The sequence below is a fragment of the Maribacter polysaccharolyticus genome, from assembly GCF_028882255.1.
Classification (GTDB): Bacteria; Bacteroidota; Bacteroidia; order Flavobacteriales; family Flavobacteriaceae; genus Maribacter_A; species Maribacter_A polysaccharolyticus.
The window spans coordinates 70,013-127,683 of record NZ_JARBUY010000002.1 but is presented as its reverse complement, the minus strand read 5'-3'; the positions used below and the strand labels follow the sequence as shown (position 1 = coordinate 127,683).

Genomic DNA, 57,671 nt, shown 5'->3' with positions numbered 1-57,671 from the left:
GGCTGGGGATAAATTTTATTTGATGGGAGGTCGTGAAAACGCAAAAACTTTGGACATCTATGATTATGAAAGTAATAGTTGGACTACATTGACAGATTCCGCTCCCTTCGAATTCAACCATTTCCAAGCAACGGAATACCAAGGTCTTATTTGGGTCATTGGTGCCTTCAAAAACAACAGTTATCCAAACGAAGCCCCGGCCGATTACATATGGGCTTTTGATCCTGTTGTCCAAGAATGGATTCAAGGTCCCGAAATTCCATCATCAAGAAAACGCGGTGCTGCTGGTCTTGTCATTTACAATGATAAATTCTATATCGTGGCAGGGAATACTATAGGCCATAATGGAGGCTATGTTCCCTGGTTTGATGAATACGACCCAGCAACCGGAATATGGACTGCATTGGATGATGCCCCTCGAGCAAGGGACCACTTCCATGCCACAGTAATCGGAAACAAACTTTATGTTGCTGGCGGTCGACTTTCGGGAGGCACAGGAGGAACCTTTAAACCTGTCATCCCTGAAGTGGATGTATTCGATTTTAGTTCAGGGACTTGGAGCTCACTTCCTGAAAGTGAAAATTTGCCCACACCCAGGGCTGCTCCTTCAGTGGGTAATCTCAACGGTAAATTAGTCGTTATGGGAGGGGAAGTTCAAAATGAATTGGTCTATGGCACCAACACTGATGACGCCCTCAAAATCACGGAAGAATACAACCCTGAAACAGGAATTTGGACCCGATTGGCCGATATGAATTATGACCGTCATGGGACCCAAGCGATCATATCCGGTGGTGGTATATTCATTACTGCCGGTTCCCCGGACCGAGGTGGAGGCAACCAAAAGAACATGGAATCCCTTGGAACTTCAAGCCCTGCTGGATCTCCGATCATTCCAAGTGCGCTGAATGGTCCGACAAATGTTCAGATCGATGCCAATTCCTCAATAAACCTGGACTTGGATGTTAGTGGTGGTGATCAAGGCATATATATCCGTTCAATGCAACTTACAGGAACAAATGCCAGTGATTTCAGTATTGAATTCGGAGAGCTGACCAACGTTCTACTCAAATCCAACGTGCAACATACCTTGGTTTTGGCATATAATGACACCCTAAATGGGGCTATGGCGAACTTGGTCATCAACCATGGTGCTACGGACCAAACGATTATTCCATTGGAAGGCGTCTCAGACATCGTTGAAAGCGGTATTGAAGGTTTTACCTTGATTAATGCCGATACCGACATAGATCTATTTGATTTGACGGAAGGAATGCAGATCGACATCAATGATGTCCAAGGGATGGGACTGAATATTAGGGCCAATACGACTCCAGCAACCGTAGGTAGTGTCTATCTGTCCATATCAGGACAAATAAATAGCTCCAGGACGGAAAATGCAGCTCCCTACGCATTTTTCGGTGATACCAACGGCAATTATTATGTAAGACAAATGCCTTCCGGAAATTATACCGTCAATGCCATAGCCTACGATGGCAGCAATGGCACCGGAACAAATCTCGGTTCATTGACATTGCAATTCTCTATCACCGATGCCAGTACCTCAAAAGGCAGTCTTTTAGAAAATAACACTGAAGAACTAAGTCTCCCAATGCAAATTGACGTATTGGATCCAGAATCCGAATATTTGGACATCGCACTCTATCCCAACCCAACTCCATCTTCGTTCCAAATAAGCCTATCTGACCCTAATGTGGAACTTTCAAAAATATTAATGTTCGACATGAACGGTAGATTGGCCAAATCAGTTGATGCCAAACCACTGAAAATAGGGGAAGGCCTTTACCAAGTTAATGCTTCTGGATTGGAAGACGGGGTCTATCATGTGAATTTCAGTACAATTAAAGGGACCGTGTTTGGTTATGAACTCATCATTAAAAAATAAAATTGAAGCTGATTAAGATGACTGTTAAAATAAAATCGAAATAAATATCTACAACAAAGATGTGGTGTTCATCCTTTGTGATTAATAACACCACATCTTTTTTTCAATAGCACATCGGATTATTATTCACCCCGGATACCCTACTGAAAAAATTGAATTGATTGTTGCATTTTCTTTCTAATTGCCGGTATTGTGTCTCCTAGGATGGTTCTTATGGCATACATATCGATAGATGGGTTATGGGTAAACGGAAATCATTTGAAAGAAGGGGGAAAAGTCCCGAACGCTTTTATCAGTTTGTAATTTTAAATATACGCTTGGAATTTAATCATGACCACGTTTTAGACCCCGACCCTTCCCTTTCCGAGGAAACCATTATTGTCTACATGCAATGGTATACCAATAACGTTGCCATATTCGTTTTATGCCTGAATGAAATTCTCGGGACCATAACCCTTTATAGCCAATATTGGTTACGCATGAAAATAATTTGCTCCCGTTGGTTTTTTGGAATCCATTTCAATTGACAAACAATTTTTATCTTAAAATGTATACGAATTCGGGAAATTAATTCCGCATTTCATCGAAAAAAGGTCAAAAAAGTAGTTGAAAACCAAAAATACCCCTGAAATTAAGGCAATTAATAGTCCATAATTTTGTTTTTTGCGTAAGTAAAGGATATATAATAACCAATTTATGATGTTCACTAGCCCAAGTCGACCCATATTTACTTGTATTGCAATTTTTATGATTTGTTCCAATGCCCTATTCTCCCAGGCTTCGATTTCAGGTGAATTGAAACAATACCATAAAGTGACCTTAACTTTCGACAGCGCTTCAATCTATTCTGAGACGGCAACAACTTACGAGAATGTCAGGATGGATGTTGTCGTAACAAGTCCTTCGGGAAACAATTATTCGGTACCCGGTTATTTTGCCGCTGACGGGAATGCGGCAGAAACATCCGCAACTTCAGGAACTAAATGGCGTATTAACTTCGTGCCTAATGAAATAGGAAATTACACTTATTCGGTAAGCTTCAAAACGGGATCCGATGTTGCCGTAAACGGTGGAGGTAACGGTGGGGAATTCGATGGTCAATCAGGAACTTTTTCCGTTTCCGCTACAGATAAAACAGGTAATGATTTTCAGGCAAAGGGCAAATTAAGCTATGTAGGAAAATACGCCCCTCAATTCGCAAATGGGGACTATTTTTTTGAAGTAGGCGCAGATTCTCCTGAAACTTTTTTGGAATATTCGGATTTCGATGCCACGGAAACGAATAATGAATATGCTTCCGTTTCGGGTTATTACACCAACGACGACCCTTCATGGCAGGATGGAAAAGGCACCGAAATTATAGGTGCCGTCAATTATTTGGCCAGCAAAGGGATGAATGTACATTATTTCCTTACCAATAATATTACAGGTGATGGCAAAAAGGCTTATCCTTTCCCCAATAAAACCGAATATACCACCTATGATGTTTCAAAGTTGAGTCAATGGGAAATCGTTTTTGACCATATGTACGAAAAGGGCATTGTCCAAGAATTTGTGTTACTGGAAACGGAAAACCTTAATTGGTTTGAAGATCAAGAAGGCATCGCATCAAGTAATTTCTCCAATAGTCGAAAAATATATTATAGGGAATTGATTGCCCGGTTTGGATACTTAAATGTAATTTGGAATATTGGGGAAGAGGCCAATTGGTCTGCAGGAGTGGATCAGTATTCGGCAAGCCAAATTGATGAAGCCGCTGCTTATATTGAAAATTTAAGCCCTTACAACGACTTGATAACCGTACACAATGGTCCTTCTTATGATTTTACCATTTTCCCCCAAATAACTGCCCTTTCGGGAACCAACTCCCTAACCGCAATATCGTTACAAGGAGATTATGACGATGCGACCCACGGGAACAATGAAGTAATCAATCTTCGGGACATGGGAAATGAAGATGGTAAAAAATGGGTGGTAAGATATACCGAACCTTGGTCGGCCAGCGACCTTCCCAACATAGAAACTTGGACCAACGATGCTTTATGGGCGAGTATATGTGCCGGATCCGTAGGAATCCATTATTATGCCGGTAGCGGAAGAGATGTAAATGGGGCCGATTATACCAACTATGCCCCGTATTATGACAGAATGCGATTTGCAAAAGCGTTTTTGGAGGAAAATCAAATCCCCTTTTGGGAAATGTCTGCAAATAACGAGAACATCAGTTCGGGTTACTTACTGTCGAAATTAGGTGAATACCATGTTGTTTTCTTGAAAAACGGGGGATCGGCAACCATTAACTTACAGGGTAGTGATGATTATGATATACGATGGTTTGACCCAAAAACCGGAGGCAGCCTCCAAAACGGCTCACTTTTAAGTACAGCCCCCGGTAATGCTGTTTCTATAGGTAACCCACCTAATAACGATAGTCAAAGCTGGGTCGTTTTTTTAAAAAGAAATTCCCTTTCAAGTGACATCCCGGTTACGGGAGTGGGGGTAAACCCTGAAACCCAAATACTGGAAATAGGCGAAACCTTCCAACTAAACCATACGGTTTCTCCTTCCGATGCGACCGATACCTCCGTTGAATGGTCTTCTAACGATACCGGTGTGGCCAGTGTCGATGGTTCCGGTATGGTCACCGCAATGGGAGAGGGAACGGCCATCATCACCGTAACCACGGTGGATGGCGGTTTTACCGACACTGCTGAGATAACCGTCGAGGTTCCGGTGGTAAATGTAACCGGTGTCGAGGTAACCCCCAACAGTGCCTCCGTTTCTTTGGGGGAAACCGCACAATTGAATGCGGCGGTGGCCCCGAACAACGCGACCAACCAAAATCTCACCTGGTCATCGGACGACCCCGCCATCGCCAGCGTAGACCAAAATGGGCTCGTTACCGCCCTCGATATCGGTACCGTTACCATTACCGCTACCACAGCGGACGGTAATTTTACCGATACGGCGACCATAACCATAAACGAGGAAGGTAACCCCGTACCCGTTCAGGGCATTAGACTTGACCCTTCCGAAAGTACTTTGATGGTCGGGGAAACCGTGATGTTGGTTGCCGAAGTTCTGCCTTCCGATGCGACCGATACCTCCGTTGAATGGTCGTCTAACGATACCGGTGTGGCCAGTGTCGATGGTTCCGGTATGGTCACCGCAATGGGAGAGGGAACGGCCATCATCACCGTAACCACGGTGGATGGCGGTTTTACCGACACTGCTGAGATAACCGTCGAGGTTCCGGTGGTAAATGTAACCGGTGTCGAGGTAACCCCCAACAGTGCCTCCGTTTCTTTGGGGGAAACCGCACAATTGAATGCGGCGGTGGCCCCGAACAACGCGACCAACCAAAATCTCACCTGGTCATCGGACGACCCCGCCATCGCCAGCGTAGACCAAAATGGGCTCGTTACCGCCCTCGATATCGGTACCGTTACCATTACCGCTACCACAGCGGACGGTAATTTTACCGATACGGCGACCATAACCATAAACGAGGAAGGTAACCCCGTACCCGTTCAGGGCATTAGACTTGACCCTTCCGAAAGTACTTTGATGGTCGGGGAAACCGTGATGTTGGTTGCCGAAGTTCTGCCTTCCGATGCGACCGATACCTCCGTTGAATGGTCGTCTAACGATACCCGTGTGGCCAGTGTCGATGGTTCCGGTCTGGTCACCGCAATGGGAGAGGGAACGGCCATCATCACCGTAACCACGGTGGATGGCGGTTTTACCGATACCGCGACCATTTTCATTACCCCCACGGAAACCATTAGACCAACTTTGTCGGGTAACCCTACCGTATCGGCGGTTGAAGGAGAGGCTTTGGAAATAAAATTATTCCTTGATAAATCGAGTGAAGAAAACATTGTTTTAACTATTATTTACGAAAATAACACCGCTAACCAAGACGACTATGATTCCACTATTGTAGAAGTTACATTTGAACCGGGTGAAGTTGAAAAAACAGTTTATATAGAAACCATAGCTGATACCATTAATGAGGAAAATGAGCAATTCTCTATTGAAATAAGCAGCAACGAAGGCCTATTGGCCAATCAAGAAGCGCTTCGGATCGAGGCCACTATTGTTGACAGCGATCCGGAAGATGACATTATAATTTATCCAAATCCCACACAACCCTTCTCTAATGTTACGATTACGGGAACCGAAATAGGTGTTTATCAAATCCATTTTTTTACGGTATCGGGTATCTTGATCAAGTCCCAAACTTTGGAAATAGACGGAGATACCTTTGAGTTGCAAATACCGAATATCAGCAATGGACTTTATTTGATCAGTTTAGAAAATCAAGAGAATGAATACCTAAGTAAAATACTTATTCAGTAAGCTTGCTGAAATTAAGCCCTGAATTCCCAGTGGCTTATCCAGGGAAACGGAGTCAACCCATAAAGTTCACTACAAACGACCTAAATAAAATTGTTCTAGTGGGTCTGGATATGGTTGCTACCACCCTTAGGGCCAAAAAGGGAACACCCCAATTTCTTCCAAACTTCTTGACCCAAAGCATATTCTTGATTGATCTAATCCTTGAAAATATTACAATTGACGTTTCTTTTACTGCATTATCAGCATCCAAATGCTTGTAAATAAAAATTATTGGTAAAAGTGAACCCAAAAAATCCTTATGAAGAACTTCACCGTATATATTTACGTTATTAAAATATCCTAAGTTCCCAAAACTTACTTTACACCAAATAACAGTGTTCTAAAACATAGTGTATCAAGGCATAAAACATGTGATGATAAAGCTCTGAAAATTTAGAAAGAAGGTGTAATGACCTTATTCAAAATGGTATGAAAAGAAATATTTTACCCTTTTTTTATTGGTTCCCAAACAATTTTTTATCGACCAACAGCACTCTATGTAACACTAAATGTGCAGTTTATCGAAAAAACACCAATTTATATCGATTATATTTATTTTTGAAATAATTTTATATCCCCAAATAAATGACCACGCATATTTAACCATTAGCAGTACTATGAAATTTCACCCCACCTTCCCCTATCATTATGTTTTACTGATTTGTGCAATTCTCTTTCAATTTTCCTGTGCCAAGGACTCTGATTTGTTTACAGATTTCATCATCGAAGAAAACCTGGAAGATTTAACCGGCTTGGAATTGGCAGACGCCCTACTCATACCCTCTGATTTTGACTGGAACGATATACCCGAAGATTATGAAAATGCCGTTTGGGAAATCACGGAATCATTCGATCTCGAAGGAGCAAGTATAACCCTACCTGAGGGGGTGACCCTCTATTTTAATGGGGGCCTATTGACCAATGGCACGCTAACAGCTAATGAAACCCTGATTGCTTCCCAGAGTTCTTCACAAATATTAGATACGGTATCACTTTCAGGCACTATTGAAAATGAATATATTATGCCGTATTGGTTTGGTGCGGTTATGGACGGGATTACCGATGATAGGGATGCATTTGTTAAGACTTTGGCATATGCCGAATCCCTTGGGCTAAAGGTCCTTGTTGATAAGGACATGTTCCTTGATGTGGAGGAAACCGGTACGAAAGCAATATTCTTGGAGGACAAAACATGGATTGAGGGGGCGAATGAAGCGAATATAATCATCAACAACCTGTTGTCCCCAGCCTTCTTTATTGCCTTATCGGAAGATGTCACGATTAAGAACATTACTTTTTTATATGACCAAGAATATGATGCCGCCTATGATTGGAAGACAACCACCGATAACCACCTCAACCAACAACAACTTGAGGATTATTTAACAGCCAATAGAAATATTACTTTTTCAGCAACGAACCCTGCATTTGCAGGCACTACAGGATTTCATACCATTTTTTCTTTTGAAGGTTCACAAAATGTACTTTTTGAAGATGTTACTTTCAAGGCAAAGGGTGAAACAGCGAACAAATTCACTCAGTATGTGATAAAGTTCAAGGAACAATATTCATCAGACCAAACAATTGCAACGGAAGGCGCAGGCAATTCCACGGACATACCGACTAATATCATATTCAACAATATCGTATTTGACGGGTATCTTATGGGTATGCAAGGTGTTGTCGAGAATTTAACGGTAGACAATTTAAAAGCATATAGATGTTCTGATTTTCAAAATGAAGACGGAAGTTATTTGGGTGGTAGGGTAGCCGCTAATGATTATCGTTTTCCTCCTCCACATTTATTTTATTTAAATGATGGTGTTGTCGATGGATATCCCAATAATATAACCTTGACAAATATCATCGATTATGGTGATTGGATAGGCACTACAGATGTTAGACAAGAACTTAGTGGGTATTGTCATTCATTGAAATTAGTTGGGCAAGTCGAAAACGTTAAGGTAGATAATTACAAATCTTATCGTGCCGATGGATTAGGAGATTGGGGGGGTATAACAAATTCAGTTTTCACCAATATATACGCTGAAAGTCAAATAGACCGCTTTAATCCGACTTGGGGATTCAACTCTTTGCGTATCGTTGGCACTTTAAATAATGTCTCGATAAGTAATATGACCATAAAAGATAATTCTGATGAATTAGAACTCTACCCATTGGATGTTATGGCGGGTGATTACGTTACCTTGGACAATGTACATGTATATGTCAACGAAATAAGGGCAACAAGCCACGGACCTTTCGGTATAAGCGGATCCAACAATACGATTTTAAATTCAAGTCTTAACATTGAAAACCATAACAATACAGATACCTATAAAGCCATAATCTTTAATAATAATGAAACACTGAGCAATGGGGCAAACAATCACTATGAAATTGAAGTCAATGGTTGGCGGGAAATCAGTAATGATCCCTTAGGGCTTTCTATGCGTATGCTTATGCAATATGCCTCCAATTCCAATGAAAATTATGCCAAGGTAGTAGACACCAGTAACAATTTTACGATCGAGCAGGAAAGTGCGGTAAAACAGGATACGTGGACACGTACGGAGGAAGTGGAATTAGGGAGCGGTTCCAGTCAATTATTGAATATCAATATCCCAAGAAATTTTTACGTGAAAAGTGTAAATTTAACGACCCTTGAGGCTTTGGAAGATGGATTGGAAGTCTATTTATCTACCAACAGCAGCAGTACCAACAGTAACTATTGGCTTACCGAGGTATCTACTGGTACAGGTAGCATTTCCAAAAACTTTAGTAATACCACCGCCCATACGTCTAACCAAACCCTCTATTTGGTCGCCAATGACGATTTCGAAAATCAGGGGGAAATTTCAGTTGAATTGGTTTTAGGGCATATCACCAGCGGTAATTAGGGAAATATTTTCACCCAAAACGTAGGTTGTAAATTCCTAAATTCCAAGTAGAACCCGTATTTAATACCTAAGGATTCTTGATCACCTATTATTTGGTATACACCCCCTAATCATAATGGAGAATTACTTAGGAAGCTGAGTTCGTTAGGGCAGATCAACCACCTTCCGATGATTCCCGTAAGAAAAGGAACACTCCGAACTTGGAAAGCAAACATTTTTTCTTTTTTGTTTTGTAATCAACAGACATTAAAGGCCTATACCCTTAATGTATAGTAGCCATAAGCCCCAATAATTCCACTATTCAAATTTAAAGCCCTTCTGTTTTACCCAAGGATAAAACATAACTTTCGACCCATTTTATCTCATTGGTCGAAAGGGTATGTTTCCAGGCGGGCATGGTTCCTTTTCCGGAACCATTTTCAATGGTTTGAACCATTTTTTCTTTTCCATAAATCCATTCCCCATCCATCAAATTGGGCCCAATGGCCCCTTGTCCTTCTGCCCCGTGGCATATCTGGCAATTTTGCTCATAAATCACCCTCCCCTCTTCCAACTGATCTTTTATCTCCTTTGGTCTATTCATCTTATCTTGCACAAGCCTATCAGATTCTTTTTCAATAGGATGGAATAAGGTAATCGTCCTATTCCCGAATTCCGACACATAAAGATTCCCTGATTCCTCATCTTCCACCACATCCAAGGGTCCACTCCCTACTTCCAAACCCATTGTAGCACCGTCATAATCGTTTTCGATATCCAATGTTTCACCCCCTGGCCTTACAACCACCAAATCGTTGCGCCCTAACCGAGCTACTATTAGGCACCCTTTCAATCTTCCGTTAAAAGTTTCACTTTTATATTCCATAAGACCTGTTGGGGCAATGTGGGGGCCAAAATCATAGCTAAATCCCCTAAAATTGGCATCAGGTGCCACCCCATTGTATTCATGATTCTCCACATCCGCATCCCCATGGTTCAGGACGTACTCGGCCCTGAGCGGATTGGGGTGCCCATAATAGCCATTCTGCTCTACCCGAGCCATAAAATCATTTTGATCGGGTTGGGCCCCTATAACAGCAGGGATATCCCTTGGACCGGTATAATCAATGGCCGGAAATGGCCGGATATAATAAGGGGACTTAGGATCTGAGGAAGGGGTATTTTCATTACCCCCAGAGCCATTGATCGTCGCATAGAGTTGACCGTTGCTATGCCAAACCAGATCATAGGCATTTCTCAAACCCGTGGCATATATCTTTAGTGGCGCTAAATCACCATAGGGATCATAGCTTCCACCTCCGTCGGGGGTTTTGACCGAAAGGGGTAATTCTTGGGGAAGTTTATGGGGGTCAAGGCATAAAATGGCGCCGGACAATAAGGCCTCCCGGGAAGGCTGTTGGTTCTCTTCACAATCGCACCATCCCATACCCGTATTGGCCCCTTGTCCAAAATAAAGCTTGCCATCGGGCCCAAATAGGATTGAATTGGTGAAATTTTCCTGATTCGGGCCAAAACGGGGCAGGTCTTTGAGCACCACTTCAACTTTCAACACCTGATCGGTCGAGCTGCTTAAATGCATACGTGAGATACTTCCTGCCCAATTGGTATTATCCAATGCCTTTTGCGCATCGGGGAAGCTTACCCAAGTCGTAGGAGTTTCCGAATGAGTGGTCCAAAAGATCAAGCTATCCGGTCTTGAGTCGGGATCCAAAGCCAGACCAATGGTCAACTTAGAAGCCTCCCCAAAAGGTTTAAAAGTATGCTCCAATACCAAATTCCCCGTAGGAAGAATCAGAAACCGCATGATCTTTCCATCTATGGCACTAGCATATAATTTATGATCGGGGGCCATGACCAAACTCGTAAACTGCCCCTTGACCCCTTCGTTTAATTCGATTTTTTGGAACAAGACCGCTTCGAGAGTACCTTTGGGAGCCGTGGTATAGGCGCGAATTTTCCTTTTAGCGTATCTAGTCAGTCGGTTAGGATAAAACACCAAAAGAGAACCGCCCACCAATAGTACAAAGATCATTGGTTTTATTACGTTTCGCTTCATTTTCATTGTGTTTTATGTATCCCGTCCTGATAGCCTACACCTTGATTTGGTAGTTTTGGAAGATATATCGCTTCATTTTTTCCGTATCATTGCCACATGCCTTTTTAACCTCATACACCTTGGCATCGACCAAAGTACGGTACCACCAACCTTGTAAAAAATGCCATAAGAAACCCTCTTTCCCTTGGGTGAATCCGAATTTAAATATATAGCGATACACAAAATAGAAGAACGAACGCCAAAATAAGGGCATATTGGCATATTTTTTCTTTTTTCCCCTTTTGGACAGGGCATCTGCGGACATTTCATATTGTTGTGCAGCCGCTGATTTTGGGATTATGAAATTATATTCCAAATTCAAAAGATCGATCGCTTCCCGAATGGAATACCCATTATGCTTTTGTACCCACCAACCCAGGGAATTTAGGTTGTGATCTACAAAAAAACCATCGAATTGAATGCTTTTTCCTTGGGTCAATACGATATGTTCATCCATCCAACGTTCCTCGCAGAAACCATGCCGGTATCGAAACAAACGCAACATATTCATTTGCAACATACCTTTGGTCATCAAAGTATCCAAAAAATACATTTTACGCTCAAAGACAACTCCGGAAACCCCCTTACCGATAACGGGAAGCTTTTCATTGATTTCCTCGATCAAATCATCCGTCAGATATTCATCGGCATCCAAGCGAAACACCCATTCGGTAGCTATGGGAATATTCTCCAATCCCCAATTAAGTTGTTTGGCATAATTATTCTCCCATTTGTTTTGATAGACCTTTGCCCCTAAGCGCTTTGCCAATTCCACCGTATTATCGGTAGAATACGAATCGACCAAATACACCTGGGAGCAGAACCTTTGAGCATTGGTTATGCACCGCTCTATATGTTTTTCCTCATTGAAGGTTAAAATAATGGTGCTTATATCCTGCATGTTTTAATTATTTATTTTGTCCGATAGACTTGATTGAAAAGAATTACCAAGAAAAAATCGGCAATACCGACCGGTAATTTCAGGATTAGGGGTTTAAGTAAATTATATTTTCTATTAAAATTACTTTTGGCATACAATTCAGTCCATTTTTCCGAACGCAATTTTTTCACCAACACCTTTCTGTGACCCCGGTCTATTTTGTACTTTTTTGAATAAACGGCAAAAAACCTTGCTAAATAAATCAGTAAGTGTTTATCACTGAAATCTTCCATATCGATTGGGGCCATATTGAATTTCCCGTTGATTTTGTTAAGCACCTCAACCTTAGTGGATAAAAATTTATCCAAACTTTTAAATGGCCTATCACTTCCCCGGGATATGGTCTTTACTGTTTGGTCCCTAATATAAAAATAACCTGAGTAGTCAATACATTTAATGCTGTTAATACCATAAAAATACTTCAGCACGAAAATGGTGTCTTCCCCGAAATAATTTTCAAAAAATATTCTATGCTTCAATAGGAGCTCTTTAAGGTAAAATTTATTATAGGGCCCCCACATCAATTGCTTATTGCTACTTAACATTTCATACGCGTCCCTTATTCCCAAGCTATCTTCGGCAGAAATAGGTTTGGGCAAATGTGTTTCAAAATTATCCAAATTACCCACATCCAATCCGGTGATCAATAAATCAAAGTTTTCATGGTTTTCCATGGCCGAATTAAAATAATCAGGATGAACGAAATCATCCGCATCAATAAAGGTCACATATTTCCCCTTCGCCATACCCATACCTTCATTTCTTGCATTGGCAACCCCTTTATTTATCGTTAAATTCAAAACATGTATAAAACCATGATTTTCAGAATAGTTTTGAATAACTTCCAAGGTATTGTCTTTACTGCAATCATTGACCAATATCAACTCAAAATTTTGAAATGATTGATTTAGGATACTATTTACACATCTTTCTATTGTTCCTGATGCATTATATACTGGGATTATTACCGATAATTCTGTTGATGCCATGGTGGATAGTATTTTATGGTTAAACAATTATTCTCTTTTTGATAAATTTCGCAGGATTTCCCCCAACGACCGTCCAAGGGTCCACATCCTTAAAAACCACACCACGCGCACCAACTACTGCCCCCTCCCCTATGGTTACACCGGGCCCGACAAAAACATCCGCTGCCACCCAAGCCTGACTCCCGATTATGATAGGCTTGGTGACAAGAGGAAGTAGCAAATTTGAGACATCATGTGACGCACTACAGAGATAGGTGCCCTGGGAAACAACAGAATTGGAACCTATCACGATTCTATCTTTATTGTAAATTTCTGTATTAGGGCCAATAGTCGAATGCACCCCAACTTCTAAATTCCAAGGTGCATGTATTTTGCAAGAAGGATATATCATGGCATGCAAAGGAACCTTTGCACCGAACATTTTTAAAAGAATAGTTCGTACAAAAAAGAGTTTGTTTCCAATGGCAACCCTAAAAAAAGTTGCGTTCACAACCATCCATAAAAGACGCTTAAAATATTTAGGTTTACGCTCTTTATATTTGGAAAGATCAAATTCTGACATTTAAAAGATTTTTAATTACGTGTTTGTATTATGGTTTCATTTTCCTTTCTATTAAAAGCAACAACTTTCAATTCATCTAATTTAACCCTAGACCAATTAACATAACAAATTACTCATTAGAAGGAATATCCACAACGTTTCTCAATTTCTTATCCCTTCTAAAACTAATCCCCCAATGCAAAGGGGACTACCTATAGTGTTAAATAACCATCCATTGCTTAAATCCGTTGAAAAGAGACCTCTAACAATATAACCTTGATTACGATCGGATTCATAATTATTATTCAAATCAAAAAGTAATAATCCATTAAATTGGCATGCTTTCGGTAAAACGAGTAGTACCATCTTGAATGTTTAAAGCCAATGTATTAACTTCATTAATTCTTATGATATGCCCCCTACTAGCTTGCCTATTGTATACTGATGATGCTCATTGTGTTGTTATAATACCAATAAATCTTGCAGAATATCATCGAGCTTAAATTTCTTAAACCATGCCTTTGCTATAACAGTTCTTCCATAGTTTACTTGAAATAGCCTTGGTAATTAACAACCATAATAATACTATATACATTTTTAATTTCCGAATATTTCAATAGGACATTCCCGATTGCTTCAACTAGCTCACTAGGCAAGTCATAACAAGTCACAATTAACATTAGAATGAGTTATTTTATAATTTTTAAATCCACTTATGGCACTTCTAAGCGGGGCACTACTTGTTTTAATTTTGAATTTTTCCGAATATATTTTCAATAAATTAACTAGATGAAAACTTTAAAATAGCAAAACCTTGCCCTAAAATCTGGAAATGACAACCCTTTTTCGACAAAATGATAAAAAAGAGTTATCTGTGACAACATTTTACCTCAACTTACCAATGTCTTTTGTGTTCTGTAATGTTTTCTATATCCAATGAACCATTAGCCAAATGAAAACCGATTTTAAATCCTTATCAAAATAAGTCATAGTCTATCATCTTAAGTTTCCATTTAAAACCCCTACTTGAGGTGCTTATTTAAATATTGAACTCCCTTTAACTTTTGGGCATAAATTTCTTCATTTACTTTAAGCCAATCAATCGGAGTATTTATTTGTTCTTCTGATATATCAGTAACATTCGCTATAAGGCGCCCTTCCAATTCAAACATTTTAAGCAGTGAATTAAATCTAGCCAAACCTCTTTTTCGGTTGCCAATTGCAATAAAAGGTTTATTAAAAATAATCGAGAAAACAGTACCATGAAATGAATCGGTTATGACAAATTCAGCATCGTAAAAACTTTTAAGCCACTGATTTACTGAAGGGTATATGCCTTTTAGAGCATTCTTTATCAATGTCGATGTTTTACCTTGTTTAACAGCAAAAGGTGTTAACCCTGTTATCCCTTTTACCTTATCTATTATTTTCTCATTTTCCCCAGATCGGTCAAGGATATATAAAAGTAGTTTGCCATTTGTTGGAGAAGTTTTTGACTTTTGTATAATTTCAATATAATCTTCTTTTTCCAAAAGCAAAGTTGGATCAAGATGATGATGCGCATCAACTCTTAAATGTTTTTCACAAAGTTCAACCCCCGATTTCTCCCTTACCGAAACTCCATCAAATTTTTTCACTAGTTTAGAACAAGCCAATGTTTCTTCCGCTGAAAAGTGCCACCCTTCTCGCCCAAAAGAAGCCGCATATGCCAGACGCACAACATCTTCTCCTTCTGTGAAATCTAAAAAATAATTATAAAGATGAGGTGGATAGCCATAGTTCCATACTTGGTCACTACCAACGACATATGCATTTAATTTATTGCTATCTGCCATTTTCCGAACTCCCTTATCTGAAAAAATATTGGAAGTGATACATCTAAAATTTTGCTTTTTAAAAACTTCGGCGGCAACCAAGGGAATGAATTGAAATATTTTAAAATTTCTAAGAATTTTTATAAGAGACCATTTCAACCAAACTATTAAACGGATCAGAATATTATCCCGATTTTGTCTTCTATTGATTATTACTACTTCATGTCCTAGATTATGAAATACTTTCTGAAGGGCAAATGCCTGAAGAAGGCCTCCATAGTTCCATGTGAAGGGCAAAGTCAATATTCCTATTTTCATATAATCTTGATTAGTCGCTATTATTTTATTAAAACAATTAATTATTCAGAAAATCAAATAAGCTTTCCCATTCATCTAAAATCGTATCGAGAGCAAAGTACTGCGCACGGTCATAGGCTGCCCCAGACATTTTTTGACGTAACACCTTGTCTGTAATTAGTTTTTCAATTTGCTGAACGGTGTTGGTTTTTTTATATGGTGTTGGCGTTATAAAACCCGATTTTCCATTTTCTATGATATCATATATAGCCGAATAACTACCATATACAATAGGTACTACCCCATAGATCATACCTTCAATAACAACCAACCCAAAACCTTCCAAATCGGAGGTTAGCAACAATATGGAAGCCCGTTGGTAAAATGCTATGGGAGCCTCTTTTTTAAAGCCTTCAAATACGACACGCTCAATATTTTTGGTTTTCACATAAGACTCCAACGTTTTTTTTTCCGGACCATCACCGACCAAAATCAATTTCCAATCTTGGTATTTCAAATGTACTTCTTCCCATGCCTCAACAACCCGATGTACTCTTTTATTGGCATGATCCATACGACCAACATACAAAATGCTGTTTTCTTTACCCTTTTCGTTGAGGTAATCAAAACTTTGCGGTGCCTCTATGGTCACCGGGTTGGCGATTGCCCTTATTTTAGCGCTTTCCTTTATTTTCGAAAGTGCCTTAAACGTTTTGATAAAACTTTTTGACAGCACCACATATTGATCGGTATGTTTATAAACATAGTTAAGATTCAGACCGGTCACAAAAACCATAGCCTTATGTGCTTGCCCGTAAAAAAATCGTTTAATGGGGTTTTTCGTATTGTCTTTATAGTGCAGTATGGTCAATAAGCGTTTGTTTTGATCAGGAACACCATGAAGTGCGGAAATCAAGATACATTTTCGTTTCTTTCTGGCTTTGTTGATCAAGGAAGTCACCTTATAGGGCAAACACCATTGGTTGATGATTACATCGATATTTTTACTATCAATGACATTCTTCAATAGACGAAGATTCGAGTTTTTGCGCAAGGGAAAACCCAAGGCCACCAATTGAATCGATGCGTTTAATTCTTCATCCTTTAATTCAGGATGTGGTTGCTCGAATGAGGCTATGGTAACCTTATGTCCCCGATCTACGAAGGCATTTGCCAAAACGGTCGTAACCTTTTCGGTACCCCCATAATTCGGATATAATCCGATAATAAAAAGTATATTGGCCATAAAACCTTATGAATTAATTCCGTTTTTAAATTGAAGTGCCGCCTGGGCCATCGTAAAATAGCCCTGATAAACACCTTGAGCGGCGTTTGCCATGCCTTTCTTTTCCCCTTTACCTAACGACAACCACTTTTTTAACGCTTGATGGGTTTCCACTTTAGTATCGCTTTTAACAATACCCCCGTTTCCTTTTTCGATTTCCCGCCAAATATTGACTTTATCACTGATCAGTACCGGTTTAGCACAGGCCAAGGCCTCGACCACGGCAATCCCAAAATTTTCCTGGTGACTGGGGAGTACGAACACCTCACTTTCGTAAAAAGCTCCCCATTTGGCATCCCCACCCAGCATACCCGGAAATAGGATGTTAGAGGAATCGGCCGCCAATTCTTGCATGGCCGCCCCATAGGGCTGCTCCAGCCCGGGACCTGCAATGATCAATTGAGGAATATCCCCCAAATCTTTTTCCAATTGAAGATAAGCCTTGATCAATAGATCTACCCCTTTTTTGGGATGTACCCTACTGAGGAAAATGAAATACGGTTTTCCATTCCATTGGGGCACTTTTTCAGCAAAGGCCTCCCGCATGGTCGGCTGATATTCAGGAGGTGGTTGAATACCGTAGCCTACATTGACCTCTCGCTTAGGCTTATAATTTGGAAAGGTGGTCCGGGCCAAGAGCAATTCATCTTCACAGGTAAACAACACCCCGTCAGCCTCGTTGACTACCTTATTTTCAAACACTTTCCAATAGATAACATTACGCAATGCCTTTAACCTACGTTCCTTGGCTTTTTGAAAATAGGGATCCAACATTCCATGGGGCATCACATACACCTTTGGGGAAGTTGCACTGTACTTTCTAAATGACAGTATAGCCTTGATGGTTGCATGACTATGATACTGCCATAAGCCATGGATGATGACCGCATCAAACCGATGAAAATGGGCAAGGAGCCAAGGTATCAGTGCTTTATTATAGTTCCAAGGATTCTTACTTTTACCAAGCGCATGGATTTGAAATGGATCTTTTCCCAAATACCCGGATCCTGGATCATCCAAACATACTATTTCATTCAAAACCCCAAGCTTTTGTAATTCGGGAACAGCATTCCTAATTCCTTGACAAGGCCCACCTTGACGGGGATCCATACTGGGAATAATACGTAATATTTTCATGGGGAGTAATATCGGTCTAAATTATATATCTACTTTTCCTGTGGAAGTATTTTGCATCTTCACCAATCGGTTGAATGAGACCAGCAGGATTTCCACCATATAAATGATAATCCTCAGTAAATTTTTTATTCAACATTGATTTAGCGCCAAGTACCGAGTAAGAAGGCAAAGATGCCCCTCCTAAAATAACACAATTGGTACCAATAAAGCAATAATCCCCAATGGTAATGGGATAACTATCCTGTATATTTTTCTTTATATTAACCGAATGTGTTAACATTTGGGTACAATAGCCAGCGACTATGGTGTATTTTCCTATAATAATCTTGTTCGTACAATCTATATGATGTTTTTTTGTGATAGATGCTTCTTCTTTTAAAACCAATTCACTTTCCCTATCCTTTTGATGTTGAAAATGTTCTGACTTTGAATTAATAGGAAAACCTGTTATCCAATTAGAACGATTTATTGAAGCATTTTTCCCAAGGATGATGGAATCCAGATGAATTGCAATATTAAAATGGGCGATTTTGGAACCTTCGGCCATTTTCAATTTTTTAGGATATACATAAGCCAGTCCAATTCTTGCAGATGGATCTATTTCATACTTCCAAATCCTGATCAAAAGGAATCTTTTAATTTTCCAGGGTAAAAATACAATCAGTAATGCTAAAATCTTTTTCATTTAGATGCTATTTCTTGGTATAGGTTTATATATTCATTCGCAATATTCTTAACCCGGTATTTTTTTACGTTTTTTAAACCTTTCCTAATTATTTCTTCTCGAAGATTATCATCCGTGATAATTTTCATATAGGCTGACTTGATATCATCGGAATTCATAGGATCCACTAAAATTGCCCCTTCCCCTGCCACTTGGTTCATAGGTGCAATATTGGATGTTATTACAGGTCTACCTACAGCCTGCCCTTCAATAATTGGCATCCCAAAACCTTCAAAAAGCGAGGGGAAATTTACGATGTCACATTTCTCATATTCTTTTACTATATCGGCATTACTTAAGTCAAAAGCATTTGAATATTCAATATTACATTTAACTAATAAACCAATATTCTCCTTGCTCAATTTTCCAATGATCCGTAGATGACACGGTACTTTTTCGAGGGCCAATATAGTCCTCTTTAAATTTTTTCGATCTGCCCTTGCCCCAATATGAAGAACTCTAGGTTTTTGCTTATTAAATTTTTTAATTCGCATTGAATAGTCTGAAGATACTGGATTGGGTATGATACAACACCTATTTTCCGGTAAATCCAATTCTTTCTTCACTTGTTGTTTAGCAAATTCAGAAATAAAGACCACTTTCTTTGCCCTTTTTAGGGGATATATAAATAACAACTTCCAAATTTTTTTTTTTATCCCAGACAAATAAAAGTAATACATGATGTCGTGAACCGTAATAATGGTATTCTTTGAAGACAGAAATAGCAGTAAATAATGCGCATCCCCGGTAATATGATTTAAAACCCCTTGCTTTTTTCTTGCAAAGAAACCATTTTTCAAAATAGATGGTATCCCGGAATTTGGACTTGGCAAGAACAATTCCTCAATTTCAAGGGTTTCCGACACCTCCTTATTGACGGTTTGAAACACTCGTTGAATAGAAAATCCTACCATTGGATGTCGAAAAAAATAACTGATTTTCATTGTAAAAAAATTCTTTATATCCATTTATTTTTTTCCCTTAAAATATTTTACAAATAAATTTTTAAATAGTTGTACCTGAACACACCTAAAAATTCTTAAACTAGGGTATTAAAATCAGAAACTAAGTCAAGATCCACTTATATATTCGGGAATTACATCACCACAGTAAAGGGTGTAAGGTATCTTATTTTATTAAGCCCCCAAACACCATTAATCAATGCCCTTTATGATTTCTTCAATGGCTATGACTTTCTTGCAACTTACTTACGATCAAAGGGGACTTCACATTTTTACGTATAATACATTGTTTATCGGAAATGGTCACCTTTATTTCATTTCTTGCCCGCTTTTCCAAACTCGATTTCATTTTGTGTACGGCATCCTTGGCTTTTCGAATATCCCTGGGAATATATATAATGGTTACTGAATAATCCGGTTCTTGTACCAATTGCAATTCCTTGAAATATTTCATAAACCCCTTGAACATGGCCATCAAATGTTCGCCCTTGATACGGAGGCCGGAAGGGGTTTCTATATTCATGGATTGTCGTCCCCGTACATTATCCATAAGGGGTAAAGGACTACCGCATTTGCACATATGGTCCCTATATTGGCCCTCATCCCCTATTTCATAACGTATAATGGGAAAAGCGTAGTTGGTCAAATCGGTCAAAAGGATTTTACCTGTTGTATTCGGGGGCACGGGTTGGTTATTTTCATCCACAAATTCGATATGTACGGTATCATGCATCATGTGCAGGCCATTTTGCTCAGGACATTCGGCCGCAATCAGCATGATTTCGGTATTCCCATATTGATCGCATACCGGGGCCCCAAATGCCTTTTCCATCAATTCCCGCTGTTCTTCAAAGAGGGGGGCAGAGGTAACCCATACCATTTTAGGGGGATGTATTTTAATGTTATTATCCAAGAGGTATAAGGCAAACTCATAAACCACATCCACATACCCTTGGAGCAAGGTAGGCTTGATTTTGTTGAAGCTCCGGACAAAATGCTCCAACTCCATGGTACTCGGGTTGGCGGCAGCCAAAAATATCCGCTTTGTCGGCCACCACATGATGGTATTCATTACCCGTTCCCAAAAAGGTTTTTTAAAGCGATAGATAAAAGCCTGGTTCTCCCAAGGTTTCACCCCCCAAAACTGCAGGATACGCCAGCGGATTGGGGTTTCCAAGTGTCGTTTATCATGTAAAACCGATACAGGAGCACTGGTACTCCCGGAGGTACTGGCTTTATAATATTGGGACGATGCCACATTATCGGCCTTTATAGTCTCAAAATTTTCCCGTAAATCCTCTCTTGTCAGTGGGGGCAATTGTAAAAAATCTTCAGAAGTACATAATCCTGTTTCGGCCATGGACAACTTCCCATATTTTCCTTTATAGAATTTGGAATGTTCCATCGCATGTTGAAAAAGTGCTTGCCGTTTCTTAAAATTGAAATCGGACAGGTCTTTTGCCAATAAATTGGTTTCGGTTTTTTGATGTAACTTGTATAAGCTTGGGTTTAAAATTTTCGTTTTAAATGAAAAAACGGCTTTTGATAGGCTTTCCTTCATAACTGGTACTATTTTGTCCTAATTGTAGGTGGACATTCTAAATCAATATTCTATTACAATAATCTTGCCCCTTGTCGATATTTGGATTAGGTTTTGGGAACATTTTCTAACAAGTAAAATCTTAAAATTATCGTAAGTATCCGAATTTCAAAACAAACAAGGCTGACCGGCTGTTTTAATCGATAAAATTCCATCGAACAGGGCAAAATCATCTGTATAATTCCCCTTCAAAAGATTGCATTACGGTATCGATGGCCAAATATTGTTCGGCATAACACCTGGCCGCCTTTTTAATGGCGGCATTATTTTGGCTTTCGAAGGCTTTTAATATCCCTCCATTCAAGGCCTTCTGATTTTCTGCCGCCACCAAGAGCCCCATTTGATATTTACTTACGATTTGGTGAAGTGTGGATTCTTTATTGGCCGTGATCAAGGCCATGCCGCCCACGGCCAATATCGTGGTCAATTTCGAAGGCATGACCAAATCGCTGGCCTTTTCCTTTTGGATGACCAAATGCAGGTCTGCCATATTCAAGAAAGCATTAAAGTCTTCTTTGGGCTGTAATGGCATAAACCGAACATTATCCAATGCCATTCGTTCGGCGGTATTCCTTAACACTTCTTTATAGGGCCCGGTACCACAGATCACAAATTGTAATTGCTGATAGGATCGTAAGGTGTCCGCCGCCGTTAAAATAGCTTCCAACCCTTGTTTTTCACCAATGGCCCCGGAATAAAGTACGACCCAATCGGTAAGGGCAAAACCAAACTGCTTTTTTAACGCCCCTTTGTCTTCCATAGGGAAAAAACTATCGGTCTCTGTCCAATTGGGAAAGAACAAAATAGGTTTTTGAGCCTTTTTGCCGATCCGTGCCATCATTCCCTCGGAGATACTGCTGACCACATCGGTATGCTTAAAAACATAACGTTCCAACCCATAAAGGATTCTCAGTAACTTCGGGGATTTGATCAACCCCAAATCCTGGGCAGCTTCTATTTGCAGATCTTGGATATGGTGTAAGTGCTTACTTCCTTTCAGCTTCTTAAAAAGGACCCCTAACAGCCCAAATTGAAATGATGGGGCCACGGAAACCACCCAATCGAATTTCTTTTGGAACATAAGTGGTAGCATGGCCATTCCTGCAGTAACCGAAAAAGAGCTATCCAAAAGTATACGTTTTATACCACTTGGGTTCCGGGGTACATACATAGGGCATCTAATGACCCTTAAATACCCCCCTGAAGCATATTTTACGACCTCTTTTTTATACCAAAATCGGTGTTGCCTATAAGGTTCCTGTATTTTCCAGTAGGGGTAATACGGATAAGCCGTAAGCACGGTACATTCATGGCCTTTTTGGGCCAACCACTCCATCATTTCCCCAGAGTACTTGCCTATACCCGTTAATTCAGGGGAAAAATTATACCCTATGAACAAGATGCGTTTTGTTGTTTTTACTTCCAATGCGAATTCCTTTTAAACGTTTTAATACTATACCAAACAACAAAGGGCAGGCCCAAGCCAATGGTAGATCCCACCCCACCCCAAAAAATATCCTTAAGATCCATAGATCTCGAAGGCAAAAAATACTGCACGGCCTCCGCGATGACCACCACGAACCCTAAAACAAACCAAACAAGTCCCCAATAGAACACTTTGGTGCGCTTAATATATATCAAATACATCCCGGCCAGAAGGCCCAACCCGATAAAAGGCACTCCCGTACGTCGACGATCATTGTGCACATTATCCGTCCAATCGGAAAGCCATTCCGGAATTAGTGGGGTTCCCTTTAAATTGGGATCGGTTTTCCAACTTAAGAAGAATACCAGAAACACCCCAATGAAAAATAAGACCCCCATTATACCATTTACTTTGTTTTCAAATAACAATTTCATCATTTACATCCTTAATGTTGCCATAAGGTTACCCAATTATATCCTTATAAATCCGTTCGATACGATCCAGTATCCCTTCCCCATTGAATCTATGGGCTTGGTCCAATCCTTTTTGGATCAGAGTGGCCCGTTCTTTGGCACCCAACCGCAGCGTTACTTCCAACACTTTTGCAGATTCGGTCGCCCAGATAGGCAGTTCCCCATAGCTAGGACAGCGTTCGATATAAGCAGCAGCTTTACCCCCCACCTCGTTCATTGGTGCGGCATCGGTGGTAATAACCGGGCAGCCTGCGGCGAGGGCTTCTGCGATGGGCCATCCAAAACCTTCGGCCAAAGAGGGGAATACGAATACGCTCGCCCCCTGATATCCCTTTAAAAGCAATTCATCGGATACCTGTACCAAAAAATGAATATCCTTTTTATAGGGGGAGGCTTCGTAATGGGCTTGTATATTCGCTGACGGTCGGTAACCGATCATCAACAACGGTAAAGACAATTGGGTTTGCTCTCGCCAAGCTGTATATAAAGCGATAACGCCAATCCTGTTCTTATAAAAACCATTCCCCCCAACATTTAGGATATACCCCGCTTTTAAATCCCTTTGAACAAAGTTGCCCACGACCGTCCTGGCCTCCTCTATATCCCCAGGCTTAAATGCTGGTTCCAGGGCATTGTACACCTGATCGATCCGTAAGGGATCCTTACCCAAGAAACCCAACAATTCCTTTTGGGTGTTTTGGGATATACAAATAAAATTATCTGCTTTGGAAAATCCATTTAAGATCAATCGTTGGTAGGCTTTTCCTGTTCTGCTGGTCGGATTTTCCTTTATTTGGCCCAAAGCGGATTTCAAGGCTATAAAATCATGACAATGTACGACGTGGTTATGATTCCGGAGCAATGGCATCCACATGCCCAAGGCTTGATCGACAAGGACATAAAGCGTGTTTTTCGGCAATTTCCTACTTTGGATTTTAAAACGAAGGGGAAAGAGCACAAAGGAATCTACATACCGTAACCATTTTTTGATGCTTTCCGGTAGGTTGTTGTTGGTCAAAAAGGGTTTTGGGGCCCAAATTTCGGTATCATGCCCCCTACGCCGCATTCCCTCACTTAGAAAGGTAGCATACCTGACCATACTAAAAAACTGAAAATCTTCATGATGGTTTAAAAAAATAATTTTCATAACTTCAAGTGAGCACCGTTGACCTATTTGTTTTTTGTCAATACTTACCTATATGAATAAACTAAAGCCCTTGATTTTAACACTCCATATTTTATATACTTCTCCTTAAAAACAAAGCCAACCTGCCCAAAAAATTTTCTTTTAATAAAATCTTTAGTTTATTTCGGACATATGGAGTATTTCTCTCGAATACATACCACAAAACAGTGCTCTGCGCCAATAGCAGAATTAACCAGCAAATAAACTGTATATTGTTCCCTATCCCAAAAGTTAGCTGATTATTAGAATAAAACAGACCATAGATCAATAAAACTAGTGGGAAATGGGATATATACAATGTATACGAAACTTCTGAAATCCAAAATGATATTTTTTTAAGGTTTAAGAACTTAAAATCGGGTAGTTGTAAACGAATAACTCCAATTAAGAACATACTAAAGGAGATTCCCACCATAATATCACTATAATCCCCATAAGTATCGCCTATAAATTTGAACTTACTATCTGCCAATGCAAAAACAAATAGCGATAAAGTAGAAACTATAAACCAAGGCTTAGGAACAATCAATTTCTTTCCAGCAACGAAATATACGCCGACACCCATGACCCAAATAAAGAAACCTTGAATCATATCAAAGGAAATAAAACTAAAAATGCAAAAAGTGACTAAAAATGAAATAATTTTCTTAATCCAATTACCATGTATATACCCGATAACCAACATGAACAATGGAAACAGAATATAATACCAGAACTCATTAGCCAAGCTCCATAACGGGCCATTTGACCCAAATACAGGTGTAAAAATTGTTTGCAGAAACAGCAGATTGGAAATAAAAGTGCCAAATGAACTGGAATAATCTACTGTAGGTCCAGAATTTAAAGTCATATAATGATTACCATTAATTATATCCTGAGAAATTGACCCTGTCATATAATCTATAAGCAAGGTACCTATTAAAATAGGAAACAATGGTGTCCATAACCTAGATAATCTCGCAATCAAATAATCCTTAAAGCGAAAATTGTCTTTAGCTTTTATTATCGATCCTCCAACAAAGTAACCACTTAAAACAAAAAACACCATTACAGCTTGATGCCCCAATCCCGTAATAAAATAAAACCCCTTTGCGATGAGAGAGGCTCCATATGCATTGTCTAATTCTGAAAAATCCTTGAACAACGCAATCCTAAGATGCCCCGCCATTACAATGATTGCACTCACTCCCCGAATTAAATCGAGCGTATAATTCCTGCTATTTATCATAGAAATACGTTTATGATTAAGAAAAACCAAAAGAATATTAATTTACTTTACAATTCGGAACCTATAAAAAGGTGAACCATCCCCTATCTCCTATCTCCTATCTCCTTCCTATAGGGTAATAATCTCGAAATTACAGGTCATATATTTAATTGCAAAAAATCTGTAATAGAACTTTAAGAATATTCAAGTAAAAGAAATCTATATTCTGAAAAGATCTGATGATCATAAGAGTAACGATTTATATTGCCAGATAAATCATGATTTCAATAAAATCTCATTTTGTATTTCTATTATATCAAACTATAGTAACACTATGGAAAATGCAAAAAAATCATGATTAGTATCATCATACCAGCGATATGATCAAATCTTAAATCATGTATCCCAACACAAAAAAGGAGATAATCAAATTTAATGCACTCAATAAAAAATAATTGGATAATTATACCTTAGAAAAGAAAATCAGACCGTTACCCCAAAGTATAAGGCATATAGAAAAAATAATGAATACTCTCCATTTGGGCTATGATTAGCATAGACCAAAAATTAAAGTAACTCAAACAATATCTGTACAAGTATGATTAGCATATAATCACCAATTTCTTTTATAAAGAAAATTAAAGGATAAAAACATATATAACATACAAAAATGACAAGTCAGATGACTGAATACCAGTACCACATAGTATTAAGGTTTTTAAAATTCCGTTCATTAAGGATGATTTATCCGATAGTACCAGCTAAATGGTATTTATTATAGAAAAAGAAAAAAAGAATAATTGTTCTTTTAAATATTTGCAATATACTTCCTTTTAGGGATAAACGATATCCAATGTAATAACCGGATATCAGAAAAAAACCAATATCGGCCTCATTACTAAATCTAATAATATTGTGCATAATCCAGTTTGTCACTCCTGAATATCTCCTATCCGAATGCAAATGGCTCCAAATTACATATAAATCGAGAATAAGATATTAACAAAGCAATACTTCCATTTTGCTTCTTAACTAAAATTTTCCGCATAATCAGAATATTAAGAATAAAAGATTTATAGTTTTATCCTAATTTAAGCCTTCAAATATATTCTTCTATACAATTTAATGTCATTGCGAAAAATCTGACTTCCTTTAAATTAATGTAACATATAAAAGGAAATTTATTATCAATAAGGACCATAGTTAGTATTACCAAATTTATTTTACAAGGATTATATCTTTGTCAATGAATCAACCAAATCTTAAAAAATTAGTCCTTTTAAATTCTAAATGAAAAAGCATTATAGAAAATCAAAAATGAATACACCTTATTCCAAATCCAATTTACTCTTACCATTTTAGATACTATATACATTCTTTAATTTTTGGTTCCTTATATATTTTGGATTTATAATGGATAATGCAAACCTTACGCAATAAAAAATTATGACATAGGTGGCCACCCCTTGTAAAAATCCCCGTAAAATATACCCAATGTCCGCAATCATTCCTTGCGCATTTCGAAACATCCCCAAGAAACCAAAGACGCCCATCAAGGCAAAAGGGGCGTATCTGATGCCCTTTCGGCCATAATACACAAAACAATTCAGTAATTTAAACACCCCGAAAAACGCCAAGAACTGTATGGGAAAATACCACAACCCAAAGGTAGCCAAGCCATCACCTACATGACTCGTAATGCGATACCCTCCAAATCCCGATCCATACAATAGATCCCCCCTGGAATATTCAATTGAACCCTTATCGAAAAAAATACCGAAAAAACGTAAAATCGGGGTAGGAAATAGGGCGATTATCCTCCCTACAAACTCATTCCGCATTTGGGCATTGGCATACCCCTTTTTCTCCGCATAATACAAGGTTTGATCGGTTATGCGCATATTGGCATAACGTGCCAACATAAAATTATCGATATACTGTTCCGTCCAACCCTGTTGGTATGAAATGAATTGGTTGCCCTCTTCCTTATCCTTAGCCGCCTTTAGTTGACTCATAAGCGTTTCATCCCCTACCGTAGCTATGGTTTTTTGAAACAATTCCATCTTACTTATATCCGCTTTAATTTTCCGGGTATGCAACATCGCCAAAGATATATTGGAGAGAAGATTCAACAAAAAAAAGAGCGAAAGACCCAATAAAACGATTTTGGTACGTGATAAATAGTCGGTTACCCTTAAATTGTTACTGATCAAATACAACAAGAATAGGATGGCCAAAACACCTATAGGCGTAATGATACTTTGCCTGCTGTTGGAGGCAATATTTAGGATAAAAATACAAACAGTATAAATCCATACGCTTTTTTTATTGGTGTATTTCATTTGCAATAAGGAAGGGAAAATCAAGCATAACGGGGCATACATCAAATAGTTCAACCCGGACAGGAACTTCCCCCCTACGTCGCCATATTCCACAGTGGCACTGAAATTATGGATCCTAACAAGTAGGCCTAGCATCCCCATGCCCCAAAGGATCGCCGGGGTGGTTTCAAAAAATCGAAGTCGAAAGAGGCTTTTTTGAATCAGATTATTTTTAGGATTCCGTATCGACTTTTGACAAGCGAGGTAAAAGGCCAATGAGGAAAGCAGAAAAAGAATGGTTTCGTACAAAAAAGTCTCATAAGGACGCTCAAAACCAAAAGTAATGGGTTTCCCTTCCGCAAGTGTCGCAATTAGGGGCAAATACCGATACATAAACATAGAGAGGTACAAGAAGAACGCAAAAGGAAATATGCGTAAATATTTTTCCTTTAAAAAAAAGGAAAAAACCCAATAGGCTATTAGGGCCATCATACACCCATAGAGATTGGGAAGCGTGGGAAAAAACAGGATTTCACAGACCACCCCAAGGATTAAAAGCACCTTTAAGGCGTTCTTAATCTGTCGTAAAACATGTATTGGTGATCTACCCATGGGCCACAACTATATCCAACATTTTCTTTATGGTCTTTTCATTGGAATAGCCCGATGTTTTACATCGTTCCAAACCTGCCGCTGCGATACGTTTTCGATCGGCTTCATGACTAAGATAATACCGGCATGACTCCAAGAGTTCCTCATTGGAGGAAAAATAAACCGCTTCTTTACCTTCTTCGAACAATTCCAGATGTTCTTGGGTGCGTTCCGCCAACATAAACCCCCCACAAGCCGGAATTTCCATGGTACGGGTTGTTTGTTGATCGAAGTTCATCTTTCTTAAAAAGCACAATGAAATTTTTAAGGCCTGAAGTGCCTTGGAATAATCCTCTGAAAAAATACCGGGCAATACGGTTAAATTAGGGGAGGCATTTTTATATTCGTTCCATTTACCGTCCCCAAAAACCTTTACTTGAATCCCATTATTCACTAGGAACAAAATACTTTCACAACGTTCCTTTTCCCAAGCCCCCACAAAACCCACATCCCCTCCTAATCGTTCTTTATCGTTAAGTGACAACTCCCTAGGATAATGAAAGGTCTCTTCATACATATTATGGATGAACGTTACGTTGTTTGCTCCCAATCGTTCCAAATCTTTAAGGATGTATGACTTATTGGTAAATACAAAATCGTAATAAGGAATGCTTTGCAGATAATTCAAGCTTTGATTGTGCCGCAAAGCCATATTATCTGGGGAATAACTTACAATCTTTGTTTTGGGGGATTTTTCCTTTATAAAACGTAAGGTCGATCTGTTAATGGTTACTCCCTTATCAATCCAAATCACATCATAGGTATTATTCTCCACCAATAATTTTATTCGATTATTGGCTTTAGATAAATCAGGTACTCTAATTGGTATGTTTTTTTGAAATAGGTGATAGGCCAATCTGTAGCTTAACCCCATTTTCCCAATACCTGCATCCACTTTATCGACATGATCAGCACATTTTTCCAATGCCCAATGTCGATGCAATGAGGTATTACTTACAGTACCAAACCATCCCACGGAAAGTATCTTCATTTAACTTGTTTTTTCAGCACATTAAAAGATATTTCTATCTCATCTTTAATTTTCTTGCCAATGACCTCTGAATCATTTTTGAAAATTTCGAATATTCTATTCTCCAATTCCAAATCGTAAATTCTACGGATATTTTTGGCCAATACCTTGGCCGGTTGCCCTGCCAAAACCACATATTCATCTTCTATCGTTGTGTAATCCCTATTCACAATAGAGGAATTGGCTATTATTGTAAACGGATTTGTACTGGTGCCTTTCGATATCGTGGTCCTATTCCCTATCCAATTATAATTCCCAATGTTAATCTCACCTTCCCTAGGACTTACATTTTTCTTTTCCAAATTGTAGGTATAATGAAAATTTGAATCAATTAATTGGGATTCGAAACCAATTCTTGAACAATGTCCAATTACAATCTTTTTGATACATACTAATTTTACAGAAGAGCCAAAAAAAGTATCCTTTCCGATTTTTAGTTCTGCCCCTTCCCCCGTTCTCAGTAAAAAATTACTACTAAACTCACTATTCCCCGTAAATATCAATTTTGAATTGGGATATAATACGATCAAAGATGCCCCTTTTACAGTACCTAAAAACTCTTGGTTCATCCCCATACGAACCATACCTCTTTTTACGTCACAGTCCTGAAATACCACTTTCCCTTTCAATAAATAGGTATCTACATTACCATACAAAAATACCGGCAACTTAACGGCTGCCTTAAAAGGCATTGTTCTAAAATTAAACAACAAGGTTTTTACGATATTAATTTTAGAGTAATTCAATTTAAAAATTACCTTATCAAGAAAATTTACAAAGGATGCCATTGATTCTTACTTTTTAATAATTATATCATCGATTAAAGACCTAAAATTATTACCATAAGTATCCCATCCTTCGAAAGAACGCACTTTAACGAGTGCATTTTCACTCATTTCCGTTCGTAAGTCTGGGGTATCCATAAGTTTTTGAAAACTCTCCAGAATGGCATTCTGATTTCTAATTGGAATTATAAATCCGTCCTTATTATTTGTAATTAATTCTTTTGACCCCGTATTCGTTGATGCTATTACAGGACATCCGCAAGCCATTGCCTCAGCCATGACCATACCAAAACCATCTTCTATAGAAGGAAGTAAAAATACATCGGCTTTATTATAATAATTTATAAGTTCGGTATTAGGAACATTTCCTTTAAAAACAACATTTTTTACTTGTCTGGTATCCAATGTCAATTTAACCTCAGTCGTCATTGCCCCAATTACAACAAATTCCTTGTTCGGATGCTTAAATTCATTAAATGCATCCAAAGCATACATAAACCCTTTTCTAAGACTAATGGACCCCACCCATAACACGGAAAACTTGCCCTTAACTGGATTACCGATTTTACTAAATCTTTCTAAGCGAGCTCCATAGGGTATTTTTAACAATTTGCTTTCCTCTACTCCTTTATCAATAAAAGAGTTCCGAACAAATTCCGAAGCAATTGCTATATAATCAGCCTGCTCATATTCTTGCTGCTCCTTATCGATGATACGTTCGTCAATCCCTTTCCATTTAAACCCCCAACGATTGTATTCCTCGGCTAAAATTTCATTTTGAAAAACAACATGGGTTGATCCCCTATCACATATATATTTTCCTCCTATAGACTGCATTTTTTTTCCAGAATACAACCCATTGGAAGACATTGCAATCAACACCCCTTTTTCTTTAATTCTCCCCACTACATATTTATCCAATGATTGGATCCTCAGCCAAGTCCATTCTTTGTTCAACCATTCAAATTTATCCAATCCAAAACTTCCCCGTTTCATATATGGGGTTTGGATCCATGGGAAGGTATCGATTTTATCCCTGGGAATACCCTGTTCGTCCTTTAGTTTAAACTTCGGGTATCCAGTGTAAACCTTATCCAATAAACCATGTATTTCCATTTGTCGTGCTAAATGAAAATGATGAAACCTACCTGGAGTTATTTGTGTTACTTTCATAAAAGCTTTAGCTTTAACTTAATATTCGTATATATATTTTTAATATCATTAAAGCCATGGGAAAAAATATCTTTAACTGTCATATTCAACATTTTGGCGCTTAAGGGCAATATTATCAAGGCCATCAAAATATCCAACACCAAAGCTCCCATTGCAGCACCGATCAACCCCCAATATTTTGAAAATACATATGTCAATACTACAGAAACAAAGGCGGAAAAAACGCCTGCCAACGCAAATTTATAGGGTTCGTTTTTGGCCCTGAAGACGGGTTCTGAAGACCACCAAAATGCGTTAAACAAAACACCGAACACAAAAATATACCACATTAAAGGGGGTACTATCAGCTCATTCTGAGTCCATATATTATAGAACCATAGCCCAAAGAAAGCTAAAAATACAACTCCAGAAAATGCTATAAGAAATGATGAAATGATTGAAAACCGATATATTTTTTGGGCCTTTCCTTCATTCCCCTGTCCAATTTCATATTGCAATTCCGGAAATATACTGGAACTTACGAGATTCAGCAATTGGTTAACTGACCGGCTTAAAGTCCTTACCGTATTGAATATTGCAACCGCTTCCGGGCCCAATACAATCCGTACTACAAAAGTGGTCCCTTGAAAATAGATGGCCTGCCATGCAGGAAACATTAAATACCCCAACCCTTTTTTGGTAATTTCATTTAGAATCGACTTTTCCCTTTTTCCTTTATAGTCATTAAACAAGCCTAAAACCTGTTTTCCCTTTACCCAAAACAATACATTGAATAAAAGGCTTACCACAAGAGTCGATATGGCAAATTCCACGATTCCATAACCCAACAGCAACACCAATAAGCCGGCACCTAATCCCAATAAGGATTTTACGGTTAGGAGGTTTATACATAAAGCCGCCTTTTGGGCCGCTCTAAAATAGGATTCGATCAATTGATTGTAGAAATTCAATAAACGTGCAAAAATAAGAATGGAAACGGCCAGAATAGCCTCATGTTTATCTATCAAAGACTTTTCAAATACTTGGAAATGATCCAATATAAAAATCGTCAACAAACTAACAAACATGCCTACCAGCACCATAATCGTGATAATGTACATACCCGTTTTATTGATATCTGCGGCTTTTTGTTTATTCCCTGCTGCGTAGCTCAACACAAAACTATTGGCGGAAGCGGTACCAAACCCTAAATCGGAAAAACCAATAACACTGGGAATAATGGTAAGGGTCAACCACTCCCCGTAGTACGCAGCCCCCCATGCTGTAATAAAAAAAGGAACTAAGAACAATTGATCCAATACACGAACTCCCTTTTGAAAAATAGACGCAATCCCATTATTCAACAGCCTTTTCTTTAAAGTCATCTTGATTTACTTAAGAGTTTATTGGTTTTTATCATTAAACCGCTTGTAATTGAATTATAGTTACAAATCCTTCCTCTAACCCAAGACCTATTTCCCGTATTTACCATAGCCATAGGTTTCAACCGCCTCGGTATCATCGTTCAACAATACCATGCAATTCTTCAATTTATTGCTCTTATGGATTGCATTAATGTTTTTCAGATGTTCTTTTTGGGTTACATCTTTCCGAACTACATAGATCGTACTATCCAAATATGCGTTTAATGCAAAGGCATCTGAAACCAAGCCTATGGGTGCCGTATCAATGATGATTCGATCGTACTCCTTTTTTAAGGCATCCATTAATAGATCAATGCGCTTACTCAACATTAAACTACCTAAGTGGGAGGCTACCATACCCGAACCGATTAGGGATAAATTTTCAATATTGGGGTGTTGCTGAATGACCCCATCCAAGGACATCCCTTTTTTTAGGATAAAGTCAGAAATACCCGGTGAGTTGGGCAACCCAAAATCGTCCATTAATTGCGGTTCCCTAAGGTCAAAGGCCAATACCACCACTTTTTCTCCGTTGGAAGCCAGGGTAACGGCTAAATTGGAGGCAATAAAGGTTTTTCCCTCTCCCTTGACCGAAGAGGTCACCAAAATGGTCTGGTTTCTATCCGTCTGTTTTAAATAATCCAAATTAAAGCGTAACAAACGAAAAAGTTCCGCCGTGGGGGAATCCCTATCTTCATCCGTATCAATCATTGTTTTGTCCTTACTTCTTGAAATCTTACCCAATACCGGTGCGGTCACCGATTTTGACAAATCCTCAATTGAACGGACTTTGGTATTCAAGGCCTCTTTCATATAAACCAATGAAAATGGAATGAACACGCCCAATAGCAGTCCACTCAAATAAAACATTTTTTTATTCGGACTTATGGGATTCAACCCTGCTTTAGGAAGGTTTACAATCCTTGTAGAAGACACCGGAGCGGCCATGGAAAGCACTTCTTCTTCCCGCTTTTGCAATAAGTACAGGTATAACCCTTCTTTGGTACTCTTATCGCGGCTAATCTCCAGTAATTCTTTCTCCATACCGGGCACTTTGGCGATTTGCGCATCATATCGGCTTGCGTTGGCATATAGATTCCCCCTGGCAATGATCAGGCCATTTTTATTGCTTTTAACATTCTGCAATATGGAGGCCCGTAAACTCTTTAAACTGGCATCCAAGCTTACGATAAGGGGGTTGGAGGTTACTGCGGATTGCGATAAACCCTGTTTTTTTATAAAGGCTTCATTGTATTTATTGATAAGGCTCATTAAAGCAGGGTCATTGATCGAATAAGATCCGCCAATGGTAGATGACATATCCCCTGCTATAAGCGATTGTTCGATATTCGACAGTACGTTTATCTGGGTATCATATTCCGCAACTTGTTTTTTATACTCATTGGCTTGCTGTATATAACTATCCGCATTACTGGCTACATCGGTCACCACATTTTCCCTTTTGAAATCTACGACCGTATTTTCAACATCCTCAATTTCCCCGGAAAGCAGTTTTAACCGATCATCGATCATCTTTATGGTATTCTCGGCCAATTCGTTTTCATACTTTATGGTTTTTTCAATATAAGTCTCAATTACCTTGGATAGTACTTCCTCTCCTTTTTTTCTATGGGACAAAACAAAATTCAGCCTTAATAAACTACCCGTATCATTATCCGGATAAATACTTAGTCTATTAACATAATTGATGGCCAATCGATCCTTGTTCACAATCTTAAAAAATAGGGGGCGGGAAATGCCAGTTTCCGAAAAATTCGCTTTGGGCACAATGGTCATCGTACCATAAGGAAGAACGACCAAATCCCCGAAGGCATGTTCCGAAACCAACTCCTTATCATTGAAGGTGGTACTCAACTCATAGGTGTCCCTATTTAAAAACCGAATATTTATGGGCAAACCATAGACCAAATTCTCTGCGGTTTCATCGACCATAATTTGTACGGGTACTTCATCCCCATAAATTTCCACATCCCGAATGGTGCCCTCTATAAAATAATCAATGTTAAATGAATTTTTGGAAATAACCTCTTCCATTATCCCTGAGGAGGTCAAGATACCGATCTCATCCTCCAAACTTTGAGTCGTTTTTACCAACCCAAGATTATTAAAACCATCCATTTCACCAATGCCTTTACCGGCTCCCTTGTTCTTGATCAAAATGGTACTGCTTATTTGATATTCGGGCTCTGCCCGATATCTAAGATGAAGAAAAGCTACCGTCAAGCCGATTATGATACCAATGGCGAAGAGTGGCCAGTATTTTAGATATTTCTTGAAAATATCCCCTAGGTTATTTTCTTCCGAATCTAAAAATTCATTTTTTAATTCATTCATATACAATCAAATAATTATTTTATCAAGTTGTAGTTCTAAATAACCAAAACAAAAAAATCCCGGGATATTCATGATTTGTGATTTTCAACCTGTATAACCCTATTAATTCAACATTCAACTTCCAATTCAGCTACCTAAGACTTTTACCTTTGAACTAATACGCCTTTTCCTCCCCTCGGACGGCATTGAACACGGTGTCAAATATAATCCTGAAATCCAACAGGATCGACCATTTTTCCAAATAAAAGATATCATAACGTACCCTGTTCACGATATCGGACTGTTCAACAATCTCTCCACGGTATCCTTTTATTTGGGCCAAGCCTGTGATGCCCGGTTTTAGAAAATGCCTCACCAGATATTTATCCACCGATTTCTCGAATTGCTGCGTATGGAATTCCATATGCGGCCTCGGACCTACCACACTCATATCGCCCTTGAGTACATTGAAAAATTGGGGTAACTCATCAATACTGGTTTTTCGCAATATCCTACCCACTCGGGTAATCCGCATATCGTTTTTAGTGGCCATCATGGTATCACTTTCCTTGCTCTGTGTCATGGATCGGAATTTGTAACACCAAAAACTTTGACGATTGACCCCATGCCGTTTCTGTTTAAAGAACAAAGGACCCTTGGAATCGATCTTCAAAAGAATGAGCACCAAAGGCGTAAGCCAAGAAAGTACGAATACAATGACAAAACTTGAGAACACGATATCGAAAATACGCTTCACCATGGTGGCATATTCCATTTCCAAAGGGGATGCCCTTAAATTCAATACGGGAACACTGTCATAAAGTTCGATGGACATGGCCCTTGAAATCAATTCCTTATTATCGGGAATGATCTTTATCCGTTTTAAACTATTGTCGGCGATGGACATCAATTGCTGCAATTCTTCCTTGGACAAACGCGAAGCCATACAATACACCTCATCAATTTCATTTTCAAAAATATAGGTAAAGGCGGTATTTATATCCCCTAAGTAGGTAGGGCTTTTGGACTTGTAATTGTCGAAATACCCTAAATAGCGGTACCCAAAGTTCGAATTATCGAAGACATGCCTGATTTTTTTTAAATTCCTATCCCTACCGATTACCACCACTTTAACCGAATTACCCCCATGGGTACGATATTTGTTCCTGGCCCAAAAGAAGAACATCCTATACAAGGTAAACAAGGTACATATGAATAGATAGACTTGGAAAAGATAGTCTATCGAATACGGATTATAATCCAACAGGGCAAATAAGGCATAATAGACAAAGGCATAAAAAAAGAAAAGCCGAAAGAAATTTCCGAGATGGGTCATGAACCCCTCCCTTCTTGCTGTAGGATAAAAGTCCAACATATGGGTCACCATCACCCATGTGGTATTCAAATATACAATACTGAATACATTGAAATAGGTCTCGGGAGTAAATATATACAACGTTAAATTTATCGTTGCAATATGAAATACCAAAGAAAGGGGAATAATGAAATATGAACTTCTTATTTCCATATGATTAAAGTATTTTGTTAAACGCAGGCATTCAAGAATCCTTAAAAAAATCCGAATTCAGTTAAACAAAATGAGGGAATAGCATTGTCTTAACGATTTTTAGGGACAGCACAAAAGTAGGGTCTTCCATTATTATATTGGCACTTACTTAGTTTAAAAGGTAAAAAAGTCGTTGACGATCAAACATTATATGAAGCGCAAGGAAGCCTCCATATTCATCTAAGATCCAAAATCCCTTGCTTTTGGGTATACCATTGATAGACCTTGGCCACACCTTCTTCCAAATCGATGGTATGTTTCCAGCCCAATCCATGGAGTTTTGATGGGTCGGTGAGTTTCTTCATCGTACCGTCCGGTTTGTCGGTATTGAAAAAAAGGGTCCCCTTAAAACCAATGGCTTCCTTAATGGTCTGGGCCAGTTCTTTTATCGAAATGTCCTTTCCCGTACCGATATTGATATGGGTATTGCGTATTTCTTTGGTCCCGGGGGAATAACAATCGGTAAAGTCCCTATGCTCCATCAAGAACACACAGGCATCGGCCATGTCCTCGCTCCATAAAAACTCCCGCATGGGCTTGCCGCTGCCCCAGATTTCCAGATGTACCCCATCTTCTTTTTCCTGGATCCCGTACTTATCCAGGATACTGTATATCTCATCTTTGTCCGCCGAACCATCGATACCTTCGATGGGCAGTCGGTCCAGATCTTTACGGATGCTGGCCCATTCGCCATTTTCAAAGGCCTTGCCCAAATGCATTTTTCGAATCAAGGCCGGTAATACATGGGATTTCTCCAAATCGAAATTATCGTTGGGGCCGTATAGGTTGGTGGGCATCACCGATATGAAATTGGTCCCGTACTGTAGGTTATAACTCTCGCACATTTTTATACCGGCAATCTTGGCAATGGCATACGGCTCATTGGTATACTCCAGAACATCGGTTAAGAGGTAATCCTCCTTCATCGGTTGGGGACAGTTTTTGGGATAGATACAGGTACTCCCCAAGAACATCAGCTTTTTTACCCCGTGCACATAGGCCTGATGGATCACATTGTTCTGGATCATCAGGTTTGCATGGATGAAATCGGCCCTATAGGTGTTATTGGCCACGATACCCCCGACTTTGGCTGCCGCCAAAAACACATACTCCGGCTTTTCACTGGCAAAGAAATCGGCCACGGCCGTACTATCGGTCAAATCCAGCTCTTTATGGGTTCGGGTCACGAAATTGGAATACCCTTTGGCTTCTAGGTTCTTTACAATGGCACTCCCGACCAAACCCCTATGGCCTGCAATGTATATTTTAGCTTGTTTTGTATTGTTCATTTGATTTGTACTAGTGGTAAAACCGTGATTCAGTGATATAGTGATTCGGTGATATAGTGATTCGGTTAAGTGACATGGTAAAACGACTATTCACTGCAATTATAATTTGTTATTCAATGACCCTTTCAACTTATAAATCATTTTACGAATCACAGTTATCTTGTTATCTACAATATCACCGACCTCAGCAAAGTTTAATTTTTCAATAATAATCAGTTGTGTTTCCAACTCACTTAAAGAACCATTCGCAATATCCAAAAACCTCAAAAATTCTTTTATCGATCTTCTTCCGGCACCCTCAGCAATATTCGAAGGCACTGAAATCGCAGCCCGCTTAATTTCCAAACTTCCAAATCTTCATGAGTCACTCACTGAATTTCCAAAGATCCATCATCACCCCTCTTACCTGCCGTCACATTGCATCACTGTTTCACTGCATCACTCATAATAATTGAACGTATCATACCCTCCATACTTCAAATGCTGGTCTTTCTGCATCAATTTGATATCGCTTTTCATCATATCCTTTACAAGACCTTGAAGGTCATATTCAGGGATCCAGCCCAATTTGGTATTCGCCTTGGTGGCATCTCCGATCAACAGATCCACTTCGGTAGGCCTGAAATACTTGGGATCCACAGCCAACACCTCTTTCCCGACCTCCAATTGGAATTCCGGATCGGAGCACGCTTTTACATATCCTTTCTCATTTACCCCTTCGCCTTTGAATTCCAGTTCAATCCCGACCTCGGCGAAAGCCATCCTGACGAACTCCCTGACCGGAGTGGTCTTCCCAGTGGCGATTACCCAATCTTCGGCTTCCTCGGCCTGGAGGATCATCCACATCATACGCACATAATCCTTGGCATGGCCCCAATCCCTTTTAGCATCAAGGTTACCCAAATACAATTTATCCTGTAGGCCCAATGCGATCCGTGCCGCTGCCCGGGTAATTTTCCGGGTTACGAAAGTCTCTCCACGAATGGGCGACTCATGATTGAACAAAATACCGTTACAGGCATACATTCCATAAGCTTCCCGATAATTTACGGTAATCCAATAGGCATACATTTTTGCTACGGCATACGGACTTCGGGGGTAAAAAGGTGTTGTTTCCGACTGGGGAACTTCCTGTACCTTACCATACAATTCGGAGGTGGAAGCCTGATAAATACGGGTTTTCTTTTCCAAGCCCAACAAACGGACCGCATCCAATATCCTAAGGGTACCCAGACCATCGGCATTACCTGTATATTCAGGAACCTCGAACGACACTTGTACATGGCTCATTGCGGCCAAGTTATAGATTTCATCGGGTTGAATTTCCTGGATCAAGCGAATTAGGTTCGTACTATCGGTCATATCCCCATAGTGTAAAATAAAATTACGGTTTTCAACATGGGGATCCTGATACAGATGATCTACCCGATCCGTATTAAACAAAGAGGCCCTTCTTTTAAGACCATGTACCTCATATCCTTTTTTCAATAGGAACTCACTCAAATAAGCCCCGTCCTGACCGGTCACCCCGGTGATAAATGCTACTTTCATAGTATATGCTATATTTTGTTAATGGTTATCGCCTTATCCGAAACCCCTATTCTTTATCCAGACCGGATATAAAGTTTTAGGTGGTTGAATTAAATTTCGCAAGATTCAAATCAATTCGGCAGGAATTCCAAATTGTTAATCTTAAATCTGAATGTCAATCAGCGCTCCGCGTTGTCAGCTACATACTATAGCGACAATCAAACTGATTATTAGGCATTTATAATCTGCCATCTGGGATGGCTCCATTAAGAGTTGCCTGCCTTGGATTTTTTGTATATACCCAAAATTACAATCGTGAAAATAGAAGGCTTATTGCATCGGAGCAATTTTTTCCTTTAATCTTTCCCAAGAATTACGAAGTATACAATATTTAAATTCCTTGAGTGAACATATTCAACATATTAGCATTTATATTTAAGATGTTCTCATTGAGAAAATAGTAATAAAATATTAAATCTAAAGACATATTGACCAATTAGATCGACAAAGTGCATGAGCGAACATCTCACTTTCTACCTAAAAATCAAAAAAACCCAGATTATTTCGCTGTATTTGTTACAAAAGGCGGTTATTTTAATAATATAAATAGCCTAATACCAATGCATTATACCCTTCTTTCAATCGTAGAGTCAAGTAAAATGACCCTAATTGACTTCGATCAAATCATACCACATCCTTGATCCGGGCATTTAGGACCATCCCCAATCCCGGGATGACCAATCGGATCCGTTTTTTGCCCACCTTTTGGATTATCGCCTTATGGTCTTTTAAGATTCCGTTTTTAAGGTGCAATTCGTCCCCTGGCACCAATTTGGACAGGGTAATATCCTCAATGGCATCATCGGTCAACCAGTTCTCTATGGCCTGGATTTCCTCATCCCTGACCACGGCCGGTTTTCCCAGCCAAAAAAGATAACGGACCACCCCCGGAACGGCAAAGACCATTTGCCGCTCATTATTATTCAATCGTACGAACACATAGGACTTGAACAAGGGGTTTTCAACGGTTTTCTTACGGTCGCTCCATTGTCGGACTTCCTTGACCAATGGGCAATACACCTCTATCCCCATTTTCCGCAGCAATTCGGCTACTTTTTTTTCAGATTTCGGTTTTACATATAAGACATACCATTTCATAAATACCTTTCAATTGATTCCTTAAATACTCATGTTAGGGGAACATTTGTATTATTCGCTTTAAAGGTAGCACAAATATGATTTATATCATGTTTCCCGTTTTTTAAGCACCGTGAAAATATAAAAATGGCCCGATTTATGCCAACAACCCGTAGACCTTACCCACTGAATAATTGACTAACAACACGTTACCAAACTTCGTCCGTATCCCGAATTCTTACCACATCATAAATTTGTAAGTTATTTCCTAACTTTAACGAAAGATATTACAATAAACACCCATTTTTTACGTTGTTTAAAAAACCCCAAATCCAAATGCTATGTTTTTTACAAAAAAAGCCCCAAGTACCTTAACCAAAAGTTCAACTACCAAAAACAAATCCCAATTCCATGCCTTGGAGCTTTTACTGGCCGAACTTGGCATTAAATTCCATAAAAACAAAACGACCGTCCCCCAACAAAAAAAACAGCCCCAAAAAGTGCGAGCCTATGCCGCATCGGGATATACCCAAGAGGAACTGGAAAAAATAGCTGAAAACCAAATCCTATACGCCAAATTACTTCAGGCGAAAATGAAGGGTATCGCCTAATTTTAAGAAAATCCAATATCCGGAATACACGGGCGTCGAAAAATAATGCGGCAGCCCTAACCAAACGTATTTTCCTTTCGGTACGATCCGTGTAAAAACCTTATAGCGCTACCTACAAGGTCAATCGGTAAGTTTCCGTAAAAAAGGAGGAACGACTTGGTATTTTGCCCGAATTTAATCCTATACTTTTTCTTAATTGGCTACCTTTATATATGGCTATGGGAAAAGTTACCATCAAAGGGGTATTAAAAAAAATAGGGGTGCTCCTCTTATTGGGGGTATTGCTCATTTTTACCTGCAATACCGTTATTGAATCGGGGGCCAAAGACAAAACCTACACGACTTTACCTACCGTTCCCAAAAACCGGGTAGGCCTACTACTCGGTACGGCCCAAAAACTGGTAGGCGGCCAACCCAATCCTTATTACACCCATCGTATTGAGGCCGCTGTTGCACTTTTCAAGGCAAATAAAATCGAATATGTATTGGTCAGTGGCGACAACGGGACCATATATTACAACGAGCCCACCACCATGAAAAAAGACCTTATGGCCCATGGCCTGCCTGCCGATCGTATCTTTCTCGATTATGCGGGCTTCAGAACTTTGGATTCCATGGTACGGGCCAATGTCGTTTTCGGTTTGGACACCGTTACGGTAATTTCCCAAAAGTTCCATAATGAACGTGCCATTTACATCGCTAACCGATACGGGCTGCATGCCATTGGGTACAATGCCCGGGATATTACCGGAAAGCAAGGCCTTAAAGTGCATGTTAGGGAATATTTGGCCAGGGTAAAGGTCTTTATCGACCTACTTTTAAAAACAGAACCCAAATACTACGGAAATACCATTGAAATAAAATAACCCCAAGGAACATACCACCAAAAACCGTAATTTAGATAGATTTCGTACGCATTAATCTTATGGCCCAATTAAAATTATTCATCAAAAACCTAGGTCCCGGTCTTTTGTTCGCCGGTATGGCCATAGGAACCTCCCATTTGGTATTGTCTACCAAAGCGGGTGCCCAATATGGGTGGATCATGATCATCCCCATTGTTTTGGCCAATATCTTTAAATATCCTTTCTTCGAATTCGGGGTACGTTACACCAATATCACCAACACCTCCTTGATCGAAGGGTATTTAAAGCGGGGCAAGGTGTATCTTTGGTTTTATGCCTTTATAACTTTCGTATCTACATTTACCATTCTCGCTGCCTTATATACGGTTACCGCAGGACTCTTCATCAACCTTATTAAAATCACGGATATCCCCATCAGTACGGTGGCCTTGGGGCTATTTGCTTTTATATCGACCCTCTTGATCGTGGGGCGTTATCGTTTACTCGAACTATCGTTGAAGCTTATTGTGACCCTATTGTTCCTTGCTTTGATGGTTACGACCGTTCTGGTACTCTTGAAGGGCAAGGTTATACCCGTGGCGGATTTTACACCAGAACCTATTTTCAATGAGGTGGGTATCCTATTCCTGATCGGATTGATGGGATGGATGCCTACCACCGTTGAAGCATCGAGTTGGGTAAGTCTATGGAGTATTGAAAAATGGAAGAACGGTTCATCTAGACCCACTCTTAAAGAATCGCTCCTGGAATTTAATTTCGGTTATATCCTAACCGGGATTTTGGCCATTTTCTTCATGGTTATCGGGTGGTTTACCTTATACGGCACCCAAACCGTCTTAAGTGGCAATGCCGTGAATTTTGCCGATCAAGTGGTTCAATTGTTTACGACCCATATCGGAATTTGGGCCTATGTATTTATCGCCACGGCCGCTTTCGGCACCATGTTCAGCACATGCCTTTCTGCCCACGATGCCATCGCAAGGGTAAGTTTGGATATTATAGGGCTACTTTCCCCGAAACTGGATGTCCGAACCAAAAAATGGCCTTTTGCGCTATTGGTCATTCTCCTGTCTTTGATCAACTTGACCGTAGTATTGGGTTTCCAGTCCGATATGGGAAAGCTGGTCGCCTTGGCCACTTTTGTCTCCTTTGTGGTAGCCCCGATCATTGGATTCATGAACCTGAAAAACGTAATGAGCCATGAGATTCCCCTTCACTTAAGGCCTAAAAAAGGCTTACGGATACTGACCTATTCAGGTATTGTATTCTTGGGGCTTTTTTCGATTTACTATTTTTGGATCGTGGTCTTTTGAAATTCCAAGGTATGCAACCCTTAAAGTTTTGACTAAAGTTCATCGGCATTGGTCACCACTATGAGCGACCGGTCATTCTGTTTGTGCAAAAAGTCAAGACAATAGACCCCATCGGCACATTTATTCACCAAGTTTTCTTCCCCAAAGCCTTTGGCCGATACAATATTGTCTGCAGCTACACCCTTATCCATAAGATAGGTCTTTATGGCATCGGCCCTATTTTGCGAAAGTCTTAGGTTGGTGCTTTTGCCCCCTTTGCTGTTCGTATAGGTTTCTATGGCCAATTTTAATTGTGGGAAACGCTGTACCGCTTCAACGACCTTATCCAATTCCATGGCAATGGCCAAGGTAATGTCCGTTTGTCTCCCGGCAAAATAGAATTTCTGCAATTTAATGACTTCCTTTCCTTCTTTTTCGGTCAAAAGGTCATCGATCAACAAAAGTCCCATTTCAAAACCTTGTTCCCCTATTTTGTCATGATCGGTCTCCGAATAGGGTACCGCTAATTCGGAATATCGATCTTTGGTTGCTTTGACCGTAACTTGATCTTGCCATGGAATCTCTATTCTAAATCTGCCTGCTCCATCGGTATATACCTCTTTCAATATACTATCGGCCGTATTGACCACCTGTACTCTCGCCCTATTGATTCCCAAATCGGCATTTACATCGACTACCCTTCCTTTAAACGAGAGGGTCTTCATGCCCAGTTCTTCCTTAACCTTAAATCCATAAATATCATCGTTGCCCTTGCCTCCTGCCCTATTGGATGAAAAATAACCCAATAAACCTTCGGAACCATCTTCCTTAATGATCAACCCAAAATCGTCAGCAGGGGTATTGACCCCTTTTCCCAGATTAATGGGAATCCCATAACTCCCATCGGTATGCAGGGCGGCCTTGTAAATATCCATGCCCCCCAATCCATAAAAAACATCGGAAGAAAAATACAGGTTATTGTTGAAAATATAGGGGGCTATTTCATTCCCCGGCGTGTTGATGTTAGGACCTAGATTGGTCGGCTCCCCCAAGATCTGCCCATTATGGGTAAGCACATAATAAATATCGGTACCCCCGTACCCTTCCTTGAAATCGGCAGCAAAATACAACCGTTTTGATTTGGAGTCATAAAACGGATAATAAAAGGAGGTGCTAAAATCCTTTAAAAGATACTGGATTTCCTTATCGGCACCGACCATGGCGATCGCCAAGGCATTTTTTCCATTTTCATCAAATCGCAATCCCCCCTCAAAAGTATTCGACGTTACATAAAAGATCTTATCCAAGGATGCGGAATAAAAGGGCGTCGCCTTATGGTATTCACTTTCGGGAATTCCAATATAAGCGGCAGCATTCAATACATTGCCATCGGAACGCGACCTGCCGATATAAATATCGAGATACGCTTCCCCGGTCGGCTTGTAGACCGCCTTTGATTTTTTCCGTCTTGAACTACTGAACAACAGCCGATCCTTATAAAAAGCAGGGGCGAAATCGGCTTGTGGACTATTGGCACTTATATTGATGGCCTGAAAACCGGCATTGTCACTGTCATGGGACGCCAACAGGTTATAATTGAATTCTGCATTTTGAAGGAGTTCATTGGTAAAGGCTTCATGCCCAGTGGCCAAAAAACCCTTTACCCGATCAAGACCAGTCGATTTGGCCATACTTTGAAGCATCATATTATACCGATGGGAAGAGGCTATGGTATCTTTTTGATAAACATCCCAATATAGTTGTGAAGCCTCTTTATAATTGCCCAATTTATAATGGGAGTCGGCCAGATTCAGCAATTGACTGTTTTTCAAAGGTACCTTTGCAGCTTCCTTTTGGTAGGCCGCGATTGCATTCTTATAGTCGTAGCCATAAAACAATTTATCGGCATCCGACTTTTCCTCTTGGGCCGACAGATTGGCCAAGATCATAAAACAACATAATAATAAAGCCTTTGTTTTCATGTGTGTCTTTTCAATGTTTTTCCCGTCACAAATCACTTTCGCCTTTTTAACTTTCAGATTTTAGGACGCTACCATGTCCCTTTTTTAAAAGAACCGTGGACTATCTATTTGCTTAGGCTTGCCTTTTGCATTATTGATCTTGGGCTGCCTACTCCGTGCTCCGCCACCGCCAAGATAAAATTTAAGAATGACCTCATGGGAACCATTATTGTAGTCTCCCAACCCATTGGTATTGTAATCATATGAATAACCAATAAAGACCCCATCCGAGATCTGAAACCCGGCCAAACCGCTTACGGCATTATCGACCCTATAAGAGGCCCCTAAGGTAAATACATCATTGATCAAAAAGTTCGATGATACATTCACGTTCACCGGGGAGCCTTGAAGGTAATTGACCATAAATGCCGGTTTGAACTTCAGTTTTTTAGATAGATCGAAGACATACCCCCCAATTAAATTAAACTGTACCTTGTCTTCGACCAATACGGCCACTTCATCCCCATAGATACCATTCGTCAGGAAATTGGGAATGGAAATACCGGCATACCAATTCTCGGAATACAAAAATGCCCCTGCCCCGATGGTCGGGTAAAATTTATTCACCTGTTCATCCAATAGCGGCTCGTTCGAATCATAAAAATACTCCTCCTCATAATCGACATGCAAGAAAGATCCGCCAACATCCAAGCCGAAAGAAAGCTTGGTGGCATCGGATAGGCTCACCTGATAGGAATAGGCCACATCGACATAGGTTTGGGTCGTAGGCCCCAATTCATCGTTGACGACATTAAAACCCAGCCCCGTTTTTTCGTTCGAAAAAGGAACATTGATCCCGAATCTCATGGTCCGTGGCGCCCCGGGGACATCGATCCATTGTGCCCGGTACAGTCCAACGATTTCCGGCATTTCAACCGTACCCACATAGGCCGGATTAAAACTGCCTACATTGTACATGTACTGGGTATATTGGGGCTCTTTTTGTGCCTGTACCCCAAAGGATACGAAGAATGCCAACGTAAAGACAAAACAAATCGTTTGTATATAAGAAGTATGCTTTCTATAGTTCATCATCGTATTATCTTAAGATTTGGATCCAACCTTTTTGAACTCCGGACCCATCCCCCAAATCCAAAACATAGAAATAGGTGCCCTTTGGTAATTGTTCGTTCTTACGTGTGCCGTCCCAAGTATTGTCATAACCTTTGGTTGCGAAGACCTGATTGCCATAACGATCATAGATTTCCAATGTATTATTGGCATATTCCGGATCCGTTATATCGTTTATAAACAGGTAATCATTGATCCCGTCCCCATTGGGGGAAAACATCTTGAAAACAAAGCCCGGCTCATTGTTCGTACTTAGTCCTACCTCAATGGCTATGGTAGCTTCATCATTTTCCGGATTACTATCATAAGGGGCAACCGACGATATGGTGGCCGTATTTTCAAAGGTACCCAACTCGATAGTTCTGACATTTATAATAAGAGAGACACTTGCTCCGGCATCCAGTTCCGGTATTTCCCAAAGGCCTGTTGTTTCATCATAGACCCCGCCTCCCGTTGCGATAAAATGGGAATCATAATCGAAAGCTATAGCATCTAATATTTCCCTCACTTGTATGGAGGTTGCCAATTCATCGGAAACATTGTTTACTGTAATAGTGAAAGTGACATAATCGCCAATAGTCACATACCCATTGTCGACATTGGAAGCCTTTATTATTTCCAGATCCACCGTAGCAAAGCAAAATTCGCTATCGGGATTGGGCAAACACGGATTGGTATTTGCGGGATCCAACCAATCCAAGACACCATCCGAATCGGTATCCGCGATATTGGAATCCAAGGCATCGATGATCCCGTCCCCATCCTCATCCAAAGGATTGGCGGTATCGCCACCGACTTCGACCCCATCCTCTATACCGTCCCCATCGGTATCCACATTGGTGGGATCGGTACCTAGGGTAGCCTCTACCCCATCAAAAAGTCCGTCCCCATCGGTATCCACATCACAATCATTGACGGTAATCGTCACTTCCGAACTTACATTCTCACAAAACGGTGGGGTACCATTGTCCGTAGTAAAGGTGAATACATATTCCCCATCTGCCAAGCCTTCAAAATCGATGATATTACCGATTCCTATCGAAATCGAATTGGAAGGGTCGGAGGTTACACTCCATTCCCCACTTCCTTCCCCGGTCAGCAAATCGTCGAGATCCACGAGTGTGGGACCATTGGCGGCCACATTACAGGCCGAGGCATTTGTCGGGGTGCCTGCTGAAGGCAACGGATAAATGATCGCTATCACTTCCTCCCGTTCAGATACACAATCGTTGGCAGAAGCTTCGACGTAATAAGACGTTGTTTCTTGAAGATCGGGTATCGTTATCGTTGACCCGGTTGCAAAAGGGGTCGTACTTGTCGCACTATCATACCAAATGAATGTCGGTGGGGTGTCTACATCCACGGCCCCACTGGCCGAAAGGATCACTTCCCCGGGTCCACAACGTTCATCCCCTATGGTTTCGGCAATCACCGGAACAGGGTTTAAGGTCAACTCCACTTCTATGCTAGTACTTGCACAATTATTGTCCGCATCGTAAAAGAAACCATAATATGACCCTCCCGTGGTGATGTTATTGACTTCCGAAGGAAGCAAATGGGCATCAACGTTCAACGGGTAAGAGTCAAAACTCCATGTCAATACCATCCCGGCAGGCGCGGTGGAATCGGTATAATCATTCAAACTAAGGGGGGTACCGTCATCATAACCAAACGTACCACAGAAGGTGGTTTGCACATCGGTATTCAATACCGGGGCGGCCGCGCAGTTATCATCATCGGTCACGGTTGCGATGCCTCGACCAGCAACAATAGTACTAAACGGACCGGTAGGATTTGATAGGTCTAAAAAGAAGGTTTCGGTAGATTCCAATACGTCATCGTCAATTAACGTTACCTCAACAGACCTGGTTTGATCTGTCCCGGTTCCAAAAATTACCGTTCCAGAAGTACTTACATAATCATCCCCAGCAATTGCAGTATTATTGGATGTTTGATAATCAACCGAGGTTCCCAATAACGTACTTCCGTTAAGGGTAATGGTAAAGGTGGCCGAACCACCGTCCTCACTTACCGTAATATCATTGACCACCAAGCCTGCGGAATCGTCGTCGGTAAAGCTGCTTTCCCCTACGTCGTTATCGTTATCAATATCGGCATTAGCACTGGGGTTACTCAACGTAACTTTAACTTCTTCATCGTCCTCAACCACCGAATCCCCATCGGTCGTCACCGCTATGGTCTGGGACAAAGTAGTGGTTGCTGCAGGAAAGGTCAACGAACCAACATTACCGTCTTGGTTGCCCCCTTCTATTTCATAATCTACCGTAATGGAACTACTGGAATCGGAAGCATCGATACTCACTATAAAATTCAAAGTGGCGGTACCCGAATTGCCCTCGTTTACGGGTTCGGGGTCATTGATGCTTATGGTTGCCGAATCGTCATTGGTTATCGTACCCAATCCTTCTCCATCCGTTATCGTCGCATTGACCGGTGCGCTTAAATTCACAAGGAAAGTTTCATCGCCCTCTACCTTGGTATCCCCGTTGACGTTTACGGTTACCAATGTACTCGAGGTACCTGCCGTAATGGTACCACTACCATTGGTCACTTGAACATAATCACTGTCCGCCAAGGTCGCCGTACCATTTTGGGTGCTATAGGTAAAACCGATATCGGTGACCGCATCACCCCCGCCTTCTATACTGACGGTAAAGTCAAATTGGGTCGTGGTAAAATCCCCTTCATCCGAAATGACATTATTGATGCTGATGGCATTAAAATCGTTATCGGTAATCGTGATCGTAGCCGCATCGGACGCCCCGATGGTAACATCCGTATTGTCCGTATCCGTCAAGGTTACAACTACCGTTTCATCACCTTCTACCGAAGCATCGGCCAACACTTCAACCGGTAGGGTTATCGAAGTAGTGTTCGCCGGGAAGTTCACCGTGGTGCCAATCGCAGCGTAATCTGTTCCTTCCGTGGCACTGCCTGTAATTGATATATCGACGGTCACTGCCGTATTGAATTGATTTGTCGTCGTGATGGTGAACAAGCCATCGGTATTGTCCTCGGCCGCTTGTGCTGTTGTGGTTATGGCAAGCGTGGCCGTGTCGTTGTCGGTTATCGTGACCGTGGCCGAATCGTTCGCCCCAATGGTAACATTCGTATTGTCGGTTCCCGTTAGGGTAACAACCACCGTCTCGTCCCCTTCTATGGATGCATCCGATAATACCTCAACCGGCAGGGTTATCGAATCAGTGCCCTCTGGGAAAGTCACCGTGGTGCCCAATGCCGTGTAATCCGAATTCGCCGTTGCATTACCACCTACCGAAAAGGTAACCTCTGTAGCCGTTGGGAATTGGTTCGATGTGGTGATGGTAAACAAGCCATCCGTATTGTCCTCAGCCGCCTGGGTAGTAGCGGTTATGGAAAGCGTGGCCGTGTCGTTGTCGGTAATCGTGACCGTGGCCGAATCGGTCGCCCCAATGGTAACATTCGTATTGTCGGTTCCCGTTAGGGTAACAACCACCGTCTCGTCCCCTTCGATATCGGTATCCGCTAGAACCCCCACAGGAATGATCGTCGTATCAGAGTTCGCAAGGAAAGTCACCGTGGTGCCCAATGTCGTGTAATCCGAATTCGCCGTTGCATTACCACCTACCGAAAAGGTTACCTCTGTATCCGTTGGAAATTGGTCCGATGTCGTTATAGTGAACTCGCCATCGGTATTGTCCTCGGCCGCCTGGGTGGTCGCCGCTATGGAAAGCGTGGCCGTGTCATCACTACTTATGGTCACCGTAGCCGTGGCCGTTGTTCCTACCGTATAATCCGATCCTGTTGCTAAAGTCAATACCACCGTCTCATCCAATTCTATTTCCGTATCATCAATCGGGTTTAATGTTATCGTATTATCCTGCTGTCCATCAGCTATCGTTACCGTCCCTGAAAGTGCCGTAAAGTCCGAACCCGAAGTCGCCGTACCACCAACCGTATAGTTAACCGTGATATCACTGCCCGTGGTATTGACTGCATCTAGGCTTACCGTAAAGGTCCCTCCTAACAATGGGTTTTCAGATGCCGTAAGACCAGAGGCTGTTATTGTGGCTATATAACTATCATCGTCCGTAATCGTAACCGTAGCATTATCAGGCGACCCAATGCCAACATCCGGATTGTTGGTACTTGACATGGTAACGACAACCGTCTCATCCCCTTCTATATCGGCATCTAATATTACCTCTACAGGAATAGTTGTCGTATCAGAGTTCGCAGGGAAAGTCACCGTAGTGCCTATACCCTCAAAGTCATCCCCTTCCAATGCACTGCCCGTTATCGATATATCGACGGTCACATCCGTACTGAATTGACTTGTAGTACTGATCGTGAACTCCCCATCGGTATCATCCTCGGCTGCCTGTGTAGTAGCAGCTATGGATAGGGTAGCCGCATCATCATTCACTATGGTATAGGTAGTCGTTGTTTGGGTACCTAAGGTAACATCACCATCGGGGTCACTCAATATTAAATCGAGCGTTTCATCATCCTCTACAATTCCATCAGTCTCTATAGCCAAGGTAGGAATGGGTATTGTGGTATCAACATAATCCCCAGCCGTTATGTTTACCTCCGTTGGGCTAGTAAAACTGTAATCGTCTCCAGCTCCGGTAGCCGTTCCCGTTCCCGCATCCGAAACGGTAACCGTTTTTGTTGCATTCACCCTTCCGTTTAGCAACAGCACAGGTAAATTACCCCCATCATCCTCATTGTCCGAACTGTTGGCCACTGAAAATTCGACGGATACATCATCGTCTAGAATAAACGCTGAAGCCGTAGGTTGCGTAATCACTCCATTATCAGTAGTTTGAAGAGTCACGATTATTTCTTCATTCCCCTCTACCAAATTATCATCAATACTTACAATAATAATATCCGCAAAACTTTCTGAGCCACCATTACCAGGTATATTCACCGAACCGGTTTGGGTGGCATAATCAAATCCCTCATCCGCATCACCCCCAATAGTATATGTCACAACAATGTCACCTGTATATCCCGAAGGACCACTAGAAACCCTAAATATAGTATTGACAGTACCATCTTCTTCCCCGTTACTTACAAAGGCAATAGAAATATCCTGCCCATACCCACTAAATCCCAAAAATAAAAAGAGCCCAAACCATACGGTTTTTTTAAAAATTGCAACTGGCGATAGGTTGGGGAGTATCATGGTATACTTTTTTTTCTTTTTCATAGACTGTTTTTTGCACATACGATATCGAAATGCTCGGTATACCCGTATGTTAAACCAAAAAATAGGGAGTCAATAATACTAAAAAAAACAGCTAACCTACTACTTCCTAGGATTAAAACTGTCTTTTTTGGCTGAAATGCAAAGTATGGACCCAATGCCTTTTAAGACACTTCCGCGGAGACAGCCTCTGCCGTAGGTTCTATTTTCTTGACCAAGCCTTGCAATACCTTTCCAGGCCCTACTTCGGTAAACAAAGTGGCCCCATCTTTTACCATATTTCGCACACTTTGTGTCCATCGTACGGGAGAGGTCAACTGTGCGATAAGGTTCTTTTTGATCTCATCGGGGTCACTGACCGCCGTTGTCGTTACGTTTTGGTAAATGGGACACGTTGGCGTCGAAAAAACCGTAGCTTCAATAGCGGATGCCAGTTGTTCTTCGGCCGGTTTCATCAAAGGGGAATGGAAAGCCCCACCTACGGGCAACACCATGGCCCTACGGGCACCGGCAGCCTTTAAGCTCTCACAGGCCGCATTGATGGCATCGACCTCCCCGGATATTACGAGTTGCCCAGGGCAATTGTAATTCGCGGCCACCACGACCCCTGGGGTCTCCCCACAGATTTTTTCCACTACCGCATCTTCCAACCGCAAAACGGCCGCCATGGTCCCGGGTTGTAACTCACATGCTTTTTGCATGGCCAAAGCCCTTTGGGAAACCAATTTTAAGCCGTCTTCGAAATTCAATACCCCATTGGCGACCAAGGCCGAAAATTCCCCCAAGGAATGACCGGCGACCATTTCAGGTTTAAAGGCATCGCCCATGACCTTACTCAATATGACCGAATGGAGAAAAATGGCAGGTTGGGTCACCTTGGTCTGTTTTAGATCCTCATTGGCACCTTCGAACATGATATCGGTGATCGGAAAACCCAGAATTTCATTGGCATTTTCAAATAATTCTTGTGCCATTGGGTATTTCTCATAAAGATCCATTCCCATTCCTACGAACTGGGCCCCTTGACCCGGGAAAATATATGCTTTCATCTATTTAAAATTTTTATGGTCCTAAATGGGTGTCCTAATAATATCCTCTATAAACCAACCGCTTTGCCCCTACCTATCCTAGGCAGGTTCGTTTAAAAAAATGCAATCAGCACGGTCGATAGACAAAGAATCAATTTGGTTTATACCCATTTCAAACGTTTGGTTTTTGTTTAGCTAAAATACGGAATATTCTTGCACAGCCTTAAGCACTACACAAAAATACCCCCTTGATCGGCAACCCCATAAACTATGTTATTTTGCCACCGACCCGAATATAATTTACGATAAATAGCGGTGAAATCCTAATAACAACCGCATCTTGGTTGCCTTAAAAGGACTACCAGCCCCATAAGGATCATTCCTCCTTGAACCAACTCGCATATTTTATGTACGCATTGGCGATCCTATCTACTTCTCCCTGACTCAATTCAGGACTGATATCCTTGATTTTTTTTGCGGGCATACCGGCAAAGATAGAACCTTCGGGTACGTGGGTGCCTTTGGTAAGAACGGCCCCGGCCGCAATAATACTATTGCTTTCCACTACACAATCATCCATTATGATACTGCCCATACCCACCAAGACATTGTCTTTGATGGTACAGCCGTGCACCAAGGCATTGTGCCCTATGGAAACATTGTTCCCGATGGTCGTAGGCGACTTTTCATACGTACAATGCACCACGGCACCGTCCTGTACATTTACCTTGTTCCCCATTTTTATAAAATGCACATCGCCCCTTAATACGGCATTGAACCAAACACTACATTGATCGCCCATGGTCACCTCACCCACGATGGTGGCATTTTCCGCTATAAAGCAATCTTTTCCTATTATCGGGGTTTTCCCCCTAACCGATTTCATCAACATTGGTATAAATTTTATTACTCCTTCAAAAATACGCCAATAATTCCTTCTTTTTAGAGGCAGAAACCAAAAGTTCCTTTCCGTTTGAAACCACCACACTACCCCCTTTTCCCTTTTTGTATTTAACGACCTCGCTTACATTCACCAAAAAGGATTTATGGATCCTCGCAAAGGGATATTGCGAAAGTGCCTCCTCAAAATACTTTAAGGTCTTACTCACCACTATCCTCTTTTTTTCCAGATAGATCTCGGTATAATTATCATCGGCTTTACAATACAGGATCTCATTAACGTTCAACACCTGGAAACCATCTTGTTGGGGCAGGGTAATTTTGCCGGTCACACTCGGAAATCGGGCATTCAACACTTGATCTTCCAATGCGGTTTCCTTTGCTTTTATTTCGGCAACATAAGCCACTGCATTGATCAACTCATCTATATTGATGGGTTTCATTAAATAATAGGCAGCATGATTGTTCAGGGCATCCATGGCATAATGGTCATAGGCCGTAACGAAGACCGTTTCGAAGGTCCTATCGGGCAATTGATCCAAGAGGTCAAAAGCATTGCCATAAGGCATTTCAACATCCAAAAAAACCAGGTCGAGCGTGTTCTTTTGAATAAAATGCAAGGCTTCCTTTATCGAAGCCGCCTCTCCCAATACGGTTACATCGGTGCAATATTTGGACAAATAATCCCGAAGTATTTCCCTACTATTGGCTTCGTCCTCTACGATAAGTGCTTTTAACTCCATACATCTTTTTTTAACGTAAAAAGAACCCTGGTTCCCGTGCCATCCTGATTCAAATCGGTAATTTGTACGGCCACCCTGTCTTTGTACATTTCGTTTAAAATGGCGATTCTTTTTTTGATATTTCCCATGCCCTTCGATTTTTGTTTTTTCTGGTTTTGGGTCTTGAGGGCCTCCGATCTTTTCCTGCCGATTCCATCGTCCGCTATGGTAATGCACAAGGTGTTTTTATCCTGTTCCGCTACCTGAATATCTAAATGGCCCTTTTCTTCCTTATAGCGCAGTCCATGCCAGATAGCGTTTTCAATATAAGGCTGTAGCAACATGGGAGGAATATGATAGCTGTCCAAATCGATGGCGGTATCGATATCAATGGTATAATCGAATTTATCGGGAAAACGGGAATGTTCCAGCTTTATATAAAGGCGTAGTAATTCCAATTCCTTGGGCAATGGAATGAAATCTTCTTCCGAATTTTCGAGTACGGACCGCATTAGGGTTGAAAATTCGCTTAAAAACCGATTGGCACTGCGCTCATCGCTCTTGGCGATATAACTATTGACCGAGTTCAATGCATTGAAGATAAAATGCGGGTTCATTTGGGAACGAAGGGATTTCAAGGCCAACAGATTGTTGGCCAATTTCTGTTGTTGGTTGCTCCTGTAAAAGAAGAATACCGCCAAGCCCATCAACAGTAGGCCAAAAAGTAAGGAGTAAATGACCCAGTTCTTTCTTTTGTTGCTTTCTTCCTGCAATTGACGCCCGGCTACCGCAAGATCATACTTACTCTCGGACAACTGCCGTTCCTGCTCCAAGCCGTTTATACGACTTTGTTTCGCCGCGATTTCCCGATTGAACCTTGCTGCCCGAGCTATTTCCTGCTCTTTCCGAATGTACAGGGTATCGACCACCGCTACATAGTCTTGATAGGTTTCCAGCGCCTTGTTGTATTCCCCTTTGTATTCATATGCCTCTGACAATTTTCGCGTCGCATCCTTTTGAACGACCAGGTCGTCCCCATCGTCTGCCTCAATTATACTTTTTTGAAGGTAAGGTATCGCCTCATCGTAATTGTCCTGTGCGATATAGGCATTGGCTATCTTATAATTGATCCGTTGGGAGGTAATGGAGTCGTAAGATTTGGGTTTGTCCAAACTTACGTTGGCTTCGGCGGGCAAATCCCCGAGTTCGTCCAAACTTTGTTTCCGCAATCGGATTTCCTCATCATACCTGTTCTTTTTGTTGTAGAAGTCCGCCACCTTTTCCTTTTCCTGAATAGCACGCTGGGGTGCTTGGGTTTTTGCCAATTTCAAGGCATTGGAGTAATACCCTTCTGCCTCAATGGTACGGTTGCCCTGGGCATAGGCATCGGCGATCTTGGAATTCAGATCCGTTACCTTAGGGATAATCTGGTTTTTCTCGGCCACTTTCAATCCTTCGCGATAATAGGCCACCGCTTTATCCAAATCTCCCATACCCAAATACGCATCACCCAAATGCTCTAAGAGTTCCGCCCTTTGCAAAGGCACTTTATTATTCACTTTCAAAAGAGGGGCCAAGGTCTTTTCGGCCTCTTTAAAATCCCCATTGGCAAGATATGCCTTCCCCAATAAGAAAATAGTCCTTTCGGTTTTTTGGGCCTCCAAAGCGTCCTGATAACTTGAAATGGCCAGATCGTATTGCTTATGGTAGTAATACACCTCCCCCAAAGTCGTCAAAGATCGTGAAAGGGCTTCCTTATCCCCGCGTTGGTTCAATTGGGCCAAGGATCTGGTGATGTAATCCATGCTCTTTTCAATATCGGTTTTCTTGTAGTAATTGGCAGAATCCAAAAGAGCGGCATGTGAGGCGGCTCGACTTTGGGTACTTTTTCGACTACTTGGGTCGCTTTCCTTTATTTCCGAATAGCCTTTTACTTTCACCGTTACGTCCTCAGCACTATTCACCCTATAGCGTACCGTTTCGAACTGGGGGCCCATAAAAATCAGTTCTTCCCCCAAACGGACCTTGATCTTGAATTCCCCAAAGGCATTGGTCAAGGCATATGCCCCGGAATTCGTGAAAACCTCAACGCCCGAAATCGGCGAATTGTCTTCCAACCCTTGAACGGTCCCCTTGATCTCCACGATATTCTGGGCAGCACTTATTTGGGGGAAACACCCCAGCGTCCCCAAAAAAAGCAAAAAGATGATGTGGTTTAAACTTTGCATTCGTTATGATATACACCGTAAACTTAGGGGATCTATACGGCAATAAAAAATGCCGAAATACCCAAAACCAAACTCCTGAGGGCATAAACGCATCCTTAACGAAACCAAGGGGACACTTTACTCAATGGGAAGGTGGCTTAACTCATTGCTCCTTTTTTTTCAAAATGTCCGGAAATACATTTACCCCAGAAAACAACACCAAAGGACATGAATGGGATTTCCCCTCGGGGAGTCACCCTGACAAGGACCTTCATCACCAACAAAAAAAGGCCCTTACCGATCTACAGGACCATTTTCCAGGTCTTAACGATGACGATCAAGGGGCAATCAGGGAAAAAGAACGGTAGCAGAACCGATTTCCACTTTGGTGGCAACAACATTAAAATCGAATATCATGAAAAAAGCACATCGAATCCTAGGAATTTGCCTTTTGGCAGCAACGGTCCAAACCGCTTATGGTTGTGGATTGACCCCACAAAAACCAAAGAACGAACCCATCATTGCCCAAGCGAGGCTTGGCACGGAAACCAAGAAAACGGACAACAACAAGGTCAAGATCGCCTTGTTATTGGATACCAGCAACAGTATGGACGGGTTGATCAACCAGGCCAAGT

The 57,671-nt window shown here is 40.8% G+C and carries 40 protein-coding genes (2 of these 40 running past the window's edge); 8 read left to right on the top strand and 32 right to left on the bottom strand.

Annotation, left to right across the window (positions count from 1 at the left end):
• The 3 genes from PHU20_RS06530 to PHU20_RS06520 all read left to right on the top strand — a co-directional run.
• Positions 1 to 1,906, top strand: the final stretch of a protein-coding gene (locus PHU20_RS06530) for a malectin domain-containing carbohydrate-binding protein (RefSeq protein WP_274824558.1). Its footprint begins 5,426 nt before the window's first position; only the last 1,906 of its 7,332 coding nucleotides appear in the window; its start codon lies off the left edge, out of view; its stop codon occupies positions 1,904 to 1,906.
• Positions 1,907 to 2,653: 747 nt separating this feature from the next.
• Positions 2,654 to 6,268, top strand: coding sequence for an Ig-like domain-containing protein (locus tag PHU20_RS06525; RefSeq protein WP_274824557.1), 3,615 nt, complete (start codon positions 2,654 to 2,656; stop codon positions 6,266 to 6,268).
• 656 nt (positions 6,269 to 6,924) lie between these two features.
• A complete protein-coding gene (locus PHU20_RS06520) occupies positions 6,925 to 9,207 on the top strand; it encodes a hypothetical protein (protein WP_274824556.1) in 2,283 nt (760 codons plus the stop codon).
• 307 nt (positions 9,208 to 9,514) lie between these two features.
• Here PHU20_RS06520 and PHU20_RS06515 read toward each other — a convergent pair whose 3' ends face one another.
• The 25 genes from PHU20_RS06515 to PHU20_RS06395 form a co-directional block, all read right to left on the bottom strand.
• Entirely contained in the window at positions 9,515 to 11,263 is a 1,749-nt protein-coding gene (locus PHU20_RS06515) for a PQQ-dependent sugar dehydrogenase (RefSeq protein ID WP_274824555.1), read from the bottom strand.
• Positions 11,264 to 11,297: 34 nt separating this feature from the next.
• Positions 11,298 to 12,203, bottom strand: a complete 906-nt coding sequence (locus PHU20_RS06510) for a glycosyltransferase family 2 protein (RefSeq protein WP_274824554.1) — start codon at positions 12,201 to 12,203, stop codon at positions 11,298 to 11,300.
• An 11-nt stretch (positions 12,204 to 12,214) separates the two neighbouring features.
• Positions 12,215 to 13,231, bottom strand: a complete 1,017-nt coding sequence (locus PHU20_RS06505; protein ID WP_274824553.1) for a glycosyltransferase family 2 protein — start codon at positions 13,229 to 13,231, stop codon at positions 12,215 to 12,217.
• Between the two features lie 19 nt (positions 13,232 to 13,250).
• On the bottom strand, positions 13,251 to 13,793 hold the full coding sequence (locus PHU20_RS06500; protein ID WP_274824552.1) for an LbetaH domain-containing protein: 543 nt from the start codon (positions 13,791 to 13,793) through the stop codon (positions 13,251 to 13,253).
• A gap of 1,001 nt (positions 13,794 to 14,794) precedes the next feature.
• Positions 14,795 to 15,904 (bottom strand): polysaccharide pyruvyl transferase family protein, encoded by a 1,110-nt coding sequence (locus PHU20_RS06495; RefSeq protein ID WP_274824551.1) that lies wholly within the window; start codon positions 15,902 to 15,904, stop codon positions 14,795 to 14,797.
• Between the two features lie 37 nt (positions 15,905 to 15,941).
• The gene (locus tag PHU20_RS06490) at positions 15,942 to 17,129 is read right to left on the bottom strand and encodes a glycosyltransferase (RefSeq protein ID WP_274824550.1); all 1,188 of its coding nucleotides are present in this window, start codon (positions 17,127 to 17,129) and stop codon (positions 15,942 to 15,944) included.
• Positions 17,130 to 17,135: 6 nt separating this feature from the next.
• Positions 17,136 to 18,305, bottom strand: a complete 1,170-nt coding sequence (locus PHU20_RS06485) for a glycosyltransferase (RefSeq protein ID WP_274824549.1) — start codon at positions 18,303 to 18,305, stop codon at positions 17,136 to 17,138.
• Positions 18,306 to 18,321: 16 nt separating this feature from the next.
• The gene (locus tag PHU20_RS06480; RefSeq protein ID WP_274824548.1) at positions 18,322 to 18,990 is read right to left on the bottom strand and encodes an acyltransferase; all 669 of its coding nucleotides are present in this window, start codon (positions 18,988 to 18,990) and stop codon (positions 18,322 to 18,324) included.
• Positions 18,987 to 19,997, bottom strand: a complete 1,011-nt coding sequence (locus PHU20_RS06475; protein WP_274824547.1) for a glycosyltransferase family 4 protein — start codon at positions 19,995 to 19,997, stop codon at positions 18,987 to 18,989. The genes PHU20_RS06480 and PHU20_RS06475 overlap by 4 nt, the downstream gene beginning before the upstream one ends.
• 211 nt (positions 19,998 to 20,208) lie before the next feature.
• Complete coding sequence (locus PHU20_RS06470) at positions 20,209 to 21,552, bottom strand: phenylacetate--CoA ligase family protein (RefSeq protein ID WP_274824546.1); 1,344 nt, start codon at positions 21,550 to 21,552, stop codon at positions 20,209 to 20,211.
• Between the two features lie 208 nt (positions 21,553 to 21,760).
• Positions 21,761 to 23,017: a WcaI family glycosyltransferase gene (locus PHU20_RS06465; protein WP_274824545.1), complete on the bottom strand. Its 1,257-nt coding sequence runs from the start codon at positions 23,015 to 23,017 to the stop codon at positions 21,761 to 21,763.
• Entirely contained in the window at positions 23,008 to 23,454 is a 447-nt protein-coding gene (locus PHU20_RS06460) for a VanZ family protein (RefSeq protein ID WP_274824544.1), read from the bottom strand. The genes PHU20_RS06465 and PHU20_RS06460 overlap by 10 nt, the downstream gene beginning before the upstream one ends.
• A 25-nt stretch (positions 23,455 to 23,479) precedes the next feature.
• Entirely contained in the window at positions 23,480 to 24,637 is a 1,158-nt protein-coding gene (locus PHU20_RS06455) for a glycosyltransferase family 4 protein (protein ID WP_274824543.1), read from the bottom strand.
• Positions 24,638 to 24,728: 91 nt separating this feature from the next.
• A complete protein-coding gene (locus PHU20_RS06450; protein ID WP_274824542.1) occupies positions 24,729 to 25,904 on the bottom strand; it encodes an acyltransferase family protein in 1,176 nt (391 codons plus the stop codon).
• 1,337 nt (positions 25,905 to 27,241) lie between these two features.
• Positions 27,242 to 28,816 carry a hypothetical protein gene (locus tag PHU20_RS06445; RefSeq protein ID WP_274824541.1) on the bottom strand — a complete coding sequence of 525 codons (1,575 nt, stop codon included), beginning with the start codon at positions 28,814 to 28,816 and terminating at the stop codon, positions 27,242 to 27,244.
• Positions 28,809 to 29,846 carry a CgeB family protein gene (locus PHU20_RS06440; RefSeq protein ID WP_274824540.1) on the bottom strand — a complete coding sequence of 346 codons (1,038 nt, stop codon included), beginning with the start codon at positions 29,844 to 29,846 and terminating at the stop codon, positions 28,809 to 28,811. Before PHU20_RS06440 ends, PHU20_RS06445 begins: the two co-directional genes overlap by 8 nt.
• On the bottom strand, positions 29,843 to 30,673 hold the full coding sequence (locus PHU20_RS06435) for an LbetaH domain-containing protein (RefSeq protein WP_274824539.1): 831 nt from the start codon (positions 30,671 to 30,673) through the stop codon (positions 29,843 to 29,845). The genes PHU20_RS06440 and PHU20_RS06435 overlap by 4 nt, the downstream gene beginning before the upstream one ends.
• 6 nt (positions 30,674 to 30,679) lie before the next feature.
• A complete protein-coding gene (locus PHU20_RS06430; RefSeq protein WP_274824538.1) occupies positions 30,680 to 31,843 on the bottom strand; it encodes a glycosyltransferase family 4 protein in 1,164 nt (387 codons plus the stop codon).
• Positions 31,840 to 33,207 carry a lipopolysaccharide biosynthesis protein gene (locus PHU20_RS06425; RefSeq protein WP_274824537.1) on the bottom strand — a complete coding sequence of 456 codons (1,368 nt, stop codon included), beginning with the start codon at positions 33,205 to 33,207 and terminating at the stop codon, positions 31,840 to 31,842. Before PHU20_RS06425 ends, PHU20_RS06430 begins: the two co-directional genes overlap by 4 nt.
• An 87-nt stretch (positions 33,208 to 33,294) precedes the next feature.
• Positions 33,295 to 35,601: a GumC family protein gene (locus PHU20_RS06420; protein ID WP_274824536.1), complete on the bottom strand. Its 2,307-nt coding sequence runs from the start codon at positions 35,599 to 35,601 to the stop codon at positions 33,295 to 33,297.
• 154 nt (positions 35,602 to 35,755) lie between these two features.
• Entirely contained in the window at positions 35,756 to 37,108 is a 1,353-nt protein-coding gene (locus PHU20_RS06415; protein ID WP_274824535.1) for an undecaprenyl-phosphate glucose phosphotransferase, read from the bottom strand.
• Positions 37,109 to 37,323: 215 nt separating this feature from the next.
• A complete protein-coding gene (locus PHU20_RS06410; protein WP_274824534.1) occupies positions 37,324 to 38,436 on the bottom strand; it encodes a GDP-L-fucose synthase family protein in 1,113 nt (370 codons plus the stop codon).
• A 99-nt stretch (positions 38,437 to 38,535) separates the two neighbouring features.
• Positions 38,536 to 38,781, bottom strand: a complete 246-nt coding sequence (locus PHU20_RS06405) for a four helix bundle protein (RefSeq protein ID WP_274824533.1) — start codon at positions 38,779 to 38,781, stop codon at positions 38,536 to 38,538.
• A gap of 93 nt (positions 38,782 to 38,874) precedes the next feature.
• Positions 38,875 to 39,987, bottom strand: coding sequence for a GDP-mannose 4,6-dehydratase (gene gmd, locus PHU20_RS06400; protein ID WP_274824532.1), 1,113 nt, complete (start codon positions 39,985 to 39,987; stop codon positions 38,875 to 38,877).
• Between the two features lie 663 nt (positions 39,988 to 40,650).
• Complete coding sequence (locus PHU20_RS06395) at positions 40,651 to 41,124, bottom strand: UpxY family transcription antiterminator (protein WP_274824531.1); 474 nt, start codon at positions 41,122 to 41,124, stop codon at positions 40,651 to 40,653.
• A gap of 320 nt (positions 41,125 to 41,444) precedes the next feature.
• Between PHU20_RS06395 and PHU20_RS06390 the strand changes: the two genes are divergently transcribed.
• The 3 genes from PHU20_RS06390 (at position 41,445) to PHU20_RS06380 (ending at position 43,893) form a co-directional block, all read left to right on the top strand.
• Positions 41,445 to 41,714 (top strand): hypothetical protein, encoded by a 270-nt coding sequence (locus tag PHU20_RS06390; RefSeq protein WP_274824530.1) that lies wholly within the window; start codon positions 41,445 to 41,447, stop codon positions 41,712 to 41,714.
• Positions 41,715 to 41,932: 218 nt separating this feature from the next.
• Complete coding sequence (locus tag PHU20_RS06385; RefSeq protein ID WP_274824529.1) at positions 41,933 to 42,580, top strand: SanA/YdcF family protein; 648 nt, start codon at positions 41,933 to 41,935, stop codon at positions 42,578 to 42,580.
• A 59-nt stretch (positions 42,581 to 42,639) separates the two neighbouring features.
• On the top strand, positions 42,640 to 43,893 hold the full coding sequence (locus PHU20_RS06380; protein ID WP_274824528.1) for an NRAMP family divalent metal transporter: 1,254 nt from the start codon (positions 42,640 to 42,642) through the stop codon (positions 43,891 to 43,893).
• Between the two features lie 32 nt (positions 43,894 to 43,925).
• On the opposite strand, the gene PHU20_RS06375 is transcribed toward PHU20_RS06380, so the two are convergent.
• The 7 genes from PHU20_RS06375 to PHU20_RS06345 form a co-directional block, all read right to left on the bottom strand.
• Positions 43,926 to 45,854, bottom strand: coding sequence for an OmpA family protein (locus PHU20_RS06375; protein ID WP_274824527.1), 1,929 nt, complete (start codon positions 45,852 to 45,854; stop codon positions 43,926 to 43,928).
• 84 nt (positions 45,855 to 45,938) lie between these two features.
• Positions 45,939 to 46,928, bottom strand: a complete 990-nt coding sequence (locus PHU20_RS06370) for a PorP/SprF family type IX secretion system membrane protein (protein ID WP_274824526.1) — start codon at positions 46,926 to 46,928, stop codon at positions 45,939 to 45,941.
• Between the two features lie 4 nt (positions 46,929 to 46,932).
• Positions 46,933 to 52,182, bottom strand: a complete 5,250-nt coding sequence (locus PHU20_RS06365) for a Calx-beta domain-containing protein (RefSeq protein ID WP_274824525.1) — start codon at positions 52,180 to 52,182, stop codon at positions 46,933 to 46,935.
• A gap of 161 nt (positions 52,183 to 52,343) precedes the next feature.
• Positions 52,344 to 53,228: an ACP S-malonyltransferase gene (fabD, locus tag PHU20_RS06360; RefSeq protein WP_274824524.1), complete on the bottom strand. Its 885-nt coding sequence runs from the start codon at positions 53,226 to 53,228 to the stop codon at positions 52,344 to 52,346.
• 355 nt (positions 53,229 to 53,583) lie between these two features.
• Positions 53,584 to 54,099 carry a gamma carbonic anhydrase family protein gene (locus PHU20_RS06355; RefSeq protein WP_274824523.1) on the bottom strand — a complete coding sequence of 172 codons (516 nt, stop codon included), beginning with the start codon at positions 54,097 to 54,099 and terminating at the stop codon, positions 53,584 to 53,586.
• Positions 54,100 to 54,121: 22 nt separating this feature from the next.
• Complete coding sequence (locus PHU20_RS06350; protein WP_274824522.1) at positions 54,122 to 54,850, bottom strand: LytR/AlgR family response regulator transcription factor; 729 nt, start codon at positions 54,848 to 54,850, stop codon at positions 54,122 to 54,124.
• Positions 54,841 to 57,057, bottom strand: coding sequence for a tetratricopeptide repeat-containing sensor histidine kinase (locus PHU20_RS06345; protein ID WP_274824521.1), 2,217 nt, complete (start codon positions 57,055 to 57,057; stop codon positions 54,841 to 54,843). Before PHU20_RS06345 ends, PHU20_RS06350 begins: the two co-directional genes overlap by 10 nt.
• Before the next feature lie 5 nt (positions 57,058 to 57,062).
• On the opposite strand from PHU20_RS06345, the gene PHU20_RS06340 reads away from it, so the two are divergent.
• Positions 57,063 to 57,404 (top strand): hypothetical protein, encoded by a 342-nt coding sequence (locus tag PHU20_RS06340; protein ID WP_274824520.1) that lies wholly within the window; start codon positions 57,063 to 57,065, stop codon positions 57,402 to 57,404.
• 47 nt (positions 57,405 to 57,451) lie between these two features.
• A protein-coding gene (locus tag PHU20_RS06335) for a vWA domain-containing protein (protein WP_274824519.1) crosses the window boundary here: on the top strand, positions 57,452 to 57,671 show its 5' end (the start). 965 nt of this gene lie beyond the right edge of the window; 220 of the gene's 1,185 nt are visible here — the first part of the coding sequence; the start codon lies at positions 57,452 to 57,454; its stop codon lies beyond the right edge, outside the window.

Excerpts from the sequence above, each read along its gene's own strand:
- PHU20_RS06525 (WP_274824557.1), top strand. The coding sequence starts at position 2,654 with ATGATTTGTTCCAATGCCCTATTCTCCCAGGCTTCGATTTCAGGTGAA.
- PHU20_RS06520 (WP_274824556.1), top strand. The coding sequence starts at position 6,925 with ATGAAATTTCACCCCACCTTCCCCTATCATTATGTTTTACTGATTTGT.
- PHU20_RS06515 (WP_274824555.1), bottom strand. The coding sequence starts at position 11,263 with ATGAAGCGAAACGTAATAAAACCAATGATCTTTGTACTATTGGTGGGC.
- PHU20_RS06510 (WP_274824554.1), bottom strand. The coding sequence starts at position 12,203 with ATGCAGGATATAAGCACCATTATTTTAACCTTCAATGAGGAAAAACAT.
- PHU20_RS06505 (WP_274824553.1), bottom strand. The coding sequence starts at position 13,231 with ATGGCATCAACAGAATTATCGGTAATAATCCCAGTATATAATGCATCA.
- PHU20_RS06500 (WP_274824552.1), bottom strand. The coding sequence starts at position 13,793 with ATGTCAGAATTTGATCTTTCCAAATATAAAGAGCGTAAACCTAAATAT.
- PHU20_RS06495 (WP_274824551.1), bottom strand. The coding sequence starts at position 15,904 with ATGAAAATAGGAATATTGACTTTGCCCTTCACATGGAACTATGGAGGC.
- PHU20_RS06490 (WP_274824550.1), bottom strand. The coding sequence starts at position 17,129 with ATGGCCAATATACTTTTTATTATCGGATTATATCCGAATTATGGGGGT.
- PHU20_RS06485 (WP_274824549.1), bottom strand. The coding sequence starts at position 18,305 with ATGAAAATATTACGTATTATTCCCAGTATGGATCCCCGTCAAGGTGGG.
- PHU20_RS06480 (WP_274824548.1), bottom strand. The coding sequence starts at position 18,990 with ATGAAAAAGATTTTAGCATTACTGATTGTATTTTTACCCTGGAAAATT.
- PHU20_RS06475 (WP_274824547.1), bottom strand. The coding sequence starts at position 19,997 with ATGGATATAAAGAATTTTTTTACAATGAAAATCAGTTATTTTTTTCGA.
- PHU20_RS06470 (WP_274824546.1), bottom strand. The coding sequence starts at position 21,552 with ATGAAGGAAAGCCTATCAAAAGCCGTTTTTTCATTTAAAACGAAAATT.
- PHU20_RS06460 (WP_274824544.1), bottom strand. The coding sequence starts at position 23,454 with ATGATGAAATTGTTATTTGAAAACAAAGTAAATGGTATAATGGGGGTC.
- PHU20_RS06455 (WP_274824543.1), bottom strand. The coding sequence starts at position 24,637 with ATGAAAATTATTTTTTTAAACCATCATGAAGATTTTCAGTTTTTTAGT.
- PHU20_RS06450 (WP_274824542.1), bottom strand. The coding sequence starts at position 25,904 with ATGATAAATAGCAGGAATTATACGCTCGATTTAATTCGGGGAGTGAGT.
- PHU20_RS06445 (WP_274824541.1), bottom strand. The coding sequence starts at position 28,816 with ATGGGTAGATCACCAATACATGTTTTACGACAGATTAAGAACGCCTTA.
- PHU20_RS06440 (WP_274824540.1), bottom strand. The coding sequence starts at position 29,846 with ATGAAGATACTTTCCGTGGGATGGTTTGGTACTGTAAGTAATACCTCA.
- PHU20_RS06435 (WP_274824539.1), bottom strand. The coding sequence starts at position 30,673 with ATGGCATCCTTTGTAAATTTTCTTGATAAGGTAATTTTTAAATTGAAT.
- PHU20_RS06430 (WP_274824538.1), bottom strand. The coding sequence starts at position 31,843 with ATGAAAGTAACACAAATAACTCCAGGTAGGTTTCATCATTTTCATTTA.
- PHU20_RS06425 (WP_274824537.1), bottom strand. The coding sequence starts at position 33,207 with ATGACTTTAAAGAAAAGGCTGTTGAATAATGGGATTGCGTCTATTTTT.
- PHU20_RS06420 (WP_274824536.1), bottom strand. The coding sequence starts at position 35,601 with ATGAATGAATTAAAAAATGAATTTTTAGATTCGGAAGAAAATAACCTA.
- PHU20_RS06415 (WP_274824535.1), bottom strand. The coding sequence starts at position 37,108 with ATGGAAATAAGAAGTTCATATTTCATTATTCCCCTTTCTTTGGTATTT.
- PHU20_RS06410 (WP_274824534.1), bottom strand. The coding sequence starts at position 38,436 with ATGAACAATACAAAACAAGCTAAAATATACATTGCAGGCCATAGGGGT.
- gmd (WP_274824532.1), bottom strand. The coding sequence starts at position 39,987 with ATGAAAGTAGCATTTATCACCGGGGTGACCGGTCAGGACGGGGCTTAT.
- PHU20_RS06395 (WP_274824531.1), bottom strand. The coding sequence starts at position 41,124 with ATGAAATGGTATGTCTTATATGTAAAACCGAAATCTGAAAAAAAAGTA.
- PHU20_RS06390 (WP_274824530.1), top strand. The coding sequence starts at position 41,445 with ATGTTTTTTACAAAAAAAGCCCCAAGTACCTTAACCAAAAGTTCAACT.
- PHU20_RS06385 (WP_274824529.1), top strand. The coding sequence starts at position 41,933 with ATGGGAAAAGTTACCATCAAAGGGGTATTAAAAAAAATAGGGGTGCTC.
- PHU20_RS06380 (WP_274824528.1), top strand. The coding sequence starts at position 42,640 with ATGGCCCAATTAAAATTATTCATCAAAAACCTAGGTCCCGGTCTTTTG.
- PHU20_RS06375 (WP_274824527.1), bottom strand. The coding sequence starts at position 45,854 with ATGAAAACAAAGGCTTTATTATTATGTTGTTTTATGATCTTGGCCAAT.
- PHU20_RS06370 (WP_274824526.1), bottom strand. The coding sequence starts at position 46,928 with ATGATGAACTATAGAAAGCATACTTCTTATATACAAACGATTTGTTTT.
- PHU20_RS06365 (WP_274824525.1), bottom strand. The coding sequence starts at position 52,182 with ATGAAAAAGAAAAAAAAGTATACCATGATACTCCCCAACCTATCGCCA.
- fabD (WP_274824524.1), bottom strand. The coding sequence starts at position 53,228 with ATGAAAGCATATATTTTCCCGGGTCAAGGGGCCCAGTTCGTAGGAATG.
- PHU20_RS06355 (WP_274824523.1), bottom strand. The coding sequence starts at position 54,099 with ATGTTGATGAAATCGGTTAGGGGGAAAACCCCGATAATAGGAAAAGAT.
- PHU20_RS06350 (WP_274824522.1), bottom strand. The coding sequence starts at position 54,850 with ATGGAGTTAAAAGCACTTATCGTAGAGGACGAAGCCAATAGTAGGGAA.
- PHU20_RS06345 (WP_274824521.1), bottom strand. The coding sequence starts at position 57,057 with ATGCAAAGTTTAAACCACATCATCTTTTTGCTTTTTTTGGGGACGCTG.
- PHU20_RS06340 (WP_274824520.1), top strand. The coding sequence starts at position 57,063 with ATGATATACACCGTAAACTTAGGGGATCTATACGGCAATAAAAAATGC.